Source organism: Kitasatospora sp. NEAU-69 (assembly GCF_057158765.1).
On the sequence record NZ_JBWXUE010000022.1, the window covers coordinates 1 to 57,027 of the forward strand.

Annotated in this window: 55 protein-coding genes and 2 tRNA genes (1 of these 57 only partly in view); 12 read left to right on the forward strand and 45 right to left on the reverse strand. The window is 70.1% G+C overall.

Translation table 11 applies throughout. The features are described from left to right. The 3 genes from AC060L_RS24000 to AC060L_RS24010 all read left to right on the forward strand — a co-directional run. On the forward strand, positions 1-1,509 hold a 1,509-nt coding region (locus AC060L_RS24000; protein WP_483800951.1), incomplete at its 5' end, for an acyl-CoA carboxylase subunit beta. A 31-nt stretch (positions 1,510-1,540) separates the two neighbouring features. Beyond that, complete coding sequence (locus AC060L_RS24005; RefSeq protein WP_483800952.1) at positions 1,541-1,774, forward strand: acyl-CoA carboxylase subunit epsilon; 234 nt, start codon at positions 1,541-1,543, stop codon at positions 1,772-1,774. A gap of 355 nt (positions 1,775-2,129) precedes the next feature. After that, positions 2,130-3,002 carry a response regulator transcription factor gene (locus AC060L_RS24010; RefSeq protein ID WP_483800953.1) on the forward strand — a complete coding sequence of 291 codons (873 nt, stop codon included), beginning with the start codon at positions 2,130-2,132 and terminating at the stop codon, positions 3,000-3,002. Between the two features lie 19 nt (positions 3,003-3,021). Here the strand turns inward: AC060L_RS24010 and AC060L_RS24015 are convergent, their stop codons facing one another. Next, the gene (locus AC060L_RS24015) at positions 3,022-3,465 is read right to left on the reverse strand and encodes a hypothetical protein (protein WP_483800954.1); all 444 of its coding nucleotides are present in this window, start codon (positions 3,463-3,465) and stop codon (positions 3,022-3,024) included. A gap of 87 nt (positions 3,466-3,552) precedes the next feature. Further along, positions 3,553-3,759 (reverse strand): dTMP kinase, encoded by a 207-nt coding sequence (locus AC060L_RS24020; RefSeq protein ID WP_483800955.1) that lies wholly within the window; start codon positions 3,757-3,759, stop codon positions 3,553-3,555. 195 nt (positions 3,760-3,954) lie between these two features. Between AC060L_RS24020 and AC060L_RS24025 the strand changes: the two genes are divergently transcribed. Then, positions 3,955-8,298 (forward strand): wHTH domain-containing protein, encoded by a 4,344-nt coding sequence (locus AC060L_RS24025; protein WP_483800956.1) that lies wholly within the window; start codon positions 3,955-3,957, stop codon positions 8,296-8,298. 133 nt (positions 8,299-8,431) lie between these two features. Here AC060L_RS24025 and AC060L_RS24030 read toward each other — a convergent pair. Continuing rightward, positions 8,432-8,505: transfer RNA gene (locus tag AC060L_RS24030), tRNA-Lys, on the reverse strand. A 166-nt stretch (positions 8,506-8,671) separates the two neighbouring features. On the opposite strand from AC060L_RS24030, the gene AC060L_RS24035 reads away from it, so the two are divergent. Both AC060L_RS24035 and pgi read left to right on the forward strand, forming a co-directional pair. Continuing rightward, a complete protein-coding gene (locus AC060L_RS24035; RefSeq protein ID WP_483800957.1) occupies positions 8,672-10,252 on the forward strand; it encodes a Na+/H+ antiporter in 1,581 nt (526 codons plus the stop codon). Between the two features lie 151 nt (positions 10,253-10,403). After that, on the forward strand, positions 10,404-12,065 hold the full coding sequence (gene pgi, locus AC060L_RS24040) for a glucose-6-phosphate isomerase (protein WP_483800958.1): 1,662 nt from the start codon (positions 10,404-10,406) through the stop codon (positions 12,063-12,065). Between the two features lie 68 nt (positions 12,066-12,133). Here the strand turns inward: pgi and AC060L_RS24045 are convergent, their stop codons facing one another. From AC060L_RS24045 to AC060L_RS24075, 7 genes are all read right to left on the reverse strand, one after another. After that, entirely contained in the window at positions 12,134-15,514 is a 3,381-nt protein-coding gene (locus AC060L_RS24045) for a glycoside hydrolase family 2 protein (protein WP_483800959.1), read from the reverse strand. Positions 15,515-15,750: 236 nt separating this feature from the next. Further along, a tRNA-Lys gene (locus AC060L_RS24050) sits at positions 15,751-15,824 on the reverse strand. Between the two features lie 179 nt (positions 15,825-16,003). Further along, positions 16,004-16,702 carry a bifunctional DNA primase/polymerase gene (locus AC060L_RS24055; RefSeq protein WP_483800960.1) on the reverse strand — a complete coding sequence of 233 codons (699 nt, stop codon included), beginning with the start codon at positions 16,700-16,702 and terminating at the stop codon, positions 16,004-16,006. Between the two features lie 188 nt (positions 16,703-16,890). Further along, positions 16,891-17,238 (reverse strand): hypothetical protein, encoded by a 348-nt coding sequence (locus AC060L_RS24060; RefSeq protein ID WP_483800961.1) that lies wholly within the window; start codon positions 17,236-17,238, stop codon positions 16,891-16,893. A gap of 187 nt (positions 17,239-17,425) precedes the next feature. After that, entirely contained in the window at positions 17,426-18,952 is a 1,527-nt protein-coding gene (locus AC060L_RS24065; RefSeq protein WP_483800962.1) for an AAA family ATPase, read from the reverse strand. Then, positions 18,949-20,550 carry a hypothetical protein gene (locus AC060L_RS24070; protein WP_483800963.1) on the reverse strand — a complete coding sequence of 534 codons (1,602 nt, stop codon included), beginning with the start codon at positions 20,548-20,550 and terminating at the stop codon, positions 18,949-18,951. Before AC060L_RS24070 ends, AC060L_RS24065 begins: the two co-directional genes overlap by 4 nt. Then, the gene (locus AC060L_RS24075) at positions 20,547-21,794 is read right to left on the reverse strand and encodes a hypothetical protein (RefSeq protein WP_483800964.1); all 1,248 of its coding nucleotides are present in this window, start codon (positions 21,792-21,794) and stop codon (positions 20,547-20,549) included. The genes AC060L_RS24070 and AC060L_RS24075 overlap by 4 nt, the downstream gene beginning before the upstream one ends. Before the next feature lie 156 nt (positions 21,795-21,950). Between AC060L_RS24075 and AC060L_RS24080 the strand changes: the two genes are divergently transcribed. Then, positions 21,951-22,616: a maleylpyruvate isomerase family mycothiol-dependent enzyme gene (locus AC060L_RS24080; RefSeq protein WP_483800965.1), complete on the forward strand. Its 666-nt coding sequence runs from the start codon at positions 21,951-21,953 to the stop codon at positions 22,614-22,616. Positions 22,617-22,768: 152 nt separating this feature from the next. Then, on the forward strand, positions 22,769-23,410 hold the full coding sequence (locus AC060L_RS24085; RefSeq protein ID WP_483800966.1) for a histidine phosphatase family protein: 642 nt from the start codon (positions 22,769-22,771) through the stop codon (positions 23,408-23,410). A 15-nt stretch (positions 23,411-23,425) separates the two neighbouring features. Here AC060L_RS24085 and AC060L_RS24090 read toward each other — a convergent pair whose 3' ends face one another. Further along, positions 23,426-24,853 (reverse strand): NsdA family TPR-like regulatory protein, encoded by a 1,428-nt coding sequence (locus AC060L_RS24090; RefSeq protein WP_483800967.1) that lies wholly within the window; start codon positions 24,851-24,853, stop codon positions 23,426-23,428. A gap of 438 nt (positions 24,854-25,291) precedes the next feature. On the opposite strand from AC060L_RS24090, the gene AC060L_RS24095 reads away from it, so the two are divergent. Beyond that, positions 25,292-25,834, forward strand: a complete 543-nt coding sequence (locus AC060L_RS24095; RefSeq protein WP_483800968.1) for a hypothetical protein — start codon at positions 25,292-25,294, stop codon at positions 25,832-25,834. An 82-nt stretch (positions 25,835-25,916) separates the two neighbouring features. Next, the gene (locus tag AC060L_RS24100; protein ID WP_483800969.1) at positions 25,917-26,828 is read left to right on the forward strand and encodes a spermidine synthase; all 912 of its coding nucleotides are present in this window, start codon (positions 25,917-25,919) and stop codon (positions 26,826-26,828) included. A gap of 137 nt (positions 26,829-26,965) precedes the next feature. Here the strand turns inward: AC060L_RS24100 and AC060L_RS24105 are convergent, their stop codons facing one another. Beyond that, positions 26,966-27,754 (reverse strand): hypothetical protein, encoded by a 789-nt coding sequence (locus AC060L_RS24105; RefSeq protein ID WP_483800970.1) that lies wholly within the window; start codon positions 27,752-27,754, stop codon positions 26,966-26,968. A gap of 549 nt (positions 27,755-28,303) precedes the next feature. Continuing rightward, positions 28,304-28,756, reverse strand: a complete 453-nt coding sequence (locus AC060L_RS24110; protein WP_483800971.1) for a DUF4442 domain-containing protein — start codon at positions 28,754-28,756, stop codon at positions 28,304-28,306. Between the two features lie 752 nt (positions 28,757-29,508). Between AC060L_RS24110 and AC060L_RS24115 the strand changes: the two genes are divergently transcribed. After that, positions 29,509-29,775: a helix-turn-helix transcriptional regulator gene (locus AC060L_RS24115; protein ID WP_483800972.1), complete on the forward strand. Its 267-nt coding sequence runs from the start codon at positions 29,509-29,511 to the stop codon at positions 29,773-29,775. Between the two features lie 18 nt (positions 29,776-29,793). On the opposite strand, the gene AC060L_RS24120 is transcribed toward AC060L_RS24115, so the two are convergent. From AC060L_RS24120 to AC060L_RS24245, 26 genes are all read right to left on the reverse strand, one after another. Next, entirely contained in the window at positions 29,794-29,973 is a 180-nt protein-coding gene (locus tag AC060L_RS24120) for a hypothetical protein (RefSeq protein ID WP_483800973.1), read from the reverse strand. Beyond that, complete coding sequence (locus AC060L_RS24125; RefSeq protein WP_483800974.1) at positions 29,942-30,199, reverse strand: hypothetical protein; 258 nt, start codon at positions 30,197-30,199, stop codon at positions 29,942-29,944. The genes AC060L_RS24120 and AC060L_RS24125 overlap by 32 nt, the downstream gene beginning before the upstream one ends. Then, positions 30,196-30,375, reverse strand: a complete 180-nt coding sequence (locus tag AC060L_RS24130; protein ID WP_483800975.1) for a hypothetical protein — start codon at positions 30,373-30,375, stop codon at positions 30,196-30,198. Before AC060L_RS24130 ends, AC060L_RS24125 begins: the two co-directional genes overlap by 4 nt. Continuing rightward, on the reverse strand, positions 30,372-30,572 hold the full coding sequence (locus tag AC060L_RS24135; protein ID WP_483800976.1) for a hypothetical protein: 201 nt from the start codon (positions 30,570-30,572) through the stop codon (positions 30,372-30,374). Before AC060L_RS24135 ends, AC060L_RS24130 begins: the two co-directional genes overlap by 4 nt. Positions 30,573-30,830: 258 nt before the next feature. Further along, on the reverse strand, positions 30,831-32,015 hold the full coding sequence (locus AC060L_RS24140) for a helix-turn-helix domain-containing protein (protein WP_483800977.1): 1,185 nt from the start codon (positions 32,013-32,015) through the stop codon (positions 30,831-30,833). Positions 32,016-32,884: 869 nt separating this feature from the next. After that, positions 32,885-33,196, reverse strand: coding sequence for a hypothetical protein (locus AC060L_RS24145; protein WP_483800978.1), 312 nt, complete (start codon positions 33,194-33,196; stop codon positions 32,885-32,887). Positions 33,197-33,239: 43 nt separating this feature from the next. Next, positions 33,240-33,530, reverse strand: coding sequence for a hypothetical protein (locus AC060L_RS24150; protein WP_483800979.1), 291 nt, complete (start codon positions 33,528-33,530; stop codon positions 33,240-33,242). 114 nt (positions 33,531-33,644) lie between these two features. Beyond that, positions 33,645-34,310: a glycoside hydrolase family 25 protein gene (locus tag AC060L_RS24155; protein WP_483800980.1), complete on the reverse strand. Its 666-nt coding sequence runs from the start codon at positions 34,308-34,310 to the stop codon at positions 33,645-33,647. Between the two features lies 1 nt (position 34,311). Beyond that, positions 34,312-34,767 carry a hypothetical protein gene (locus AC060L_RS24160; protein WP_483800981.1) on the reverse strand — a complete coding sequence of 152 codons (456 nt, stop codon included), beginning with the start codon at positions 34,765-34,767 and terminating at the stop codon, positions 34,312-34,314. Next, a complete protein-coding gene (locus tag AC060L_RS24165; protein WP_483800982.1) occupies positions 34,764-35,306 on the reverse strand; it encodes a phospholipase D-like domain-containing protein in 543 nt (180 codons plus the stop codon). Before AC060L_RS24165 ends, AC060L_RS24160 begins: the two co-directional genes overlap by 4 nt. Then, complete coding sequence (locus AC060L_RS24170; protein ID WP_483800983.1) at positions 35,306-36,133, reverse strand: C1 family peptidase; 828 nt, start codon at positions 36,131-36,133, stop codon at positions 35,306-35,308. Before AC060L_RS24170 ends, AC060L_RS24165 begins: the two co-directional genes overlap by 1 nt. A 56-nt stretch (positions 36,134-36,189) precedes the next feature. Beyond that, a complete protein-coding gene (locus AC060L_RS24175; protein WP_483800984.1) occupies positions 36,190-38,535 on the reverse strand; it encodes a Kelch repeat-containing protein in 2,346 nt (781 codons plus the stop codon). Continuing rightward, complete coding sequence (locus AC060L_RS24180; RefSeq protein WP_483800985.1) at positions 38,536-39,021, reverse strand: hypothetical protein; 486 nt, start codon at positions 39,019-39,021, stop codon at positions 38,536-38,538. Continuing rightward, positions 39,022-39,789 (reverse strand): hypothetical protein, encoded by a 768-nt coding sequence (locus AC060L_RS24185; RefSeq protein ID WP_483800986.1) that lies wholly within the window; start codon positions 39,787-39,789, stop codon positions 39,022-39,024. Positions 39,790-39,798: 9 nt separating this feature from the next. Beyond that, positions 39,799-40,335, reverse strand: a complete 537-nt coding sequence (locus tag AC060L_RS24190; RefSeq protein ID WP_483800987.1) for a hypothetical protein — start codon at positions 40,333-40,335, stop codon at positions 39,799-39,801. Further along, complete coding sequence (locus AC060L_RS24195) at positions 40,326-40,538, reverse strand: hypothetical protein (RefSeq protein WP_483800988.1); 213 nt, start codon at positions 40,536-40,538, stop codon at positions 40,326-40,328. Before AC060L_RS24195 ends, AC060L_RS24190 begins: the two co-directional genes overlap by 10 nt. 13 nt (positions 40,539-40,551) lie before the next feature. Further along, positions 40,552-41,943: a hypothetical protein gene (locus AC060L_RS24200; protein WP_483800989.1), complete on the reverse strand. Its 1,392-nt coding sequence runs from the start codon at positions 41,941-41,943 to the stop codon at positions 40,552-40,554. 3 nt (positions 41,944-41,946) lie between these two features. Further along, positions 41,947-45,678 (reverse strand): phage tail tape measure protein, encoded by a 3,732-nt coding sequence (locus tag AC060L_RS24205; protein ID WP_483800990.1) that lies wholly within the window; start codon positions 45,676-45,678, stop codon positions 41,947-41,949. After that, positions 45,668-45,790: a hypothetical protein gene (locus tag AC060L_RS24210; protein ID WP_483800991.1), complete on the reverse strand. Its 123-nt coding sequence runs from the start codon at positions 45,788-45,790 to the stop codon at positions 45,668-45,670. Before AC060L_RS24210 ends, AC060L_RS24205 begins: the two co-directional genes overlap by 11 nt. Further along, positions 45,777-46,253 (reverse strand): hypothetical protein, encoded by a 477-nt coding sequence (locus AC060L_RS24215; RefSeq protein WP_483800992.1) that lies wholly within the window; start codon positions 46,251-46,253, stop codon positions 45,777-45,779. Before AC060L_RS24215 ends, AC060L_RS24210 begins: the two co-directional genes overlap by 14 nt. A gap of 78 nt (positions 46,254-46,331) precedes the next feature. Further along, positions 46,332-47,555, reverse strand: a complete 1,224-nt coding sequence (locus AC060L_RS24220) for a phage tail tube protein (RefSeq protein WP_483800993.1) — start codon at positions 47,553-47,555, stop codon at positions 46,332-46,334. Between the two features lie 12 nt (positions 47,556-47,567). Continuing rightward, on the reverse strand, positions 47,568-47,831 hold the full coding sequence (locus AC060L_RS24225; RefSeq protein WP_483800994.1) for a hypothetical protein: 264 nt from the start codon (positions 47,829-47,831) through the stop codon (positions 47,568-47,570). A gap of 2 nt (positions 47,832-47,833) precedes the next feature. After that, the gene (locus AC060L_RS24230; protein WP_483800995.1) at positions 47,834-48,283 is read right to left on the reverse strand and encodes an HK97 gp10 family phage protein; all 450 of its coding nucleotides are present in this window, start codon (positions 48,281-48,283) and stop codon (positions 47,834-47,836) included. Beyond that, positions 48,280-48,771: a hypothetical protein gene (locus AC060L_RS24235; RefSeq protein WP_483800996.1), complete on the reverse strand. Its 492-nt coding sequence runs from the start codon at positions 48,769-48,771 to the stop codon at positions 48,280-48,282. The genes AC060L_RS24230 and AC060L_RS24235 overlap by 4 nt, the downstream gene beginning before the upstream one ends. Before the next feature lie 60 nt (positions 48,772-48,831). Beyond that, a complete protein-coding gene (locus AC060L_RS24240) occupies positions 48,832-48,975 on the reverse strand; it encodes a hypothetical protein (RefSeq protein ID WP_483800997.1) in 144 nt (47 codons plus the stop codon). After that, positions 48,975-49,922, reverse strand: a complete 948-nt coding sequence (locus AC060L_RS24245; protein ID WP_483800998.1) for a hypothetical protein — start codon at positions 49,920-49,922, stop codon at positions 48,975-48,977. The genes AC060L_RS24240 and AC060L_RS24245 overlap by 1 nt, the downstream gene beginning before the upstream one ends. Before the next feature lie 95 nt (positions 49,923-50,017). Between AC060L_RS24245 and AC060L_RS24250 the strand changes: the two genes are divergently transcribed. Then, entirely contained in the window at positions 50,018-50,470 is a 453-nt protein-coding gene (locus AC060L_RS24250; RefSeq protein ID WP_483800999.1) for a DUF4429 domain-containing protein, read from the forward strand. A 9-nt stretch (positions 50,471-50,479) separates the two neighbouring features. Here the strand turns inward: AC060L_RS24250 and AC060L_RS24255 are convergent, their stop codons facing one another. The 6 genes from AC060L_RS24255 to AC060L_RS24280 form a co-directional block, all read right to left on the reverse strand. After that, positions 50,480-51,160: a hypothetical protein gene (locus AC060L_RS24255; protein ID WP_483801000.1), complete on the reverse strand. Its 681-nt coding sequence runs from the start codon at positions 51,158-51,160 to the stop codon at positions 50,480-50,482. A 61-nt stretch (positions 51,161-51,221) separates the two neighbouring features. Next, positions 51,222-51,566 carry a hypothetical protein gene (locus AC060L_RS24260; RefSeq protein WP_483801001.1) on the reverse strand — a complete coding sequence of 115 codons (345 nt, stop codon included), beginning with the start codon at positions 51,564-51,566 and terminating at the stop codon, positions 51,222-51,224. Positions 51,567-51,694: 128 nt separating this feature from the next. Further along, positions 51,695-53,191 (reverse strand): hypothetical protein, encoded by a 1,497-nt coding sequence (locus tag AC060L_RS24265; protein WP_483801002.1) that lies wholly within the window; start codon positions 53,189-53,191, stop codon positions 51,695-51,697. Between the two features lie 79 nt (positions 53,192-53,270). Further along, positions 53,271-55,133 (reverse strand): hypothetical protein, encoded by a 1,863-nt coding sequence (locus tag AC060L_RS24270; protein ID WP_483801003.1) that lies wholly within the window; start codon positions 55,131-55,133, stop codon positions 53,271-53,273. Then, positions 55,130-55,510, reverse strand: coding sequence for an XkdF-like putative serine protease domain-containing protein (locus tag AC060L_RS24275; RefSeq protein WP_483801004.1), 381 nt, complete (start codon positions 55,508-55,510; stop codon positions 55,130-55,132). The genes AC060L_RS24270 and AC060L_RS24275 overlap by 4 nt, the downstream gene beginning before the upstream one ends. A 9-nt stretch (positions 55,511-55,519) precedes the next feature. Then, positions 55,520-57,027, reverse strand: the 3' portion of a protein-coding gene (locus AC060L_RS24280; RefSeq protein ID WP_483801005.1) for a phage portal protein. The gene runs 1,558 nt beyond the window's last position; 1,508 of the gene's 3,066 nt are visible here — the last part of the coding sequence; its start codon lies off the right edge, out of view; the stop codon is at positions 55,520-55,522.

Below are 57,027 nucleotides of genomic sequence, written 5' to 3' on the forward strand. Positions count from 1 at the left end.
GAGCAGGTTCGTCGTGGTCCGAGTGAGGCGGCCACCGAGGCGCAGCACGCGAAGGGCAAGTTGACGGCCCGTGAGCGGATCGATCTGCTGCTGGACGAGGGTTCGTTTCATGAGGTGGAGCCTCTGCGGCGGCATCGTGCGTCGGGTTTCGGCCTTGAGGGGAAGAAGCCGCATACCGATGGTGTGATCGTCGGGTGGGGCACGGTGCACGGGCGGACGGTGTTCACGTACGCGCATGATTTCCGGATCTTCGGGGGTGCGCTGGGTGAGGCGCATGCGCAGAAGATCCACAAGATCATGGATATGGCGATCGCGGCGGGTGCGCCGTTGGTGTCGTTGAACGATGGTGCGGGTGCGCGGATCCAGGAGGGTGTCACGGCGCTGGCCGGGTACGGCGGCATCTTCCAGCGCAACACGCGTGCGTCGGGGGTGATCCCGCAGATCTCGGTGATGCTGGGTCCGTGTGCCGGTGGCGCCGCCTACTCGCCGGCGTTGACGGATTTCGTGTTCATGGTGCGGGAGACCTCGCAGATGTTCATCACGGGTCCGGACGTGGTGCAGGCGGTGACGGGCGAGAAGATCTCGCAGAACGGTCTGGGTGGCGCGGACGTCCACTCCTCGGTCTCGGGTGTGTCGCACTTCGCGTATGACGACGAGCAGTCGTGCATCGAGGAGGTCCGCTTCCTGCTGTCGCTGCTGCCGCAGAACAACCGGGAGATGCCGCCGGCCACGCCGACCGAGGACCCGGTCACCCGTCGCTGCGACGCGCTGCTGGACTTGGTGCCGGCGGACGGCAACCGGCCGTACGACATGCGCAAGGTGATCGAGGAGGTCGTCGATCACGGCGAGTACCTGGAGATCCATGAGCGGTGGGCGACGAATGTGATCGTCGCGTTGGCGCGGATCGACGGGCACGTGGTGGGGATCATCGCGAACCAGCCGCAGTCGCTGGCGGGTGTGCTGGACATCAACGCCTCGGAGAAGGCGGCGCGGTTCGTGCAGATGTGCGACGCGTTCAACATTCCGCTGGTGACGTTGCTGGACGTGCCCGGGTTCCTGCCGGGTGTGGACCAGGAGCACGACGGGATCATCCGGCACGGCGCGAAGTTGCTGTACGCGTACTGCAACGCCACGGTGCCGCGGATCCAGCTGATCCTGCGCAAGGCGTACGGCGGGGCGTACATCGTGATGGACTCGCGCTCGATCGGCGCGGACCTGTCGTACGCGTGGCCGACGAACGAGATCGCGGTGATGGGCGCGGAGGGCGCGGCGAACGTGATCTTCCGGCGGGACATCAACGGGGCCCAGGACCCGGAGGCGATGCGCGCGCAGAAGATCAAGGAGTACAAGAGCGAGTTGATGCACCCGTACTACGCGGCCGAACGCGGTCTGGTGGACGACGTGATCGACCCGGCCGAGACCCGCGAGGTCCTCGCCGCCGCCCTGGCCATGCTCCGCACCAAGCACGCCGACCTGCCCAGCCGCAAGCACGGCAACCCGCCGATGTGAGCCGACTTCCTGCCTCCCGGGGGACACCCACATGACCAACTCCACTTCCATCGAACCTCTTTCCGCCGAACCCCTGCTGCGCGTCACCCGCGGCTCGCTCAGCGACGAGGAGCTCGCCGCGCTCACCGCCGTCCTGATGGCCCGCGTGGCCGTCGCCCAGCAGGAAGCGGCGGCCCTCGCCGCGATCGGGCCGATCGCCCGCTGGAGCCGCCTGGAGCGCCGCCGGGCCTACCACTCCCCGGTCAGCTGGCAGCAGGCCGCCTGACGATCCGCCGCCCGGTGCCCGTTCGGGACATGTCAGCTGCCCGAACGGGTCGCCGCGGCTGCCCGTGACGACGCGCATGCGGCCCTGTCCATCGGATGGACCGCCGACCAGACTCCTTCCCGAGGCAGCACCCCGCAGAGCCCCCAAAGCGGCGGGTGCGCACCTCCCGGCCCCCGCCGATCGCGCCCGAACCCGGCGGGGGCCACCCCTCTCTCCGCCCGGCCCGCGGGTCCGCCTGGTTCCCGTCCCGGTGCCCCTCGCAAGATCGCTCGATTCGCGTGCAACCCAACCGCCCCCCTGCCGCGTGTGCTGGGTACGGCCGGGCGCGGCCGCGTGGATCGAGGGAGGCAAACGGATGCGAGAGGCACTCGGGGAGCGGATGTGGCACGGGGAGCCACGATCGGCTGCGGTCGGCATGGCCCCACCCGGACCGGCGGGGCACCGCCTGCCGGCGCGGCCCGTCGCCGCAGTCGGAGCCGCGGTCGGAGCCGTGGTCGCCCCGGCACCAGTCACACCGAGGCGCCGCCTGCCACCACAGCGCACCGGCACCAGTACGAGCGCCGGTGCCACCGCCGTCGCCACCGCACCCGCTCCGGTCGGCAGCACTCAGCGCATCGCGGTCTGGATCCAGGCCGACGACCCGATCTCGCAGTCGGGGGTCGCAGCCCAGCTGCGCACCAGGCCCGAACTGCGCCTGCTGGACCAGTCCGACACCGCGCAGGCGGACGTCGTCCTGGTGGTCGCCGACAGCCTGGCCCCGCGGACCGTCACCCAGCTGCGCACGCTGCGCCACAACCTGTCCGCCCCGCTGGTGCTGGTCCTCTCCACGCTGGACGACGCCTCGGTGGCCACCGCCGTCGAGTGCGGCGTGGTCGGCCTGCTGCGCCGCCGCGAGGCGACGGCGGAGCAGCTGGTCCGCGCCCTCGCCGCGGCCGTCCGGGGCGAGGGCGCGATACCGCCCGACCTGCTCGGCCGGCTGCTCAAGCAGATGGGCCAGTTGCAGCGCCAGGTGCTCGACCCGCGCGGCCTCTCGATCGCCGGCCTGCACCAGCGCGAGATCGACGTGCTGCGGCTGGTCTCCGAGGGCTACGACACCCGCGAGATCGCCCAGACGCTCGCGTACTCGGAGCGCACCGTCAAGAACGTCCTGCACGACGTCACCAGCCGCCTGCAGCTGCGCAACCGCTCGCACGCGGTCGCCTACGCCATGCGGCAGGGTCTCATCTGAGGCCCGGCCGTCGTACCGGTCAGGCCGGCCGCTCGCACCCGGCCGGCCAGACCTCGTGCACCCAGAGGCCGGCCCGCCGGGTCAGCCCGGAGATCCGGGCCGGCTCGGTGCCGTCCTCGGTGCCGTCCCAGACCGCGATCAGCTCGTCGATCATCCCGACCATGGCCCGGCCGAGGTCGTCCCCGAGCCCGCCGGCCGCGACCGGCGCCAGCCGGTGCACGGCGGTCGCCTCCCGGGCGAGCTCCCCGCGCGGCGTCTCGCCGCCGGCCGGCACGACGAGCTCCACCTTGCCGCCGTGCTCCCGCACGGCCCGCGCGAACCAGGCCTCCGGCCCGGGCCGCAGCGCCGTCACACCCACCAGCTCGTACGGCCCGTACGTCGTCACCAGCCGCCACAGCTCGCCGCGCACCAGCATCTCGGTCAGGTCGGACAGCCCCTGGTATCCCGTGATTCCGACTCGCATCAGTTACCCGTGCCCTTCACTCAGGCCGCGCCGCGCCCAGGATAGCCACCGCCGCCGCAGCCGTCCGAGGCGCGGCTGGAACGCTGCTTAGCGTCGGCTGCCTGCCAGCGCCGCCCGGAGCCAGCCGGTCATCGCCTTCAGCAGCCGCTCGGCCCGCTCGACGCCACCGGGGAGAAAGGGAAGGACCAGGATCGCCGGGCTCGCCGCGAGCGTCACGACGAGAAGCGGTGCCAGTGCGAGCGCTACCAGAGCGACCCGCTGCCATCCGGCGAGCTGGTTGAGGAACGGGATCACGATGGTCTCTCCTTGCACAGTCGCTGCACAATCGCTGTCGAAGCACGAACGGGACCAGCCTTGACCGAGTCCATCGCGGTCAGTAGCGAACTCGGACTTCGGACTGTCCGAGACGGCTAAGCTCGGCGTCACGGCGGCAGTCCGAGGGTCCGAGTCCGAGGCGCCGCGCCAGCGGAGGGGCGGGCAACGAGCGGCATGGGCAGTGGCTGGTTCGAGGAACTGGGGGCGCTGGAGCAGCGGGCGAAGGCGGCGCGCAAGGCAGCCGGCGGCGACGGCACGCGCAGTGCGGCGCTGCGCAAGCTGGACCTCGCCAAGCAGACCGTCTCGAGCTGGCTCTCCAAGAGCGTGCCGCCGGATTTCGCGGAGATCTGGCCGCTGATCGAGCTCTATCTGAGCTGGGCGGGCGAGGACACCGGTCCGCAGGTCCGCCAGGACTGGCAGCGACGGCACGGCGAGGCCCGACGGCGTGGCCCCGCAACCGCCGGCGAAGCCTGGTCCGGCCTGGTCCGCGATCACCCGGTCTGGAGCCGGGTGCGTGACGCGGAGCCGCTGCGGAGCGTCGCCGCCGCATTCGCCGGCCGCCTTGCCGCGGTCTGCGCAGCCGCCGTGGCCGACGGCGATCCGGCGCGGGACGACCCGTGGCACGAACCCGCGCTGGCGCGTCGCTACCTCGACCGGGTGGAGACGGTGCTCAAGTGGACCGGCCTCACCGAAGTCGGCGCCGCCGAGGCGGTTCTGCTGAGCCTCGTCCCGCTGATCCACTGTGCCCACCAGCGCATCACCCTGACGTCCCTGGCGCCCGTCGTACGACCGCACGACCTCGGCAGCGGCCCTGCGGCCTCCGAGGAACGCCGCTCGTTCCAGAGCTACCTGCTCGGTCACCCGTGGCTCGTCCGCCGCGCGCAGCAGGGTGAGCTGCCGGGCCGCGAGTCCGCGCGCGACGAGATCGGCTGGTGGTTGTACCGGCGCTGGACGCTGGATCGGCGGATCGTCCAGGAGCCCGCGGTAGCGGTCCTGCTGAAGGAGGCGGGCCTCGACGGGACCGCCGGCTTGGCGGAGATCCTGCGTTCACAGCTGGTGGCCGACCTGCTCCGGGTGCTGCGCTTCGGACCGGCACGGCTGGCCGACGAGGACGCGCTGGGCCTGCTGCCCAAGCGCCATCTCGACCTGCCGGGGACACCGCACGAGGTGGTGGTGCGGCTGCGCCTGGTCGGGCTCGTGCTGGCCGCGGCGCGGCTGCTGGCGATGGAGACCGCCGACCTCTCGATGGTGCTGGTCGAACACCTCGGCGTTCCGAACGCCACCGAGCTGGACCAGGTGCGCCGACGGGTGGACGAGGCGACCTGGCAGCGCACCGGCGCGGGCGACCCGCCCGGCGACTGCGTCCTTGAGGCGAGCTGTGACGATCCGGCGACCCTGCTGGCACTTCGTGAGCACGTCGAGACGGTGGACGTGTTGCTGCGCTCGGTGCACAAGGCGGCCGCCCACCACCCGACCCTGGACCCGCTGAGGCTGCTGCCGACGCACGCTCTCGCGAGCGAGGTCGCGCCGGCGCGCGGTAGCGATCGCACCCCCACGTTCAGTGGCCGCACGGCCCGTTTCACCGTGGACGAACGCCAGTTGCGCGAGCTCCTGATGGGCAGCCAGCTCTATGGCAGTCCGACCCTCGCGATCCGTGAGCTCTTCCAGAACGCGCTCGACGCCTGCCGCTACCGCCGTGCCCGGGTCGAGTACCAGCTCAGATCGCAGGGGCTGGAGCCGCACCCGGACGCCTATCGGGGGGAGATCGTTTTCGTCCAGGACGTCGACGAGAACGGCCGCCCCTATCTGGAGTGCCGGGACAACGGCATCGGGATGGGGGAGGAGGAGCTGGCCGGGGTCTTCTCCCGAGCCGGGCTGAGCTTCACGGGCACCGAGGAGTTCGCCGAGGAGCAGGCGCAGTGGGAGCTCCAGGGCGTCGAGATGTTCCCCAACAGCCGGTTCGGAATCGGCGTGTTGAGCTATTTCATGCTCGCCGACGAGATTCGGGTCACCAGCTGCCGGCAGCGCCGCGGCGGCAGTACCGGTCCGGTACTGGAGGCGACGATCGCAGGCCCCGGCCATCTCTTCCGGATCGAGTACCCGGACGGGCACGCAGCCGTGCCGCACACGGAGGTCCGGCTGTACCTGCGCGAGGGCGAGAAGGCCGAGTCGTGTGTGGAGGTGCTGCGGCGTCTGGTCAAGGTCTCCGAGTTCGCCCTGACCGCCGAGGACCGCCGGCCGGGGCAGGAACGCCGGCACACGTGGCGCCCGTGGGTGCTGGCGCCCGAGGATCCGCATGGTCCCGACCCCTGGGACGAGAGCCCCCTCGGTACGGACCTGGTGCACGCTCGTCGGCGCCCGATGGGACAGGTGATCTGGACCGATGGAGACGGTGCGATTCTGGTCGACGGGGTAGTGGCCACGCCTGTAGTCAATAGTGGCGTGCTGTCGAGGAACGCACACGGTGCGGCCGCCGCGCTGCGGGCGGTCGTCAATCTCTGCGGGCCGCACCCTGTCGCTCTGTCGGTCGATCGGAAGACGATCGAGGAGGACGTTGCGGACCGGATCGGCGCGCTGCTCCGGGAGAGTGCCCCGGACCTGGTTGCCTCGGAGCTGTTCGGCTTCGACTGGCTGAGAACCGTCAGCCGCCAGGTCGGGACCATCGTGGCGCGTGAGGCGATCGCTCAAGGGCGGCTGTTGCGGGTGGGCGGCAGGGAGTTCGACCTTGCCGCGACCGGGGTCTTTCTGGCGGACCCGCAGGTGCTCCGTGGCGGCAATGCCGGCGGGGTCCGAATAGCGGCGGATGTTGCCGGAAACGCCCCGGACAGCGTTCTGCTCTGGCGGTTGATCGCGCACAACGCCGTGGAGGAGTGGCCGGAACTGGCAGAGCACATCCCGGATTGGTCCACACTCGCTCCGGTGGAGCCTGCGCTTCCTCTTGATCATGCCTTGCTGACGAGGTCCGATCGCTGGTGGTCCCCCGGGGGAGCGGGAGAACTCGGCCAGATGTTGAACGCCTCCGAGGCAACCGGTCTACCAGTGCACGAGATCGCTTCGAGAATGGAGCTGTTGGGCCTGCTCAGCGCGCCTGCGGAGCGTTTTGCCGGGATCGATCGCCCGGGGTCGATCGACCAGGCCCTTTTCAGTAGCAAGAGGTACGGGCGCGGCGATGGCAACGCGCAGACGCCGGTGGCCTTCCCGACCAGTGCAATCCTCGACATCCACACGGGGCAAGGCTTCGGTCTGACCGAGATCATGGACCGGCTGGGACGATTCGGCTGGACCAGCAGCATCACGGAGGTCACGCCCGGAATGCCGGCCGCCGGCGACCTCAACGTGCTGAGCGTGCAGCTGACAGGCGAGGAGCCCTGGCTGCCGAGCGGCCAACCGGTGGCGGTGGGCCATCTCCTCTGCGCAAGTCTGGACACGGGCCTGTCGCTGGAGGAGGTCGCGGCTCGGGTACAGCTCTACGGGTACACCACCGACCTCGGGGCAGTACCCGAGTACACGGTCGAGGCCGACCGCGTCATTCTGAGCTCCGATGCCGACGGAATGGCCCCGTGGCTCCCACGGAGCAGGCGGGTCTCCGGCACCCACGTGCTGATGGCTGCCGAAATGCTGGGCCTGCCGAGCACAGACGTCGTGGAGCGCCTGGTCGCCTACGGATTCGACGTTGCGACGGAGTCCCTTGCCCGGGTGGATCTGGCGGCCCTTGACTTCGATCTGCTGAGCGTCGACTTCGACCGGCACAGCCGCTGGCTCGAGCTCGAAGAGTCCGTCGAGCCCGCCACCCTGACGCTGATGGCGCTCGAGCTCGAGTGGCCGAGAGGGGAGGTGGCGTCCTGCCTGGCGGAGATGGGATTTCGACTGGATCCGCGCGGAGCCGATCTGGAGCTGACCGAACTTGACCGGGACATGCTTTTCCACCTCTTCCGGGACGAGGAGGAGGACGAGGACGACGTCGTCATGCTCTCGCAGGTGGTGATCGAGAAGGTGCTCGACGCCGCCCGTGCGGTGGCCCTGTCGCCGGGGCGCGTCGTCGAACGGCTGGCGGAACTGGGCATCACCGTCCTGCACGGCGCCGCGTTGCTGGACGGAGCTCCCGGGGACCTGAACCTGTTGAGCCGGGACTTCGACCAGACCTCACCGTGGCTGGAGCCCGGCGAGGAGGTGCCCTACCACCGCGTGGTCCGGGGCGCGATGCTGATGAACATCCCGGTCGACGAGGCCGCAGCACGGCTGAGGTCGTACGACGTCCGGGTCAGCGTGCCCGAGGGTGATCAGCCGAGCCGGGACGACCTGATCATGATGAGCGCCGACCGGAACGGCAAGGCGCCCTGGCTGGCCAGTGGGACCCGTGTCTCGCTTCACCACCTTGCGATCACCGCCCGCAGGCTCAGTCGCCCGTTGGGCGAGGTGGCCGACCGGCTGCGGCTGCTCGGCTACCAGGTGACCGACCCGACGGAGATGATCCGTGCAGCCCTGGAGAAGGTGCCCTGGTCGGAGAAGAAGGCATAGCTGTGGGGGCCGGGGTCGGCCCGGGCTCGGCCGGTCCGATCCCGGCCGGATCCCGTCGCCGGACCCCGGCCCGGCCTCCGGGCCGGGAACGCCGAAGGGCCCCTCGCTCTCGCGAGAGGCCCTTCCGCTGTTGTGCGCCGCCAGGGACTCGAACCCCGGACCCGCTGATTAAGAGTCAGCTGCTCTAACCAACTGAGCTAGCGGCGCTTGTTCAACGACGAGAACATTACCTGGTCAGGGCCCGAAACTCCGAATCGGCCCCCGGTGGGCCCGCTCCGGCGCGTCAGGGTGGGGCGGCGATTCGTCATATCTACAATCACTTCATCCGATTTGGATGCACTTCTCCGAAGGATCTCCCCGAAGGGCCTCCCCCGTGGGCCAGCTGTCCCTGCTCTTCCTGGTCCTGCTCGCCTCCGTCGTCACCATGCCGCTCGCCCGCCGGACGGGGGTTCCGCAGCCGGTGCTGATGACGCTGCTCGGGCTCGTCATGGCGGTGGTCCCGCAGATCCCGAACGTCGCCGTCGAGCCGGACCTGATCCTGCCGCTGGTGCTGCCGCCGCTGATCTTCGCGGTCGCCCGGCGGGCCTCGCTGCCCTACTTCCGCGCGAACGTCGTCTCGATCCTGCTGCTCGCCGTCGCGCTCGTGGTGGTCACCACCACGCTCACCGCTGTCGCGTTCCACTGGCTGGCGCCCGCGCTGCCGGTCGCGGCGGCGGTCGCGCTCGGGGCGCTGGTCTCGCCGCCGGACCCGGTGGCCGCGGTCGCGGTGGCGGGCAGCGTCGGCCTGCCGCGGCGGCTGGTCGCGATGCTGGAGAGCGAGGGGCTGTTCAACGACGTGACGGCGATCGTGATCTACTCGCTGGCCGTCGACGCGGTGGTCCACGGCGACTTCTCGGTTCCGCACGCGGTGCTGCGCTTCGTGCTCTCGGCCGTACTCGCGGTCGTGATCGGCGGCGCGCTCGGCTGGCTGGCCACGAAGCTCGCCGCGGTGCTGGACGACCCGACCCAGCAGGTGGCGCTGAACCTGCTGGTCCCGTTCGCCGCCTACACGCTCGCCGAGGAGACCGAGGGCTCGGGTGTGCTGGCCGTCGTGGTCTGCGGCCTCTACCTGGCCGACCGGGCGGCCGACGCGGACGACGTCGGCTACCGGCTGGTCGGCTCCGCGTTCTGGGACATCGTGGAGATCCTGATCACCGGCGTCGCGTTCGGCCTGATCGGCCTGGAGCTGGCCACCGTGCTGCACGACGCGGGGGCCGGCTGGTACACGATGCTCGGCGACGCGGCCGTGGTGATCGCCGTCGTGGTGCTGGTCCGGCTGGTCTGGCTGCTGCCGGCCGCCTGGCTCTCGAAACGGCTGAGCCGCGGCGAGGACGACATCCCGATCAGCTGGCGGGAGACCGTGGTGCTCTGGTGGTCCGGGATGCGCGGGGTGGCGACCGTCGCGCTCGCGCTGGCGATCCCGTTCACGGTGCACGGCGGCGCGGACTTCCCCGGGCGCGGGCGGATCGTCTTCTGCGCGTTCAGCGTGGTGCTCTTCACGCTGCTGGTGCAGGGTCTCACGCTGCCCTGGCTGGTCAAGGCGCTCGGCATCGATCCGCACCTGGACCTGCGCGAGCAGCAGCAGCGACAGCTCTGGTGGCGCGCGGCCAGGGCGGCGCTCGACCAGTTGGCCGAACTGGAGCAGGAGGACCGGCTGCCGGTCGAGATGGTCGAGAAGCTGCGGGTCCGTCAGCACGACCGGCTGGCCCGGCTCTGCCCCGAGCAGTACGAGGAGGACGAGGCCGCCGAGGCCCGCCAGCGGGTCCACCAGGTCCGCCAACTGCGTGAGGTCGAGCAGCAGTTGCTGGCCGCGTCGCGGCGCGAGATGGTCGCCGCGCGGACCGAGCCGGGAGCCGATCCGGAGCTGGTTGACCAGGTGTTGCGCGGCCTGGACCTGAGGTCCGACCGCAGGTGAGCCGGGCCGACAGCACAAATCTTCGCCCGGAGGGAAGCTCTCCGTAACGAACAGGACAGCACTGCGTCAGAAACGGTGGCGCCAGCGGCGCCGAACGTTCCGTAGGCTGCTCCTGAGTACCGCTTCCTAGACCGAATTCGAGGAGAATCCGATGCCGGAGAACCCCGCCAACGGCCGTACCCCCCTGGACCGCACCCCGCAGTGGGCCGCCCTCGGGAAGCACCGGGCGGAGCTCGGCGAGCTGCACCTGCGCGAGATGTTCGCCGAGGACCCGCAGCGCGGCAGCCGCTACAGCCTTCAGGTCGGCGACCTGTACGTGGACTACTCCAAGCACCTGGTGACCGACGAGACGCTGACGCTGCTGCGCGAGCTCGCCGAGGCGGTTGACGTGGCCGGCCTGCGGGACGCGATGTTCCGCGGCGAGAAGATCAACGTCACCGAGGACCGCGCCGTCCTGCACACCGCGCTGCGCGCCCCGCGCGGCACGGTGGTCGAGGTGGACGGCGTCGACGTCGTCGCCGAGGTGCACGCCGTGCTGGACAAGATGGCCGCCTTCTCGGACCGCGTGCGCAGCGGCGAGTGGCTCGGCCACACCGGCAAGCGGATCAAGAACATCGTCAACATCGGCATCGGCGGCTCGGACCTCGGCCCGGCGATGGCCTACGAAGCCCTGCGCTCGTACAGCCACCGTGACCTGACGCTGCACTTCGTCTCGAACGTGGACGGCGCCGACCTGCACGAGGCGGTCCGCGACCTGGACCCGGCCGAGACGCTCTTCATCGTCGCCTCGAAGACCTTCACCACGATCGAGACGATCACCAACGCCACCTCCGCCCGCGACTGGCTGCTCACCGGGCTGCGGGCCGGCCAGGAGGCCGTGGCCAAGCACTTCGTCGCGCTCTCCACGAACGCGCAGGGCGTCGCCGACTTCGGCATCGACGTCGAGAACATGTTCGAGTTCTGGGACTGGGTGGGCGGCCGCTACTCCTACGACTCGGCGATCGGCCTCTCGCTGATGATCGCGATCGGCCCGGAGCGCTTCCAGGAGATGCTGGAGGGCTTCCGCCTGGTGGACGACCACTTCCGCACCGCCCCGGCGGCCGAGAACGTCCCGCTGCTGCTCGGCCTGCTCGGCGTCTGGTACGGCCAGTTCTTCGACGCGCAGTCGCACGCGGTGCTGCCGTACTCGCACTACCTCTCCAAGTTCACCGCCTACCTCCAGCAGCTGGACATGGAGTCCAACGGCAAGTCGGTGCAGCGCGACGGCCAGCCGGTCGGCTGGACCACCGGCCCGGTGGTCTGGGGCACCCCCGGCACCAACGGCCAGCACGCGTACTACCAGCTGCTGCACCAGGGCACCAAGCTGATCCCGGCCGACCTGATCGGCTTCGCCAAGCCGGTCGACGACCTGCTGCCCGGCCTGGTCGCGCAGCACGACCTGCTGATGGCCAACTTCTTCGCGCAGGCCCAGGCCTTCGCATTCGGCAAGACCGCCGAGGAGTGCCGGGCCGAGGGCATCGCCGAGTTCCAGGTCCCGCACCGCACGTTCCGCGGCAACCACCCCACCACGGTGATGCTGGCCACCGAGCTCACCCCGTCGGTGCTCGGCCAGCTGATCGCGCTCTACGAGCACAAGGTCTTCGTGCAGGGCGCGATCTGGAACATCGACTCCTTCGACCAGTGGGGCGTGGAGCTCGGCAAGGTGCTCGCCAAGAAGATCGAGCCGGTGCTGCTGACCGGTGAGGGCGGCGACCACCTGGACAGCTCCAGCGCGACCCTGGTCGAGAAGTACCGCACGCTGCGCGGCCGCTGAGCATCACGGGTGTGACAGAGGTATGACGCAGGGCCCCGGAAGGCTTCCGGGGCCCTGCGTCGCACGTGTTACGAGGTCTGCAGCGCCGTGTCGTCCAGGACGAAGCTGGTGGTGCCGCCGTTCGCGTCGGTCTCGGTCCCGGTGAACCTGAGCGTCACCGTCCGCCCGGCGTACGCGGACAGGTCCGCGGTGTGCTGGAGGTAGCCCGACTTGGCGTCCAGGTTCGACCAACTGCCGAGCGTCGCCAGCACGTTGCCGCCGGAGTCGAGCACCTGGACCTTCAGGGTGTCGTCGGCCTTGCTGCTCGTCGACTCGGTGCTGTCTACGTGCAGCCAGTACGAGAGCGTCGCGCTGCACCCCGCCGGGATGCTGACGCCCTGCCCGATGGTGTCGGTGTCCGCCTTGCCGTCACCGTTCAGCCAGGCGTCCCAACTCCCGCTGTGCGCGGGCTCGTCGGCGGTGTCGTTGTTGACCGGGGACTGGCCGAGCGTCGAGGTCTGGGTCCACGGCGCGGGGCTCGCGCCGTTCTCGAAGCCCGGATCGCCGAGCAGTTGGGCCGGCGTGCAGCCGGACGAGGATCCGGTGCCCGCGACCACGTCGGCCTTCGGCGCGTTCCAGCCGGAGAGGCTGACCACGGGCGTCGCGCCCTGCAGGTCCGCGGACTTGTAGCTCGCCGTCAGCGTCTCCGATTCGCCGGGCCAGAGCGTGACGTCGTTGTCGCTCCAGATCGCGGACTGCATCTGGTTGTCGCCCGCGAGTTCGGTCCCGGCCGCGGTGCCGCGCCGCAGGTCGGCGCGGAGGAAGAAGCCGACCGTCGGGGTGCTGGAGTCGTTCCTGACGGTCACCGTGACCAGCTTGTCCGCGCCGCCCGGCCCGGCCTGGTCGGTGGTGACGGCGGTCGCCGAGACGGTGGCCTGCGGCAGGGACTGCAGCGCCTTGAGGTTGGCGTAGGAGCTCATCGTCGGCTGTGGCTGGCCCAGGCTGGACGACCAGTTGGTGGCGTCCTGCGAGGTGGAGTTCCAGTAGACGTTGCGGTCCACCAGCGCGCCGTTCTGCTTCAGCAGCAGCTCGACGAAGTAGACCGTGCCCGCGGCGCTCGGCAGCTTCGGCTTCAGCACCGCGTTGCGGACCTGCTGCGAGGTCAGGCTGAGGCTGCCCGAGGTCTGGTCGTCCAGCACCGTGCCCGCGGTGTTGTAGACCTTCGCCTCGACGGTGACCCCGGAGGCGGTCGCGCCGCCGAGGTTGTCCAGCGTCACCGTGTCGTTGTCCAGCGCGTAGAGCGCGTGCAGCGGCCGGTTGGCCTTCTGGGCGCCGAAGTACGAGCCGGCCTGGTCGCCGTCGTTGTTGTAGAGCGACCAGAGCAGCGTCGGCCAGCCCTTGTTCATCTGCCAGTAGACGGTGCCGGTGGACGGCTGGACGGCATTGGTCGAGTGGTCGATGAACGCCTCGAACTGGGCCCGGGTGTCCTCGTAGTTCTGGACCTGGGCCTCCTGCACGTACTGCGCCAGGCTCGACCAGGCGCCGTAGCGGTTGGTGATCGCGGTGTCGAGGTTGTAGTTGGTGCCGAAGTGGTAGTTGGTGTGCGAGGTGCCCTCGTAGTTGTTGTGGTACTGGTTGGCGCTCGGTGACTTCCAGAGCGCGGTCTGGTCGGCGGGGGAGAGGAACCGGTTGATCGAGTCCAGCGTCGGGACGGTGTTGCCGCCGCTCTCCTCGCTGTCGTAGCCCCAGGAGCCGCCCACGTTGGTCTGGGTCGAGTCACTCGTGCTGTAGTGCGAGGTGTCGTACCAGTAGTTCGGCGGCACCCAGTCGTACGGGCCCTCCTTCTCGCCCGAAGCTCCCAGCTGCGGGCTGGAGTTGTACTCCGCGGAGGAGACGAACGGGACGCTGAAGTCGGCCGCCTTGAAGCCGTTCAGGGCGAGCGTCTCCTGCGTCGCGGTCGGCGCGTTGTCGCTCCACTGGAAGCTGAAGACCGAGGGGTGGTCGCGCAGCGTCTGGCCGATCGTCTGCGCGGTCAGCTGGTAGAGCGCCTGCTGCGCGCCGGTGTAGCTGGTGGCCTCCCAGAAGTCGCAGCACTGGTACCCGGCGTTGATCAGGATGCCCGCCGCGTCCATCTGCCGGTACCAGTCGGCCGGCATGAAGTGGCCTTCGAGACGGACGGTGTTGACGCCCATCGCCTTCATCAGGCCGATCTGCTTGGCGGTGTCGGCCGGGTCGTAGCGCAGGAACAGGTCGGGCGACCAGCCGCCGCCGCGGATCACCAGCGGCACGTTGTCGATCTGGAACTGCCGCACCCCGGCGGGCATCGCCGCGCCGGCGCCGACCATCGAGGTGGTGGCGGTGCGGATGCCGAAGGTGTCGGTGGTCGAGTCGAGCGTGCTGCCGCCCTGCGCGACCGAGGTGGCCAGCGTGTACAGCGGCTGCGCGCCCAGCTGGTAGGGCCACCAGATCTGCGGGCTGGTCAGGTCGAGCGCCGGGTAGGCGGACGGCGTGAAGGTGACCGTCCGGGTCGCGTTCGCGGCCACCGTCACGTTCTGGCTGACCGTGATCGGCGCGCCGCCGCCGGGCGGTGTGACGGTCGCGCTCACCGTGCCGGTCTGCGCGGCCGAGGACGTGTTGGTCACGTCGGTCTTCACGGTCAGCGCCGAACTGCTCAGGTTGGCCGCGGTGTTCTGCACGACGTGCGCGTTGCCGTCGATCAGCGGACCGCCGGTCTGGAGCTGCACCGGGAACTGGATGCCGGTGTTGTTGTCCGGCGGGATCTGCGACCAGTCCACGTCGTCCACGGTGAGCATGGAGTTCGGGTTGTTCGGGTGCAGCTCGATCGCGAGCGAGTTGGTGCCGCTGCGCAGCAGCCCGGTGACGTCGAAGGCGGTGCGGGCGTAGCCGCCGGTGACCGTCGCCGAGGTGGCCACCTCGGTCCCGTTCACCCACACGTCGGCCGCGCCGATCACGCCGTTGAGCACCAGCTTGGCGTCCTGACCGGCGGGCGGCGCGGTGAAGTCGGTCCGGTACCACCAGGGCACCGAGAACTGGGCGAGCGTGTCCGCGCCGACCGTCGTCATCTGGCCGTAGCAGGTCTTCATGGTGGTGGACACGAAGACGTTCGGGCAGCCGCCGTTCTGCAGCAGGGCGTTGATCTCGGTGCCCGGGGCGCCGCCGCCGTCGTTCGCGACGCTGAGCCAACTGCCGGTGTCGAAGCCGGGGGTGGATATCAGGCCGCCGGACTGGGTGGCGGTCGCGCTGGTCAGCACCTTCCAGCCGTTGCCCGCACCGAGGTTGGCGAGCGCGGTGGACCCGGTGGCCGGATCGTGGAAGGCGGTGCCGGCGAGGACCGGTGGCGGGGCGGCGGGGCTCGGTGCGGAGGGGGCGGCGCTGGTGGGCCGGACGGCGAGGGCCAGCAGGCCCAGCGCCGCGGCGCCGGTCGCCAGTGCCCTTCTTCGGGGTGCCATCGTGCGCTCCTTCGGGGGAGGAGACCGATAAAGTTAGGAAACTTTACTTACTCGGTAAGCTACTGGCGGCCGGTGGCGCGGGTCAACGGGTCTGCAGGGGGGCGTTGCGGGTGGGGTCGGCGGGTGCGCGCGGCGCTGGGTGCGCGGCGATCTCGGCGCGTGCGGCGCGTGCCGTGGGTGTCACGCGGGAACGCCGAAGGGCCCCTCGCTCTCGCGAGAGGCCCTTCGACTGTCGGTGCGCCGCCAGGGACTCGAACCCCGGACCCGCTGATTAAGAGTCAGCTGCTCTAACCAACTGAGCTAGCGGCGCCTGCTGACAGAGAAGACTTTAGCAGCGCGCCGAGGCGGAGCCAAAATCGAATACCGCCGCCCGGGGCCGGCCCCGGGCCGCAGCGGTGCTCGGGAGCTGCTCGGGGCTTGGCGGGCCCGGCCGGCCTGGTTGACGTGGTGAGTCTGGTGAGCCTGGTGGGTCTGGCGGGCCGGTCATGGTCAGCTGCGGGGCAGCGGCCGCAGCTGGACGGGCCGGCCGGCCAGCGGTGATGTGGTCCGGCTCGGCGTGGGCAGCGCCTCCGGGAGCCGGTAGCGCTCCGACTCGGCCGACCTCGCGGGTGCGGCGGGCGGCAGCGTTGCGGGAACGGCCGCTGACGCTGCCGTCGCCACCGGTGCCGCCGCGTCGCGCCCCCGCGCAGCCCGTACGCAGGCCCAGAGCAGCACGCCCGCGCCGGGCAGCCACGGCTCGCGGGTGTCCGGGGCGACGATCCAGCGGCCGTTCCCCGCCCCCGGCGGGTCGTCCCGGTCGGCCGGCCGCTGCACCGGCGGGACGGTCACCGCGTCACCGAGCCCGTGGCAGAGCAGCGGCGGCACGTCCCGGGCCCACTCCTCCCAGGCGAGCAGCGTGCGCAGCCGGGGTGCGGCTCCGGGCTGGACGAAGAGCAGCGTGCGGCCCCGGTACGCCGCGACCGGTCCGCAGCCGGGCCCGGAGGCCCACAGCTCGTCCAGCACCGACCGGGCGAACAGGTCCGGCATGCTGATCACGTCGAAGGCGCGGCCGCAGGGCAGGACGGTCGGTGCCCAGGGGCGCGCTTCCCAGAGCGCGCGCATGCTGCGCGGGTACTCGCTGGCCGAGGCCAGCCAGGCTTCACCCGCGACGGTGAGGTACTCCACGGATTGGTAGGTCCAGATGTCCACGCCCAGCAGAGTGCTCCGGCTGGACGGGTGGCCGGACCGAAAGTCCGGTTCGCCGGACAGCGGCGGCCCGGGCGGCGTACTCTTTCCGGCCGCATATGCCAGCGGCTGTGGCGCGCCCGAGCGGCGGCCGGGTGATGGCCGGGTGGCGGCCGGATGCCGACGCGCTCAGGCGGCCCGCCCGCGTCCGCTCACAGCTCGGTCGCCCGCCGCTGGCGCTGCAGGCCGCGCCCGTACTCGACCATCCGGCTCGCGTAGTCCGCGGTCCAGTCCGCCCGGGCGGCGATCTCGGCGGGGGAGAGCGCGTCGAACCGGCGCGGGTCGGCCAGCTGGGCCGCCGCGATCGCCTGGTAGTCGGTGGCCCGCTCGGCGGCGACCCGGAACGCCAGCGCCAACTCGGTCGATCGGCGCAGCAGTTCGGCCGGGTCGTCGATGCTCTCCAGCTGGAAGAACCGCTCCGGCTCGGACACCAGCGCGTCCGGCTCGAACAGCAGCGGGGCGGGACGCAGACGGCGCGGCGGATCCTGGCGATCGGGCATGCGGGGCACCTTCGGAGACGAGGGACAGATCTTGGCCGTCGTCCATTGTCCCGCGTCGGCTGCCCGCGCGGAACGGGGTACGGAGAGGCGCTCGTCCCGGCCGCGCGCCCCGGGGCGTATTCGCTGGTCAGCGAGGTGCACCGGGTTGAGCGGTTTCGGGAGTACGGGACTGGCGGCCAGGCGGGCCCTACAGTCGCACCCGGTGTTCCGCGAGATGCTGCAGCACCAGGTAGTTGGCCTCCCAGCCGTCCGGGAACTGGGCGCCGACGCGTTCCAGCAGCGGCAGCACCTCGTTGCCGATCTTCTCCTCCCAGCCCTGCGGGATCCGCACCGCGCTGCCCAGCTGCACCGGGTCGCCGGCCGGGTGCTCGTCCAGCAGTTCGGGGATGCCGGCCCGGGCCACCACGATGCAGGCGTGCCGGTGCCGGGAGGCGAGCACGCACAGCCGCCCGGTCTCCAGGTGGAACGCGGTCGCGTCCGGCCGCCCGGAGAGCGGGTGCAGCACCACGGTGACGTCGTACTCCCGGCCCTGCAGCCGGTTCGCGGTATCCACCGTGACGGCCGGCCCGGCCGCCGGATCCACCGGTATGCCGAGCGTGACGAGCGCGGCACGGACGGCGGCGGCCTGGTCGCGGTGCGCGGTGCCGACCGCGATCCGCCCGGCGGTGAGCGGCTGCCGCCCCTGCTCCGAGCTCGCCACCAGCCCCCGGTCCAGCAGCCGGCGCACCGTCGCCGCGACGGCCGCCACCGCCTGCGGGTCGGTCCGCACGGTGTGCCGGGCGGGCAGCTCCAGCAACGCCCAGCCGTGCTCGGCCGCCTCGTCGATCGCGGCGTCCACCGCCGAGCCGTCCGCCGTCGTGGTCGGGACCAGCAGCCGGTCGCCCGGGCCGGTGCCGGAGCGGAACGGCGTGAACGGGTAGAACGCGGCCGAGACCAGCGGCGCGGCCGAGGCCGGCAGCCGCCAGGAGACCGGCAGCCGGTGCGGGCGGATCGCCGGGTTGTGCGCGAGCAGCGTGACCACGGCGCTGCTCGACGGGTCGTAGCTCAGCCCGGTCCACTGGTCAGTGCCGACCACGGTGAACGGGTCCAGCTGGCCGGGGTCGCCGACGAACAGCGCCCGCTCGAAGAGCCGGGCCACCGCGAGCAGCGCGTCCGAGCGCATCTGGTACGCCTCGTCCACGATCGCGTGCCGCCACGGTTCGACGTCCTTCACCCACTGCCACTTCGCGGAGGTGGAGACCACCACGTCCTGGCCGAGCAGATCGGCGGGCTTGCTGCTGGCCGTGACGTTCTCGTGCCGCAGCGCCTCGGCGGCCGGGCGGCCGTCGCTGGAGTGCAGACGGCCGATCGTCAGCCCCGGCGCCTTGCCGGCCAGCCGGTCCACCAGGTCGTCCACCTGGCTGTTCGTCTGGGCGACGATCATCAGCCGCTCGCCGGCCGCCACCAGCTCCTGGGCCGCCCGGACCACCAGGGTCGACTTTCCGGCTCCGGGCGGCGAGTCCACCACCACGCCGCGCGGCGCACCGGGGGCCGGGTGGACGGTGGCCGCCAGGATCGCCGCCACCGCGGCGTCGGCCGCGGCGCCCGGTGTGGCGGCGGCGCCCGGTGTGGCGGCAGCGCCCGCGGCCGCGGCCCCGTTCGGCGGGGCTGCAGTCGGCGGGGCGGCGTTCGTCACGTCGGCGTCGGGCTGATGGGTAGTCACAGTGCTGGTCATGCCCACTCTTCACTGACGGCAGTCGAACGAGCCACGGCGGTCGGCGGTCCGCCATGTGTCCACGGAGTGTCCTGCGGATCGGGCAGCGGCGCGGCCTGGCGCACCGTCAACTCGAACAGCGTGAAGGTCACCCGCTCACCCGGCAGTGGCAGGCTGCCGGGCGCCGGCTCCTTCCCGCGGCCCATCCCGCTCAGCACCCGCAGCGTGACCAGGCCGGACGCCGGGTCGTACGCGGTGATCACGGCCTTCTGCGCGCTCTGGCCTCCGGTCCGGTGCGCCTCGCGGCCCGGCTCGGCGTGCGGACGGTCCTCGGTGCGCAGCGTCAGCAGCGGGCGCGGCTTGGCGGAGCGGCCCGAGGTGTCGTAGTCCGGCACCAGCTCGGTCACCACGCCACTGAACGCCTCACCGGCCAGCCGCCGTTCGGCCATCGCGAGCGGGTCGTCCAGCGCCTCCTGGACGTCGAGTCCGACCTGCTCGCGCTCGCGTTGGGCGAGCTTGCGGGCGGCCGTGACGGCGTCGTCCAGCCGGGGCTGCGGCGGCTCGCCGGCCGCCAGCCGGTCCCGGTGGCCGGTGCAGGACCAGCGGTCGCTCTCCCAGCGCTTCGGCAGGTGGGCGGCCGGCGGCAGCGCGCGCAGCAGATCGAGACCGCGCCAGACGTCGTGCCAGGTCGGCAGCAGCACGGCGAGCAGGTGCTCGCGCAGCCGCTGCACGCAGCGTCGCAGGTGGGCCTCGGCCTCCTGGGCGCGCGGACCGTCCGGGCCCTCGGCGTCCTGGGCGTGCCGCAGCGCCGCGAGCGCGGCGTCGTACCGCGCGATCGCGGGGGCCAGCACCTTCTCGTCGAAGCGCGGGTCGGTGGCCGGGCCGGCCGGCGGGTGGACCAGCTGGCCGTGCTCGTCCCGCTCGGTCTCGGCCAGCTCGGCGGCCTGCGCGCCGGTCAGTCCGGCCGGCGGCTCGTGCCAGGCGAGCTGCGCGGCCAGGTGCTGGTCCTCCAGCCCGCTCTGGCCGGTCGCCCAGTGCCGGGCGAGCAGGCCGGTCATCGGCAGCAGCAGGCTGCTGCCCGGCACCTGGGCGCGCTCGGTCAGATGGGTCAGCCAGCGGCCGAGCAGCGGCACCCGGGTCGGCGCCGGATACGGACCCGGCTCCGGGTCCTCGGCGGTCCGGCGGAACCGGGTGGCCCGTCCGAGCAGCGCCAGGTGCCGCACCGACCCGGCGTTCGGCACGATCAACTGCGGTGCGTCCGCACAGAGTTCCCGGACGATCGCGGTCTTCTCGCCGCTCTCCGGATCCTTCTGCGAGCCTTCCACCAACTCGACCTCGCCGGCGAACGATTCCAGGTACGGCAGCAGATCGGCCGCCAGCTCCGCCAGGAACTCGGCCCGCCGCCCCCGGTTCAGCGGCTGCGGCACGATGTGCAGCCGCGGCGCCGCCCGTTCCGTCCCGAGCAGCACGGCCAACGGCGCGCCGTCCTCCACCGCGGCGGCCAGCGGCACCAGCACCATCGGCCGCTCGCCGAGGTGCCGGTGCAGCACCGTGGCCAGCGGCTCGGCATGCCCACTGCGCACCGCTTCCAGCCGCGCGAGCGTACTGAGCAGACTCACCCGCCCACCTCCACCGGCTCCATCGCCTGTTCCGGCTCCACCGGGCGGCCGAGCGCTTCGGCCCGCAGCGCGGCGGCGCGCCGCAGGCGCTCGGCCGCCTCGTCCTCGGCGGCCGCCTCGCCTGCCGAGCCGCCATCCGCTCCCGACATGCCCGCCCCGGTGTCCGCCCCCGCCGCCGCGGCCAGCGCCGCGCTCACCGTGCGCAGGCCGCCCAGGTCCGCCCGCACGCCGCGCCCGAGCTGCTCGACCGCGTCCGTGCAGCGGGCCTGCGAACGGCAGTGGAACCCCAGCTCACACGCCGACAGGCACTCCGGCCCGTACGCCGCCGGCACCGACTCCACGGCCTGCGTCAACTCCGCCGCCGAGCGCGTCGGTTGCCCGGCCTCGTCCGGCGCGAGATCGAAGCTGGTGCCCGCCGGCAGTCCGTCCAGCAACTCCTCGATCCGCGTCATCCGCGCCAACTGGCGCCGGGTGTTCGCCAGTTCGCGGCGGACATCGACGGCCGCCGCAGTCGGCCGCTGGCTGAAGTCCTGCGGGCAGACCAGCAGGAAGCTCAGCTCCGGGCTGCCCGGCACATCGGGCGCCCCGCCCCCGCCGGCCGCCTCCTGGAGCGCCAGCACGTACACCGCTGCCTGCCGGGCGGCCGCGCCGACCTTCGCCGGGTCGGCCGAACCATCCAGCACCGGAAAGGACTTGATCTCCACCACGGTGCACCGCCCGTGGTGCACGATCACCGCATCCGGCTCCAGGTAGGCCGGTGCCCCGGCCACGGTGAGCCGCAGCATCGGATGGTCGAGCAGCGTCCAGACCGTCGGGTCGGCCACCGAGGCCGTCACCGCCTCGGCGAGCGCCTGCGCCGTCCGTGCGGCCCGGACGGCCGGGCCGGAGCGCGCCAGCAGGTCCGGGGTGAGCAGCCGGTCGTCGTCGTGCGGCGGCAGGCCGAGGTGGCGGCGCAGCGGTTCGAGCAGCGCCGCGCAGCCGTCCGCCTTGAGCCGGGCCTCGAAGACCGTGCCGCGCGCGATCGCGAACGGCGACCGGCCGAACGGTGCCGGGCGGCCGAGCCGCTCCGCGACCGCCGACTTGTCCACCCCGGCGGCGTCCAGCACCGCACGGCGGCGGCAGCCGGGGTTGGCCGCCAGCGCGGCCAGCGCGCGGGCATCGAGACTGCGCTGGTCGGCCGCGCCGCGCAGGGCGGCGAGCCGCCGTACGGGGGCGGCGGCCTGATCGGTGATCGAGACGTTCATGGTGCTCGCCAGTCTTGCACCCGGCACCGACAATCCGGGCCCGGGGCAACCGCCGACGTGGCCGCGGAGGATGCGCAGTGGCTGCACGCGTGCGAGGCTGCGCCTCGCGGGTGCCGGTTCGGCGCCCGCCCGCCCCCGGACAGGAGCCGTGCCCACATGCCACCGTCGCCACCGAACGACAGCCCGCGACCCGTGACCGGCACCTGGGAGCAGATCCACGCCGAACGGGCCGCCCTGGCCGCCGACCTGGCGGAGCTGGACGAGGTGCGGTGGGCCACCCCGTCCCTGTGCGACCGGTTCACCGTCCGCGAGGTGCTCGCTCACATGACCGCCGGGGCGAGCCTCACCCCGGTCCGGTGGATGGCGGGTGTGATCCGCTGCCGCTTCGACTTCGACCGGCAGGTCGCCCTGCGGCTGGCCGAGCACCTGGGCGCCACCCCGGCCGAGACGCTCGCGCGGTTCCGCCGAGTGATCACCAGCACGACCAAGCCGCCGCTGTCGAAAGTGGCGATGCTCGGGGAGACCGTCGTGCACGCGGAGGACATCCGCCGACCGCTCGGCATCGAGCGTGACTACCCGGTCGACGTCCTGACCGCCCTGGCCGCCTACTACCAGGGCTCCGACATGCCCGTCCTCTCCAAGAAGCGCGCCGCCGGCCTGCGGCTGACGGCCACCGACGGCCCCTTCGCCGCCGGCGACGGCCCACGGGTGTCCGGCACCACCCTGGCCCTGATCATGGCGATGGCCGGCCGCGCCCCCTACTGCGACGAGCTCGACGGCGAGGGACTCACCACCCTGCGCGAGCGCCAGGCGACGGCCTGACCGACGGTGCGCCCCGTGCGCCCCCGCGCCGTTGCGCCCGACCTCGGGAAGTACCTCCGCGCGGGGTCACCGGGGTGTACCCCCTGGTAACCGGCGGGTAGGGAATCATGGTTCTGACTCCCTCGACCTGCCCAGCCCCTCAGGAGCTCTTGATGCCCGCTCGTCTGATCCTTGTCCGCCACGGTGAGACCGCCTGGTCGGCGAGCGGCCAGCACACCGGCCGTACCGACATCCCGCTCACCGAGGAGGGGCGCGAGATGGCCCGCCTGGTCGGCGCCCGGCTGCACCGCGCGCCGTGGAACAGCCTGCCGGACGCCCGCGTCTTCACCAGCCCGCTCGGCCGCGCCCGCGAGACCTGCGAGCTGGCCGGCTTCGGCGACCGCGCCGTCGAGGAGCCCGCGCTGATGGAGTGGGACTACGGCGCCTACGAGGGCCGCACCGGCGCCGAGATCCGCGAGCACGACCACCCGGGCTGGCTGATCTGGCGGGACGGCGTGCCCGGCGGCGAGAAGATCGGCGACGTCGCCGCCCGTGCCGACGAGTTCCTCGCCCGGCTGGCGGACGACCACGGCACCCCGCACCCGGACACCACCACGATGCACGAGGCCGACGCCGACGTGGTGCTCTTCGCGCACGGCCACGTGCTGCGGATCCTGGCCGCCCGCTGGCTGGGCATGCCGCCGGAGTTCGGCCAGCGCCTGAAGCTCGGCACGGCCGCGCTCTCGGTGCTCTCCTGGGAGTACGGACTGCCGGCGATCGAGGTCTGGAACGACCACAGCCACCTGGGCGGCTGAGCCCCGACCCCTCTCTCAGGCTGCGATTGCGCTGTCGTAGCCGGCCAGGAAGTCCCGCACCTCGCCGACCCCGCTGTGGCCGCGCAGCCGCTCGGCGGTGTCGGCGAGCATCGCGCGGATCCGGGCCGAGCGGACCTCGCCGAGCAGCGCGACCGCGGCCGCGCCGTGCTCGGCGGCGCCGGCCAGGTCGCCGCGGCCCAGCCGGTCGTGCGCCAACTCGGCGGTGTACAGCGCGCGGTTGCGCACGAAGTGCGGCTCCTGGAGCGCTATCGCCCGCGCGGCCTGCTCGCTGGCCAGGTCCCAGAGGCCGAGCGCGGACCAGCACTGCGCCTCCAGGCCGGCGATCTCCGCCTCGCCGTAGAACGACATCCACTCCGGGTCGTCCTGCGACTCGCCGCAGTCGAAGAGCGTGTACGCCCGGTGCAACGCCCGCTCGCAGGCGGCGCGATCGTGCAGCAGCGCCCAGCCACCGGCCTCGCGCATCGCGAGCAGCGAGAGCAACCGGTCGGAGTCCAGCCGGCGGGCCGCGCTCTGACCGGCCTGGGCGGCCCGCAGCGCCTCCCGGGGGCGGCCGGCGTCCCGGGCCAGGAACGCGCTGTTGCAGAAGACGTGCGCCTCCAGCGCGGAGTCGTTCGCCATCCGCGCGGTCGCCAGCGCCTCGGCGTAGAACGAACGGGCGTCCCCGAGCCGGTTCGAGTCGTGCGCCAGCCAGCCCACCGAGATGGCGAGTTCGCCGGCCGTGGACTGCAGGCGGCGCTCGGTGTCGACCGAGTACTCGCCCTCGTTGAGCAGCACGTAAGCGTGCCGCAGTGAGCTGCCGGCCTGCTCGAAGAGCGTGTCGGCGCCGCGCACGTCGTCGGCCAGCCGGATCTCGCGGACGGCCTGCTCGACGACCTGGACGTCGGCCGAGCCGACTTTCCGCAGCGTCGTCGGCAGCGCCGGTGGGGAGAACGACAGTTGGGCGGGCACGGCGGCCGCCCGGGCCGGGCCGTCCAGGCCGAGCACGGTGGCCAGGGCGGTCGGACCGCCGCTCAGGAACGTACGGCGACGCACGTCGTCGTTCTCCTCGTCGGGATGATGCGGTCCGGACCGCGGCAGGGGTTGCGGCCCGGACGGTGGCGCGGACTGATCTGCTGACTGATGTGTGAACTGCGGGGCGAGGCGCTGGGCCGGCAGCCGGCGGCGGATCGCCGTCCGGGAGGAGAAGCCCAGGTCCTCCAGGGACCGGTCCGGCCACAGATGGCGAAACACCCGCTCGTAGGCGTAGTTGGGGCAGCGGATCTCGCCGGACTCCACCCGGCCGATGTAGCGGGCGTCGCACGAGACGTGCTCGCCGATCTCGCGGGCCGCGCGGCGGATCGCGGTGGCGAACTCCGCCGGGGAGCGGTTGCCGCGCAGGTCGCGCATCGTGAGGTTGGGGGTGGGCGCGGTGGGGGCTGCCATGGTGCGCTCCGGGAGTGGTGCGAACTGTGGTGCGGAGGAACACGGGGGCGCCGCGGAGTGCCGGGACGGGCGGGCCCGGGCGTCGGCTCGACAGTACCGGCTGTCATCATCCACTCACGATGCGCTTGTGGGAAATTGGCCCCTATTTAGTGGCAAAACCGACATTTCTCCGGGGTTTTGCCATGAAATGCTATGGCTTGCTGTAAGACGCCCCGTGGCCATCCTTCGGCTCGGGCCGTTGTGTTGATAGCGGGAGGCCGGGCGTTGCTCGTCCCCCTGGTCACATTCATATCATCGGCTCACTTCACTCCCTGACGGTACATCAGTCCTGCGGCGTCCAGCCGTTCCTGGCGTCCAGCCGCCCCGGGGGAGCGCGAGCGGCCGGGGGTGCGAGTGGCCACCCCGCCTGTGCGTGCCCGGCCTTCAGGAGGAAGCAGCATGATGGTCACCGGACTGCCGCAGTTCCGCGGCATCTTCGACGTTGCGACGCCCGGCCGGCCGCCGCTGCCGGGTCTTGCGCGCGGCTATGACCGGCCGGTGCCCGCGCCTGCGCTCGCGCCCGCGGCCGTGCCCGCCGATGCGCCGGCCGGGCACCGGGCGGACGCGTCGGCCGTGTCCGGCCCGCCGCCGGCCGGGGCGCCGGGGGCGGCGGCGTTGTGCTGCGACACCGTCGCCGTCCCGCTCCGGCACGGGCTGGAGACGGTGGACATCTTGCGGCTGCGCCGGCTCTGCGGCTCGGTCCAGCAGTCCGCCGCCGGAACCGTCTGCTTCCTGGTCCCGACCGGCACCGCCGGGCGCTGGCACCTGCCCGGCACCAGCTGTACCGCGGGCGCCGTCCCGCTGCCGCCGACCGATCCGCGCTGGCTGGTCCCGCCCAGCGGATCGGGCAGCAATCCGGCCGTGACCGATCCGTGGGTGCTCCGCGCCGCGCTCTGCGAGGCGGCCGGCACGCTCGCCGCGAGCGGCTTCGGCCCGTACTGAACCGCCCGGCACCCAGCCGCCGGCCCGCAGGGACCGATCCCCACCTGCACGTTCGTCGGCAGGCCGGGGGATACTTCGCTGCATGGGACGAGAACAGCGGGCCTCCCGCAGGCGGCCGAGCAGCCCCGAGGCCGACCCCGCCGCCACACCGGGCCCGGGTGCCCGGGGTCCGCGCACGCAGCGCACCGACACCGGACTGGCCGAGCTCGTCCCCGACCGCGACCGTCCGCAGTCCTGGTCGCTGCTGCTCGACGGCGCCCCGCAGTCCCACGTGGACCTGGCCGATCCGACCCGCCTCGGCTTCGAGTACCAGCGCCGCCTGGGCCACCTGATCGACCTCGCCGCCGATCCGGGCAAGCCGATCAGGGTGCTGCACCTCGGCGGCGGCGCGCTCACCCTGGCGCGCTACGCCGCCGCCACCCGCCCGCGCTCACGCCAGCAGGTCGCCGAGCTGGACACCGCGCTCACCGAGTGGATCCGCACCGCGCTGCCGCTGGCGCCGGGCTGGCAGATCAAGGTCCGCGGCGCCGACGCCCGCGCCGTCCTCGAACGCGCCCCCGAGGCCGGCGCCGAGCTGGTGATCGCCGACATCTTCTCCGGTGCCCGGGTGCCCGCCCACTGCACCACGGTCGAGTTCGTCACCCTCGCCTCGCGCGCCCTCGCCCCCGGCGGCCGGTACGCGGTGAACATCGCCGACGGCGGCACGCTCGCGTTCGCCCGTTCCCAGGTGGCCACGCTGCTGGCGGTCTTCCCCGAGGTGGCACTGATCGCCGACCCCGCGGTGCTGCGCGGCAAGCGCTTCGGCAACCTGATCCTGGTCGCGGCGCACACCCCGCTCCCGATCGCCGAGCTGACCCGCCGAACGGCCTCCGATGCCGCCCTCGGCCGGGTGGAACACGGCCGCGAACTGGCCGCCTTCACCGGCGGCGCCCCCGCTGCCACCGACGCCCACGCCGCTCCCTCCCCGGCCCCGCCCCCGGACACCTTCCGCTGACCAGGCCGTCCAGCCCGGTCCCGCGCCGCCACCCCACGACCGCACGACCCCACGGTCAGTGCGTGCTCGGCACCTACCGGCACCTACCGGCACCTACCGGCACCTACCGGCACCTACCGGCACCTACCGGCGCCCGCTCAGTGCCCGCGTGGCAGGCCGCGGTGCTTGTACATCGCCGCACCGGTGAGCAGCAGCCCGGCCGCGATCGGGATCAGCACCGCGTCCGCCGAACCCGTCGCCGCCAGCGGTCCGGCCGCAGCACGGGCCGCGAGCTGCTCCTCGGCCCCCGCCCCCACGCCCAGCGCGGCCGGGCCCGCATCGTTCGCCGCCGACCCGGCAGCGGCCCCCGAACCAGGTGAGCCGCCGAGCCGGACCGCACCGACCCCCGGACGCTCGCTGTCCCGGGAGGCGGAGAGCGCCGTACTACGGGCGGCGAGCGCGGTGTCCGAGGCGGTCTCGGCAGACACCCCGTCAATCGGCGCACCATCAGCCGCCCCACCCACCGGACCGCTCACGGCGCCGCCCGCGCTGATCCGACCGCCGCCCGGCTCCGCCGTACCGTCCGCCGCGCCGCTGCCACCACCCCCGGACGGGCCGCCGAGGCCGTCCCGGCCCCGGCCGCCCCACTCACCCTTCGCACCGGTCACGCCACTCGCGCCGCCCACAGCAGCCGCATCGGGACGCCCGCCCACCGTGCCGGAGTCGACGGAGCTCTGCTGATCACCTGCGGGCCGCGACTGCCCCTGCGACTGTGCTGGGACGGCCGGCAGCAGAACCGCCGCGATCGCGAACGCGTCCGGCACCGTCGTCGCCTGGCCGGGAAGCGGCAGATCGCCGGCCCGGATCCGGCTCTGCAGCAGTTCATCGACGCTGCCGCTGCCGGTGCCGTTACTGCTCCCGCCGTTCGGCCCCGGCGGTTCCAGCACGCCGACACCATCGGCGATCCCCGTCAAACCACCAGCCCCACCCTTTGCGCCGGATCCCCCTGACGGCGCGTCGGACCGCCTGGCGCTACGGCCACTGCTCACGGGTGGCGTGGCCGACCGCGTGGTGCGCACCGCGCGGACCGTCTGATGCGGCGGCTGACCGGTCGCGGCGCCGGCGCTGTTCACCCCGATGCCCAGTCCCCATAACTGGGCCAGCACCGCCCCACCGGCAGCGAGTGCGCGCGATCTCGGTGTCCGCAGCCGGTGTGCCGGCGGCCGCCCACCGTCTGGTCCGCCCGGCCCGTGCGGCCCCGGCGGCCCCGGCGGCCGCGCGGGCCGGGCGGCAGGAGACGGCTCGGACGCGGGAAACGTGTGATTGGCTCGCACGTGAGGGGAGAACGACCGGCCTCACCAGGAGGTCACGCGGGCGGACCCGCCCCGTTGACGGCGACGACTTCCGGTCGATCTGACGACGTACCGGTCATCCCGCCCGCGGACCCCTGCGAGCAGCCCGCCGTACGCGCGGGCCTTCGTGCGATCGAGCAGAGCTCAGGAGTTGGGGCGCAGCGTCCAGATCACGGTCATCACGCCCGTGACGGCGCCGTCCTCACGGGTGATCTCCACGCTGACCGGGAACTCGGGGCGCTTGCCCTCGTCCAGCTCGGCCACGATCTCCGCGACCGGGCGGCCCAGCGTCGCGGTGGCGGTCACGTCGCCCTTCGCCACCTTCTTGTAGGCGATCTCGGCGGTGACGGGCAGCGGAACGGCCCGCGAGAGCTGGTCGCCGAAGGCGGCCAGCACGATGCAACCGCTGGCCGACTCGCCCAGCGTGAACATCGCACCGGCGTGCGGCCCGCCCACGTGGTTGCGGTACTCCGGCTGGTCGGGGAGCTGCAGGACGGCCCGCTCCGCGGTGGTCTCCAGGTACGCGAGCTTCAGCGTGCGAACCATCGGGACGGTGGCGGTCAGCAGCTCGCCGATCGAGGATGAGGTCGAGGTCATGGGGATGATGTTACTTGCCGGTAGCTTCTTCGGGCAGGGGGATCTGCCGAGAACTTTCCGCCGACGCGCTGACGCGGCGTCGACATGACGCCGGGTCGGCCGACCCGAGTCGCAGAACGCGAAAACGCCTGGAGGGCCTGATCTCAATGAGATCAGGCCCTCCAGGCTCTGGGGTGAGTGACGGGACTCGAACCCAATTTGTTACATAGGCTTGACCTGCGACGATGCCCTCACCTGCCCAAACGGGTATGTCATCCCGTGTCAGCGGATGCCTTCAGGGGTCCCAGGTGGCCCGCGGTGATGACGTGTCATCACGCACCACTGGCGGGCGCGCTGGGCTTGCGGCCTCGGCTTGCCGGATCGGGTGGGCTGCCTGGCACTCACCAAATGCGCCGAGCCTCGACCGCGTGCGTCCACGGCAGTCGAGGCTCGGTTCGACCCTGCCATCCGCCTGGGGGACTGGATGGGCAGGGCGCATGGGGCGATCCGGATGGAGGGGGCATCCGGATCGGGGGGAGGGGTGGTCATGAGCGTCCGCAGTTGCGGTGCTGGTGTGATCGCGACGACCATATCGAAAGTTCGTTCGGCCTTGAACTTTCGATTGTCACGGTTTGGGTAACTTTCACCCCGTTGGCGTTAGGCCACGCACAGTCATCTACCGCAGTCCGGAGGGCAGTACACCTTTGCGTCCCTGAAAAAATTTGCCACTGATGGCAAAGACTCGGCAGGTCGGAGGCCTTGACCGTTGACGGGTGCCCAAAGATGATCTCCCCGAGGAACTACAACGCCATCGCTGGGAGGTCGGCTGTCGCATTCGCCAGATCCGTAAGTCGCGGGGCCTGTCGCAGGTGGAGCTTGCTGTGATTGTTGGACTTGACCACCGCACGATCAGTCGGGCCGAGAATGGGGTGCACGCGATCTCGATTGACATTGCTGCACGTATTGCTACCGCTCTCGGGGTTCCGTCTTGGCGCCTCTTCCGCGACGAGGACGTGCCGCCCGGCCCGGACGGGGGGTGATCGGGGCCGGGCGGCAACTTAGGGGCGGCTGCTCAGTGCCTGGTGCGCGGCCTGCCGGTGCCGGCCGAGGAGTATGCGGGCGTCGGTCGCGGCCGAGTAGTCGAAGCCGGCTCGGGCCTGCTGCTCCGCCGTCACGAGGCGCCCGCACTCGTCGCAGCGTGCCGGCTCAGCGGGGGCGGCGACGTCTTGGCCGTTCATCGATCCTCCTGCGCTGTTCGTCGGTCTCGATCTCGGCGCGTTCCCCAAGCTTGGCCAGCAAGGTGAGGAGCGCGAGGAGCCGGGTGAGGTCGTCGCGGCTGGTGATACCAGCGGCGATGTGCTGCTGGACGGCCTCGGCGACGCGCACCAGGTCGGGGCCGACGGTGTCCTGCGAGTATGGTCGGTGGAGTGTCCAGCCGAGGGCTGGCAGCTCGGTGTCGGTCACGTCGCCACCTCGGGAACCGGCGCGAGCTGGACGTCACGACGGTGACGCGTCCACTCGACACCACCATCCGGCCTGCGGAGCCAGACGGTGTCCTGCTCCACGTCCTGCACGATCGCGGGCAGGCCGGTTGGGCCGTCGATGACCTCGTCGCCGGGCTCCGGCAGACGGGCGGTCACCGGTTGCTCTCCTCGATCGCGTTGTAGTTGCAGGGGCAGCTGAGCAACGGGCACTGGCAGTAGACCCAGTCGCCGTTGTCGATCTGCAGGTTGCCGGTGCACATCTGGTGCTGCGGGTTGTCGCCACCGCAGTAGCCGCTGACCGGAGTCGCTGTCGGGCGCCGCGACGCGGCGGTTGCGCTACTGGTGTCGGCCACGGCGTCCGCCCTGGATCGGCCCGGGGGTGGTGATGGGGCCCGTGTAGCCAAGCATGCCCGACGCGGCATCGAGCAGGTCTCGGCGCCTGGCGAGATCCTGGGGTGTGCGGGGCGGTCGAGTGTTGGTGGTGGGACGCTTCGCCGTCACAGCCAACTCCTGCTCCTGTAGTCGCAGAACTACTGACAGCAAGAGTGTCGGCAATGCAGAACCCCGGAACTACCACAGTTTTGTGGTAGTTCCGGGGTCTTGACGAATCGTCAGAGACCGACCCACGCCGCCAGGCTCGTCAGCGAATCCGGCGCCGCACGCCGCGCCGCCAGCAGCCCGTCAATCGTCGACCGCACCAGCGGCTGGAAGCGCGTCTGCTGTGGTGCAACCGCGCGGGCCCCCACCAGACTTCGGTGCGCCGCCTCCGTCTGCCCCGCCTGCAACTGGGCGTGCGCCAACTCCGCCAGGTGATGGGCCCTCCGCGACGCTGGCCACGTATCCGGCACGCGCACACCGGCAGTTGCGCTCACTGCCTCCTCGAACCGGCCCAGCTCCGATAGGACGCTCACCCGGTGCGTCGCCGCATTCACCGGCCCAAACGAGAGCCAGTGCACGCGCTCCGCCGGGCCCGTCATCTCCGCCTGCCGCTCCGCGATGGCCAGGTGCCTCTCGGCCAGCTCCCCGTCCTGTGCCCGGGCAGCTATCACCGCCGCCCCCAGATGCAGCTGACCGACTGCCACGTCCCTCACCCGGCCGGCCTCGGCCTGCTCCAGTATCCCCAGCCCCGCCGTCACCAGCCGCTGACCGGTGCGGTACTGCCCTGACCGCAGGTAGGCCAGCGACCGCAGGTACTGGCGGACCCCGGCCACCACCGGGTCGCTCGCCCGGTCCGCGGCCCACGCCATCCGGTCCAACGCGATCGTGCACAGATCGTGGTAACCCAGCTTGGTCGCCACGTCGTAGCTCGTTCGGTAGACGCTGGCCAGCACGGTCCACGCCTCCGTGGACGGCTGGGCATGCGCCGCGCTTGTCACCTCCAGGAGCAGCGCCGGCAGTTGACTCGCCACGTCCTTGAGCCGGGTCTCGCGCACCGCAGCACACACAGCCTCGGCGTGCGCCGCCAGGTCAGCCAGAGGACGTGGAGCGATCTCCGGGTCTACGCCGAGGTCGTACACCTCCAGGGCCTCGCGGATCGGATGCATCAGCACATCCAGCTGGTCGTGTTGAAGCTCGGCCAGGTACGGCTGGCCAGTCAGCTCTGCGACAGTCACGCGCAGGGCTCGCGCGATGGCTGCAAGGACGGCTGGGGTAGCGGTCCGGTCGCCCTGCTCGATCTTCGTCAGCGCACTGTAGGAGATGTGCGCTAGGGCGGCGAGGCGGTGCTGGCTCAGGTGTCGCAGTTTTCGGTAGTAGGCGATTCGCTTGCCGGTGTGCTCCGGCCCGTGGTGGGGCATACTGAACTCCGTTCCTGGCTCGACACTGGGAACGGTACCCCCTCTTCGCGGGGGGAACTCAGGTAAGGGCCCGCTCCGGCGGGCCCTTTCTGTATCTGGGCATGACGAAGCGCCCCGCCCTGGCCATGTCGGCCGGGGCGGGGCTCAGGTGCGCCGCCGCAGACCGGGCGGCAGCGGCGACGTGGTTGACGGTGCGGGAGAGGGATCCTGCGCGGACTGCTGCGCCGCGCACGTGTACTGGGGGTTGGACGGGTCGAAGTTCTGCGCGCGACTGCATACGTATGACGTGCCGCCAGTGGTGAACTGCCAGCCGGCTGGAGGCTGTCCCGCCGCGCCGTTCTGGCCAGGCGCCCCGGCTGCTCCGGGGGCACCTGCGGGCCCCGTCGGACCAGCCGGGCCTATCGGCCCGGGACTTCCCGGCTGACCGCTCGGCCCAGGAACCCCTGGCGAACCCATCGGCCCGGACACAGTCGAATCGGAGCCACGCACACCAGGCGAACCCGACGGCCCGGGAGGCCCCGAAGGACCGGCCACCGACGACGCCGCGGGGCCAGGAGATCCGCTCGCGCCGGCAGGACCAGACGGCCCGGCAGGACCCGACGGGCCCTCGCTACCAGGAGCACCCGGATCACCCGGTGGACCCGCAGGCCCGGCATGACCGGGATCCCCGCGCGACCCCGGCGGACCGGCCACTGGCTCACCGCCCATCTGCTGCACCTGCCGTGCCAGCGCGTCACGCGCCTGCTCCTGCGATGTCAGATCGGCACCCATGCGGATCATCGTCAGGACCACCCACGCGAGTAAAGCCGACGCCCCGAGGATGATCACAAGGGCCAGCAGATCGCCACGCCGACGTGGGTGCAGATCGATCACAACAACTTCCCCCTCGTGGCCAACAGTGGGATCAGCACGGCCAGGATCGGCACGACCACAACCCCGACGAGCCAACGCCGGGTCTCCAACAGGCGCTTGGCATCCGAATCCAGCTGCGCCCGGATCGCCTTCACCTGCTCCAGTAGCGCGTTGTGCCGCTCGTCCTGCGCGGCCTGTTCCAGTCGCAGGACGTCCGCGCTGACTTTGCCGTCGAGCCGGGCCCCGAGCTGGTGGACATCGTCTTTGATGTCACTCAGCGCGGCTTCCAGTCGGCGGCCGAGCTCCCCCAGGGTCAGATCGTCGGCCACGCTCGGCCCCTTCGGTCAGTCGTTGTGTGCCGCGGCGAGGCCGTCAGGCATGCAGGGTCGCCTCGATCATCCAACTCACCGGCGTGTTCCCGGGGTCGCTGGCACCGGCCTTGACGCGGCCGACGGAGACCTTCTGATCGCCGTCGTCGATCTGCACGCCGACCCGGTCGCCCAAGGCGGGCACCTTGAGCTGGTCGATGATCCGCCACGACTTGGCGTTCGTGTTGTAGACCGCGACCCGCAGAACGGCGTCGGCGAAGTCTGCAGCGAAACTGAAGAAGACTCCGCCCCAGCCGACTGCGCCGCCGTTCTGCGGCGGCAGCGGGATCACCACGGCGTGACTACGGTCATCCGCTACGAATCCGGACGGGACGGTTCCTATGACGAGCGCCAACGCGCTCACCTCCAGACATGCGAAAGCCCCGCACGACGGCGGGGCTGAGGGTGGTTAGCGGACTTCCTCGTCCAGACGGCGCCGGTCGAGCGGCTGCGGCACCGGAACAGGCGCGGGCGGCGGGGGAGGGGGCGGCTGGAACGACAGCGCCCAAGAACGCAGTTCAGTCGTGGAGCCGAGCGGGCAGTAGTCCTGGTCCGCGCTGCCGGAGTCCGAGAACTGGTGGAAGAGCCAATTCGCCCGGATCCCCGGCTGCCCGGCTGGCAGACCCGCGGTCGCGATCCACAGGTAGTCCTGGACGTACCCGGTGGTGTCGATGTTGTTCCAGTAGTCAGTCGGACAGTACAGGCCGACCGGAAGGCTCGGCTGCTGCGCCTTGACGTACCGAAGCCACGCCTCCTTGTAGGCCAGCTGAGTTGCGTGCGAAACCTGGGAGTTGGCCGCGTCGTAGCCCTCCCAATCCAGGCACAGCAGCTCACCTGCGGCCGGCTGAGCCAGGGAGAGGAAGCGATCCGCCTCGGCCTGCGGCGAGCCGGCCATGTTCGGATAGTGGTAGTACCCCACAATGAGACCTGCCCCGCGAGCGTGGTCGCGCTGCGCGGTCCACTCGGGGTTCACATACGTCAGCCCCTGCGTGACCTTCACGAAGGCGAAGGAGAGGCCCGTCGTGTCCGGCTGCGCGGACTGGTAACTCGACCAATCCTGACCGTAGATGCCCACGTCAGTCCCCGCTCTTCGGGACGTCAGCCGCACTCACGCCGAGGTGGTCGGCCACGGACTGCAGGAGGCCGCGCACCGCTTCGACGTCCTCGAAGGTCTTCGCCGACCTGGCGTCGTTCGCTTCGTTCTGCAGGTTCTGGCCCACCATCAACGCAGGCAGGAGCACGAGCTGGATGTAGTTCTGGCAGACCCACGTGATCAGGTAGATGAACCCGAGCGTCAGCATGTACGCCGGCACGAGCGGAACGTGCATGCCCATCAGGTGCAGCGTCGCCGGGAGGCTGAGGAGCGCGAGCACGGTGAACGCCCAGAAGCAGGTCATCGTGCCAACGTGACTCGTGATCCACACGGCCAGGGCCTTGTTCAGCCGCTGGTAGTGGGTCGCCGCCGGATGATGGTCAACCGTTCGGAGGTGGACGTCGTGGCCCGTTCGTGTCGTGCCGAAGTGCGGCTTCATCGGGGCACCGCCTTCCGTTCCGCGGCCTGCAGCATCTGGTGATGGATTACGTCCACGCGGGCCCGCGCGCGGGCCGCGACCTCGCTGTCCCGGATCACGACCAGGTGGTTGTCCTGCAGCGTCTCCCCGCTGGCCGACCAGTTCGTTGAGCCCGTGACGACGTCCTTGCCGTCGATGATCAGAAGCTTGAGATGCTGGATCGCGCCCTTCTCGGACCGGCCGACCGCGACGCTGCTCGCCGGATACGACTCACGAGCCAGCAGGACGCGCTCATGGACCCCGCCGGCCTGTGAGCTATCGAGCGTCAACTGCACGAACACCCGCTCATCGATCAGCTTCTCGTGCAGCGCGTCGGCGAGCTCGTCGTCGTCGAAGCCGTACTGCGCGAGCACCAGGCTGCTGGTAGCCGACTTGATCAGGTCCAGCAGAACGCCGTGGACGTCATCGACCGGCGAGTAGAAGTCGCGCAGGTTCGGCTCGTACCCGGGAAAGCCGCCAGCCCTGTGGCCATCGAGCGCGCTCAGATCAGGAAGGGCCATCACAGCCCCTTTGCGGTCAGCCAGGTGTGCGCGGCGGCGGCGAACGCGGCGTCCACTGAGGCCGGCGCCGGGGTTGGCGTGGGGGTCGGCGCGGGCGCTGCGGTCCAGGCGGGGACGGTGACGTCGCCCTGCTGGGAGAGCAGCCAGGTGAGGTCTGCGGTCGTCAGGTAGCCGTAGCCAGCCTGTCCCCATGACGTGCCCCACGAGTTGGCGATCCAGTACTCGCCCGCGGTGGCGTCGTACCGGCACAGCTCCAGCTCGTGGCCACCGGCGATGCCGCTCGCCTGATCGACGGGGATCCGGCCGTCTGCCGCCGGGTCGAACATCGAGTTGAGCCACTCAATGCCGATGAGGACCGGGCCACTCTGCAGGGCGGAGTTGAGGGCTGCGATCGAGAACGCGTGCGTGTAGGACGTTGCGAGGCCGAGGGCTTGCAGGGCCTTCGCGACTCCGATCCCCGACGAGCCGGTGTCGGTGGGAGGGTACTGGCCGGGGATGCTGTCTAGCAGCGTTGCCAGTGAGTAGAGGGCGACCGCGAAGGCCTCGTCCAGGGTGTGTGAGCCGGCCGTGAACAGGCCGTGGCTGGCTGCCGCACCCGTGGTGCCGATGGTCACGCTCGTTGATGCGGTTCGGCCGGCCGAGTCCGTGCCGAGGGCCCCGGTGCCTGCGTTTCCGGTGCACGAGCCGAGCTGGCCCTGATCGAGGATCGGTGCCCGGCGCGTCCAGGAGACACTGCTGATCGCCGACTTGGGCAGAACGCCGTGCGCGAATGCGAGACTGCGGGGGTCGTGCTCGACCAAACGGCCGAGCGGGTGGGGGCTGGTCATGCGATGCCTCCGGGCATGCGAAAGCCCCCGCCGTGGCGGGGGCTTGAATGTTGGGCTCAGGCGAGTTGGGTGATGCTGATCGGTGGCCACGTGCCACCGGCATAGGTGATCTCGGAGACTGCGGCAAGCGAGGCTGTCAGCTCTAGGGAGAGAGTGAGCGTCACATTCGACAGGTACAGGGTGTTCGTGCCTGCGGGAGTGCCGGACTCGGTCACGTTGATCGATGCAAAGGCCGCGGTGGTTGGCGGCTGGAAGGTATTGACGAGGTTCGTCCACGTCGCCGCGGCGAGCGCAACGGTGTTGCTGCTCGTCGAGATGTACGTCGATGTGGCGTCGTACCAGTCCACCGACAGGCTCACCGACGACCATCCGGTTGGTGAGTACAGCCAGCCGTTGACCTGGTACCACTGCCCGTTCGACCAAAGCGGGTACACGGCCTGGATGGGCACGAGCTCAGAGGTGGCGCTGGCGGTTGCCGTACCGCCAGAGGGGGTCAGAAGTCCGGAGAACGGGAAGCCGCCGTGGACCTGTGCCGAGGACTGCGAAAGGGCGCCGTTGTGCGCGACCCACGGGCTCGTGCCGGCGGTGAACGTCGGATTGGAGTTGAGCGGCTCGTTCGGTAGGAGACTTGACTCCAGGTACCCGACCGGCAGGAACTGCCAATTGAGGACCGTCAGGCTGATTCGGGACGCCAGATTGCTCGTGTAGTTGCTACCAGTGCCAGCCGGATCCTCCCATGTCCCAATCGGTGGCCTCTTGATCGGCTGGTTGTTGTACACCGTGATCGGCATGCCCCAGCCGGATCCCAGCGCGCTGGTCCACGTGCCGGAGTGTCGCGGCGACTTGAGGGCGTCGGGCCCTATGGGGCTGCCATCGAGTAGTCCGAACGAGACGTGATCTCCGGGGCTTCCTGTCTGTCTCTGCTGGAGCACGACATGGTAGGTGGCGCCGGTGGTGAGGGTGGCGGCGAGTGGCACTGAGATCCATGGAACCGGAGTCAGGGTCGTGTAGAAGTATTCCGAGTCGGGGATGTTCGTGTTGACGAGCAGCCACTGTCCGGGCGTTCCGGTTGAGAAGGCCCCGACCATCTCGACCCCGGCTTCCCGCCAGTCGAAGAACTGGATGATCGTTCCGGGCCCGTTGGAATCGATCGACCACACCTGAACGAACTGACTGTATGCCCCTGAACCGGCGAAGCCCCCCACGAATATGGCGGCACTGTCCGTGCGGGTGACATCCCAGCCGGGCGCATACGACGCTACCGGCTGCGTGCCCGCGCCCGACTGCCATGCGGACAATGAGCCGTCGGGCTGGATCTTCGCGAAGTACGACGTACTGACGATGGTCGCCCCGCTCACCGACACGGTGGGGGAAGTGTTGCCGCCCACGACGACAAGCCAGCCATTCACGGCTGTGCACATCGTCGCGGCCAGCGCCGCTGGAAGCGCCGGGCCGATGTTCCAGGAGCTGATCTGCCCGTTTGTGACGGTCGCGTAGTAAACAGTGGACTGCACGGCGGAGCCGGTGGTTCCGCCGATCACGTACATGGTGCTGCCTGAGGCGGTCACCCCGGCCGCATAGACGGCGGTAGGCAGGGCCGTCTGGGAACTCCAGCTGCCAACGGCGCCCGTGTTGGAGTCCCAACTGGCCACCCACACGTTGGCGGTCGGGGTCACTCCCGTGGGTGTGGTCAGGCCGCCGGCGTACACCAGGGAGTCGCTGGTTGCGGCCAGCATCCCGTAGTACGTGGCGGCGGGTAGCGGCGGCTGCGGGATCCCGCGACCCATGGACGTGCCGCCCAGGTAGGGGATCGTGTTGACGACCGGAACGACGCCGGCGCTGGTGGTACCACCGGCAGTGATCATGTAGTTGCCGGATGATGCCACCGAGGAGTTCTGCGCGACGCCCGTGGAGTCGCCGACCGGCCCGGCCCACGGCTGGGACTGATAGCCGCCCGAGCCCATGTAGGTGTTGGACCTGGATGTTGCCAACGGGCCGCCGTTGGCGACGCCGTTCGGTGCCGCGAGTGCGTTGATCCATGCGGCCGGCAGCATCGTCGATGCGAGGAGGTTCGTCGTGTCCGGTGAGCCGCTGTTGTCGGGGTAGAGCGAGACGAGGACGTCGGCCCCGTTGCCTGATGGCAGCAGAGGCAGTGAGGCGCGGACAACGGAGGTCCCTACACCGCTGGGGACGGTGAATCGCTGGGAGAGATCCGTCTGGTTGCTGTAGTTGACCCAGGTGAGGTTTGCGCCGCCGAAGGGAAGGATGAATCGCCCGGTGTCGTACGCCGTGGTGATGTTGTGGGCGCCGAGGAACTGGCCGACCTGGCCGGCGTGGTTAGTGGCGTCGAGGCTGCCCGGCAGGCCGTTGCGGGCGGCTTCCCATGAGGGTGTCGTTGGCATCTACTGGTTCCTCAGCCAGACGACGGTCATGTAGCTGGCCATCATGCCGCTGGCGTACGTGTTCTGGGCACCACCGGTGGTCTGATAGGCGCCGAGCTGGAAGTAGTCGCCGACCGCGGCGGTGACGACCATCGGCGGCGTGATGATCGACTGGGTCCCGGTTGCAACGACCGGCAACTGGTTCTGGCAGGGAGTCAGCTCGGTGCCGTTCTTCTCCAGCAACGAGATGATGACGCCAGATCCCGTCGTCAGGTTGAACAGCACAAGCCCGGTGACCAAGTACACCCCCGCAACCTGCACGGTGTAACGGGTGTTCGACCCGGATGACCAGCCCGCCCAGTTGTCGCCGGTCGCCGCACCGAACTGGACCGGTGTGATCGTGCTCGACGTGATCGACTGGGGCGACGTCTGGTACAGCGTTGCCGTCGGCAGGTTGTCTCGGTACGAGGTACGGGTCGCGTTCAGCAATTCCAGCGTATTCGCCATCTACGCCACCCCTGTCACAGCGCCGTTGGTGTACGTGATGGTGCGGTAGGACTGCAGGTAGCCCGCCGCGGTCTGCCCGGCCGTGTATTCCGCCAGGCTGCCGAGTTCGTTCGGGTTGACGTACGTCATGGTCGTCCAGCGGGCGCCGGCGTCCTCCCATGTTGCGGTCAGGAGACCGGACGCGGTCTGGTCGAAGATTGCGTACTTGAAACCGTATGTCTGTGCTGTCCACGATCCCGTGCCGGTGGTGCTGGTGGAGGCGCCCGAGGTCTGGTTGGAGCGGTACCACGAGTAGGAATGCGACGCGTTGCCAGCTGCGGCGAGGACGAGCCAATACGTGGTGCTGGCCGTCAGCCCAGTAGCGGGGAGCGGGTAGATGACGGTGACGGTTGCGGTGCCGGCGCCACTGGCTTGGTAGGCGTACTCCGCGGTGAGTGTCGTGGAGACCAGTGCGCTCCCGGTCGGGGCCCCTGCCGAGTTGGCGTACAGGGAGAGCGTGGTGGTGGCGAGGCTGGCCCCGCTGGCTGTTGTGGTGGTGACCGGGATGCTGACGTAGCCGACGGCAGTCTGCCCTGCTGCGGTCGCGAACGACTGCGCGAGGTAGAGGCCGTTGGTGCTTGTGCTGGTGGATCCTGCGGTCGCCTGAGCGGCGCGCTGCGTTGCGGCGTAGAGGATCGTTGCGGCGTGCGTGCCGAGGAGCTGGTTGATCTGGCCGGCTTGTGCGGCGGATCCGCTGGTCGCGGCGAGCCAGGGCGGTGTGACGGCCACCGGAGCCTCCTAGGTGATCGAGAAAGACGCCTGGAGGATGAGCGTGTCCGTGGTTGGCACGGTGACCGAAGGGGAGAAGCTCCAGTGGTCGATCAGGGTGCCGGCGGTCGCTACCGTCGCCGGATTGGAGCTGCCGTTGGCGAAGAGCCCAGCTTCGGTGACGGTCCATGTCGTTGGCGGGCTGGGGAAGTAGAACAACCAGGTCGTCGCCGCGGCGATCGATGCTGTCGCTGGAGAGGATGCGCCCGCACCCACCGTCTGCCGCGACAGCTCGCTGAAGAGGGCGACGTCGCTCGCCGCGACCGTACCTGATCCGCTTCCCACTGCCCCCCAGAGCGGGGTCAGGTAACTCGGGGTTGTGACACCGAGGTTAGTGGCCTGATCCTGGATCCCAGACCACACGAGCGCCTGCGCCAGCACGGTCAGCCCGGCGGTGCACATGATGTTGTCGCCCTCGCGGCGGTCTCGCACTGTGCCGTCCGGGCGTACGACCTCCAGCGTCAGTCGCCCCTTGATGCGGAAGGATCCGTCAGCGACTATCCCCATGTGACCGACCCCCACTGTCCCTGATCCCACGCGGCGTTGAGCTGTAGGGTGGCCGTGGCCGCATCAGTGATGGGGATGGTCTCGTCAACCTCGCCGAAGTCGCCCAGGCCGTTGACAACATCGTTGGCGCCGAGTGCCTGGTTCTGCTCGTTGAGTGTGCCGAGTACATCGATCAGGGTGTAGGGCCGTAGGACGCCGGGCATTCGCGTCTCCTCCCTACAGGCGTACGGCGGTGATCGAGCACTGCCGGTAGCCGCCGGCGCCGAAGCTGATCGAGTTGCCGATGACGATGAACGTGTCGTTGATGCCCCAGCTGTAGCTGGTCTCCGCGTCGGGGATGAACCGGTTGACGATCGTGCAGGTCTGACCGGAGCGGACCCAGCCGATCCACGATTCGTCGGTGGTGAAGACGATGCGTTCCGCGGCGAATGCGTACTCGGTGCGTTCGCGCATCGCTCGGGCGAGTGCCATCGGCACCGTTGTCAGACTGGAGTCGGAGATGTACTCGGTGAAGACGCCGCCGTTCGGGCCCGCGTACGCGGTTTGCGACGGGTAGTCGTTGGCCTGTGCGACCACTGGGACTTGGTAGTTGTACCAAATTCGGATCACTACGCCGGCGGGTGGGGCCGACACCGTGTTCGCCAGCGACCAGCCGCCGATCGCGTTCTGCACGATCTGCCATGTGCCGGTTCCCGCCGAGCCGGCCTGCACGACCGTCACTGGGGTGGTGACCCCGCCGACCTGCAGGACCGGCGAGCCTGTGACCGTGTATCTCAGGGGCCACGCCATCGCGGTGCCGTCGGCCTGCCACGTGTCCGTCGGGGCTGCCGTGGTGGCGCCGTAGTTGACGGTCTGGTTGGCACCCTGCACCAGGATCCGGTTCCGGATCGATTTGCCGTCCCACTCGTAGCCGAACTGGGAACCGAGGAGGAAGTGGCCCTCACTGGCCGAGCCGAGACCGCTGCCGGTTGGCGACGTGGTGAAGGTGACGCCCGACGACTGCGCGGTCGAGGAGTCGTAGAAGTGCAGGTTGCGGTTCTCGTCCACGTACCAGCCGTACGGCGACACCGACCCGGCGAGCTGTGCCAGCTTCCGCCAAGCGGCCGACAGGGTCGTGTAATTGAGAACGAAGCTGGCCAGCTGCGGCCCGGGGGCGACGAATCCGCCGCCCGCGACCGTCGCCGCAGAGACTCCGCAGCTCGCGGCCTGGGTCAGTGCGACCACGATCTGGTCCACCGTCTGGCCGATGAACTGGCCGTGCACGATGGCGTTGTCCGCGTAGTAGGTGTAGTCCGTGCAGGCGAGGTCCCATTCGTTGCTGTTGGGGCCTGCGACCTGCAGGACGGGGTCGTTGACGACCCCAGCGAACAGCGTGGTGCCGATCGTGTTGTCCACCAGCTTGATCTGCGACAACACGGGGATGTAGAAGTTCGGCGTCGATGTGTACTCGTCGATCAGCGGCATTGTGGCGGTGTCGCCCTGCCTGCCGAAGTTCTGGGTGATCGAGGGCGTTGTGGACGCCCCCGACCAGGCCAGCTTGTTGGTGTAGTCGGTTGGCGAGCCGCCGGGCGGGGTGATTGTCAGCGTCAGGTTGGGACTGGCGACCATCGGTCACCCCCGAATGTGGTGGCCGGCTGCGGCCAGCTGAGCAGTGATCTTCTTGCCGATCACGGTTGCCAACTGATCGGCAGCCCCGTTGCCCATCACTGACGCACCGCGCAGATCCACGGTGATGCTCACCCCACCAGCGGCCCCGCCCGCGGCGGCCGCATACGACAGTCCGCCACCAGCCGCGGGTGCACCGGAAAGCGCCACAGGAGTACCCCCTGCCAGCCCGGGCAGCCCGGCGGCCAGCTTCTGCACTGCGGAGTGCGCGACACCGGCGTTGTCGGCGACGCCCTGCGCGATGCCGGCCGGGATCCACTGGCCTACCTGCGAGGCGAACGCCTTGGACGGTGAGGAGATGCCCAGGAAGCTTTTCGCGGCTTTCAGTGCCCCGTTGGCGATGTTCTGCACCGAGCCGAACAGTGCCGACCCGGCGGACTCCACCCCCGAGATGATCCCGTTGATGATGTCCTCGCCGATCGATACGAACCAGGAGCCGATGTCCTCAACCGAATGCCAGACACCCATCAGGCCGTCCCACAGGGTCGATCCGATGCTGGAAACGGCGGCCGTCACTGCATGCCAGGCATCGTCCAGGGCGCCCCCGATCGTGCTGCTGATGCCGTTCCACACGGATGCGGCGGTGCTGGCGATCGAGTTCCAGACACCGGACAGCCAGCCTGAGACGGAATTCCAGATCGACACCAGCTCGTGCCAGGCGGCCTCGATCGGGGCGATGATGTACGCCTTGATGGCGCCCCAGGCGTCTTCGGCGAGTATTTTGAGGGCCTGCCAGTTTTCCTCTGCGAATGCAGCGATCCCGCTCCAGGTCGCACTGAGCCATCCGGACACCATGGTCCACAGGGACTCGATCGCATGCCAGAGATCCTCAAGCGGCGTGATGATGACTGCCTTGATGCCGGCCCACACATCTCCGGCTGCTGTCTTGATAACTCCCCAGATGCCCTTGAAGAAGTCGGAGACTGCCGTCCACACGGTCCGCGCCGTATCAAGGATATCGTTGTGGAAGTGGTTCCAGATCGACATGATCGCGGCTACTTGAGGCGCAAAAAAGAGAACCAACAGGGGCCACCACTTCTTGAAGAAGTCAATGATTCCGTTCCACACCGAACTCGTGACGCTCGCCACGGCGTTCCACGCGTCTTCCAGTGCGTGCCATACGGTCTCGGCAGCCCCCACAACGGCATGCCAGGCGGCCGCCAGCGCCACAGCGACGGTCCGCGCTACGCCGACCAGCCGGTCCCACTCCCGTGAAACGAATCCGGTGACGGCATGCCAGGCGTCCTCAATGGCATGCCCAACGGCCACGACTGCTTCGGAGATCCCATTCCAGGCGGCCTCCAGCGCATGCCACACGGCCTCCGCTGCGACCGTCAGACCGTGCCAGGCGGTCTCCAGCGCGTGCCATACGGCAACTCCTGCGATCTTCACTGCTTCGAAGACCGCCATGACGATCTCGCGGAACGTCTTGAAGTGTGTCCACGCGTAGTAGAGGCCTCCGGCGAGGGCGGCCAGGCCAATGATCAGGAGTCCGATCGGGTTGGCATCCATTGCCCCGTCGAGAACGAGTTGTGCGGCAGCCCACAGCTTCGTGACCATTGAAATCGTCTTGATGACACCGACCACGGCCATAGCAGGGCCGACAATGGCCACGATCAGACCGATCAGCTTCTGATTCGAGGCGATCCACGACGCCATCGGCCCGACAACGTTGGCGATCACACCGGCGACCTTCGAGACGACCGGTAGCAAAACCGTGCCAATCGAGATCCCGGCGGCCTCGACGGAAGCCTTCGCCACGTCGATCTTCTGATTGAAAGTGGACTGGATCGCAGCCCAGTTGTCCACCGCCGAACCACTCTTATGCGCCGCATCAGAGATGGTCTGAACGTTCTGCTGGAACGTGCTCGCATGCTGCCCGCTCAGCATCAAAATCGTGTTCAGGCCGGTAGTGCCGCCGGCCATCTTCGCCAGTGCGGCATTGAACGTCTGAGCCGCCGGGTTGCTCGCATTCAACGCATCCGTGAACGACCCAGATTTCTTCGTCAGCGACTCGAACTGCGTGTACAAGGTCTGCTGGGCCGGCGGCAGTGCCTGGATGGCCTTGTCGAAGTCCTTCGTACTGGTCGTCCCGGCGGCCCACGACTCGGCCATCTTCTGCATGGGCGGCGACATCTGACCCAAGGCCTGGGAGGCCTGCTGGGCCGCGACCTTCGACTTGTCGAGTGCCTGGACGAACACCTGGCCGCCCTGCGTGTGCGCGGCGATCGCCTGCACCAGGACGTCGAATGTTCCCGTGAGGCCCCGCGAACCGAGCTTCGACGCCAGGTCGTTGGAGTTGATCCCCATCGCGGCCATCTCGTTGATCTGCGTCTTGTTCGGGTTCGACAGCGACCCGATGGTGTGCGCCAGGTCCTGGGTGGCTCGCTGCGCCGTCACGTTCTGCGCGGTCATCGTTGCGACGCCGCCCGCGACCTGAGCGAACGACAGGCCGGCGCTTGCCCCGATCGCCGCAACGTTCCCGAGCGAAGACCCGAAGTCCTCCATTTTCATGTCGCCCGCACCGACGGTGGCGATCATCGCGTTCATCATCTGTGTCGCGGTACCGGCCGACGGCCCGAACGCGTTCATGGTGCCGGTGAGGGCCTGACCGATCGTGTCCAGGTCGGCACCGCCGACCTTCGCACCCTCCGCCGCGGTCTTGAGGACATCGAGTGCCTGCTGGCCGTGGTAGCCGGCCGACTCGATGTGGTACATGCCGGCGGCCATCTGATCCGTCGTTGTACCGGTTGCGGCGGCCAGCTGCAACATTCCAGCGCGGATCATGCCAATGTTCTGCTGCGACTCCCCGGCATCCGTGACCAGATGCTCCGTCATCGACTCGAAGTTCCCGGCGGCCTTCACTGACTCGTAGCCGATCGCGGCGATCGCCAGCGAGGCAACACCCATGGCCTTCGAAGCGACACCACCCGATGCCGCCGCCTCCTCGGACGACGTACCCAGTCGGGTCTGTGCGGCTGCCGCGCCGTCCGCCGCGGCAGCCGTCTCGCCGGCCGCCGCAGCTTGCGCCTTCCCGACAGCGGCCTGGCGGTCCTGCGCGGCCGACAGCTCCGTCGTGGCCTTCGTGGCGTTCTTCTCCGACGCCGTGACCGCATCCGCCGCTGCGGCCACGTCCGTCGGCGTCACCAGGGCCGCCTGCTGCTCGCGGGCCGCGGTCAGCTCGGCCGTTGCCTTCGTCGCACGATCCTGCGCTGCCGTGACCGCGTCCGCCGCGGTGGCAATCTCCTCCTCCGACAACTTCGCCTTCGTTGCCGCACCCAGCGCATCCTGCGCGGCCTTCAACTCCGTCGTCGATGCGGTGGCCTTGTCCTGCGCCGCCGCCAACGCCGCCGCTGCCGAGGCAAGTTCGTCCTCGGAGGCGGCGGCCGCGCGGGCTTCAAGGAGCGCCTGCTCCGCCTCGGCCTGGCGAGCCGTCGCGGCCGTCAGCTTCTCCTGCGCGGTCGCGGTACGTGCTTCGGCCAGCTCCAGCGCATCCGCGCCGGAGGCCGTCTGCAGCAGGGACGTGTCGATCCGCTCGCCAGCCACGGAGGCGGCCTCTGCGGCGCGGTCAGCCGCTGTACTGAACTGGTCGAAGGAGCCGTCGATCTGCTCCAGAATCCGCGAGATCTTGTCCTGGGCCTCGATCACGGCCAGGAACGTGAATGCCTCAGCGCCCATCGCCCGCCCCCCGCCTCTGCTGTTCCTGCTCCTGGCGGGTGATCAGCTGGATGTACAGCAGGTAGTCCTCAAGCTCACGGGCGGGCAGCGCCTCGATATCAGCCCTGGTCATCCCCAGGCGCTGCCAGAACTGCTGCCGGATCCAGAACGTCGAGAGACTCGCCGGCCCCGCCGTCCCCATTCGGATCGCCGCCGACGCCTCCAGCAGGAAATCGGCGCCGCTCCTCGGTGCTCGGCGGCGAGTTCGTCTCGTCCACAACCGTCCACAGTTCGTCGAACACTGCGGCGGGGAGCCGCTTGACGGACTGCATGTTGATCGGCCAGACCGTGCCGTTGTCGTCGTCCAAGTTCCAGCCGGCGACGCTGGCGAGGACCAGTTGCTGCCGGAACTCCACGACGTCCGGGGTGACCTGAGCCTTGCCGTTGACGACCTGCATGCTCTGAAGGGCGCGGTCGCCCTTCTCCTTGGCGCCCTGGGAGAGGTGCTCGCGCAGGTCAACCCAGTACGTTCCGTCCGGCTCGCGCGGGCCGATCTCGACGCGGCGCACACCGGAGTAGGCGGACAGAAAACCCATGATGGTGATTCCTTTGAGGGTGGGAATGCGAAAGCCCCGAGCCGGCATGGCGTCGGGGCGGACGGGGTGCTGCTGTGGTCAGTACGCGGTGTACACCGTGTTGGCGACGGTCGCCTGCAGCGTGTACTGCGAGGCTCCGGTCAGCGGCCGGGACGCTTCGAAGGTGAGCGCAGACATGACGACGTCCTCGAACTTGACTGTCGCGCCGAACTTGGCGACGGCGATCTGCGGCAGGCTGATCGTGATCGTGCCCGCGCTGGCCGGATGTGCGAGCGTGAACGTCAGGGCGCCGAGGGTCTGGTTGTGGGCCCGGTTGAAGTCGCCGTAGGTGGCGTCGTCGAGGGAGCTCCAGACGACGTCGATCGCGCCGGAGACATGAAACGAGACTGGGGTCAGGAACGACGGCCCGTGGCTCCCGGAGTAGGTGTAGGTCTCCTTGATCCCGTTCTCCAACGTGATCCCGACGTTGGACACGTCGGCGCGGGCCCCGCCGTAGAAGCTCAGGCTGGCCTCGGAGAAGACGAACGGCAGCTCGTTGGCAACGGTGACCGTCGTCGGCGAGTCGAGGATCGCCACGGACTGGGCCATCAGGTCCGCCGTCATCTCGACCGCCGTGTTACCCACGGGCGCCTTCAAGTCGAACTTGTTGACCCGCGCGCCGGCGAACTGCAGCGACTGGTAGCCGCCCATGTTCTTCTCGACCGTCAGCGACGGCAGCGTGTTGGCCTGCTGGATCGTGTGCGTGTACGGCGCCACGACACCCTTCACCGCAGCGCCGCTGGCGTGCCCGTACGTCCAGTTCGAGTCCACCGTGCCGCTGGAGCCCACCAGAGTCAGGATCTTGCGGCACTCGGAGGTAGTGGTCGGCCCGGTGCCGTTCACGTCCACCTGGATGACCTGGCCGACGCTGAACCCGGTCGGCGAGGCCAGTGTGAACGTGTTGGTCGCCGCCGTGATCAGCGCACCCAGCGTCGTCGAGCCGGTGCCCGTTGTGCCGGTCACCCCGGCGCCTGCCAAGCCGTCAGCGCCGATGCTCGCCACCATGAGTGCCATCGCGTTGCTCGGGAAGACCGGGCCGGTCAGGGATCCGGCGTACTTGGCCTCACCCTGCAGGTTGTAGACCTGCCTGTCCCGCAGGTTCTGCATGAGCGTCGGCGAGAACCAACCGGGGTCTTCCTCCGTGGTGTTGTCAGTCATCGGCAGGAACGTCGTGGCGGCCACGGGGACGCCGAACGTCGCCTCCTTGGCGAGGCCGGTGGCGCTAAGAGAGCCAGGACGCTCAATGATCGTCGGGTATGCCATGGCCAGGCCCTCCTACAGGGACGCGGTCGGGTCCGGCGTCGGGCCGGCGGAAGTGGCGCTGTCTCCAACGGAGTCAGCGGCAGTGGCGGTGACTGGCTGGTCCTTTGCCGGACGGCGATTACGGGACGCGGGTTCGACTGCCACGGTTTCGATGTCGGCGCGGACCGTGAACGCCGCCGCGGTCTCGTCGGGTACCTCGAACTCGTCGCCCGGGTAGGCCTCCAGGCCGATGGACGTGAACGTGACCGGCGTCGGACCGGTGTAGCGGAGTAGCACGACTAGCCCCTCATGGTGGTGGAGACGATCTGCGTGAACCGCTGCTGGATGAGCGGCATCAGTGGTCGGATGGCGCGCTCGGGGAATGGATTCGCTCGCGTGCCCGGGTGGTTGACCACGCGGGCGAAACGCGTCTGGCCGCTCTGCTCGAACCGCAGCGTTCGGGCGTGGCGCGGCCGGATCTGATGCGGGCGGGTGCCGTCCAGCACGAATCGGGCGTACGGAGCGTCCGTGCTGTACTCCAGTTGGACGGACCCGTCACCCGAACGCTGCTGGTACCGGATCGAGTTGCGCAGGCGGCCACCGCCGGCGGGGGCGATCGGTGCGGAGCGCTTGAGCGCTTCCTGAACGACCGGGCCGACAGAGGCGGACCATGTCCGCGATACCTCAGCCCAGTCGAAACTCTGGAAGGGGCGCCTGGTTGCGCCGCTGACGGTCACGCGGATGCTCATCCCTGCACCGCCTCGTACACGTCCAGGCCCAGGCGGCAGGTGTAGTAGAGCATCCGATTTGTGGCCGGATGGCGCTCCGGCGGGTACTCCAGCTCGAAGTCCTCGCCGATGCTGATGATCTGGGTGGCGCCGAGCGCGTCATTCGGTGCCCGGTTGCCCGCCGGGTCGATGAACAGCGGCATCTCGACCTGCCAGGTCGCCGCCATGATCGCGTCCACGATCCGCGGGAACTGTTGATCTACCTGCGCGGCGTCCGGCGTGGTCAGATACGACACGTAGACGTCGATAATCCAGTCCAGGCGCTTGAATGCCGGCCCGCGGGGTGCCGTCTGCCGCCTGCCGCGTAGCCGGCCGCCCCATACGTACGCCCGTGGACCGTCCAGCTTGTCGAAGTTCGGGGGCGTCACGAACGCTCTCAGCGGCTTCGAGTCGCCCGGCACGACCAGGCCGTCCAGGATGCTCTGCACGTAGAGTTGCACGTTTGTCAACGGCACGGCGGCCCCTCCTCACTGCTTCGACGGGAGGGGTCGGCCAACGAGAAGAGGGGGCTACCAGGCGGTCGGGGCGTTCACCACGCGGATCCGGGTACTGCCACGGCGGCCGACATGCCGGTCCTTCACGGCGGCCTTCTTGCGCGCGGCAGCGGCACGCTTCGCCGCCCCAGTCGTCGTCGCCTTACGTTTCGCCGCCATCAGAATCTCCTCACGAACGGTTCCAGCAGCCACTCGTACGCGGTCTGTACGTCCGCAACACCGTGGCCACCCGAATCGATGGCCCCCGGCAGGTTCTGCACGGAGATCGTCGTGAACCCCGCCTCAAGCGCTTGCGCCGCCGCCGCCAGGGCCGCGGCCCAGATGACGTTCGCCGGTAGTGCCGACACCATCACGCCGACCCCGTGCGGGTTTGCCAGCGGAGACGACAGGGTGACCGTGCCTGGGCCGGTCTGTGCCGTCCCGACGCCGTTCGGCAGCGCCAGCGGGGTCGTCGCGGCCACCGACAAAACCGACACCGTCTCGGTCTCCGCGCCGTCGTACGCGAACGCCGACACCCCAGTGAAGCCGGTCACGTCGTCCACGTGCAGGACTGTCGAGCCCGCCGCGGCTGCCTGCGTCAGAGATGTGTGCGGCCAGCCGTTGGTGTAGCTGACCAGCACGCGCGTGCTGTTCCTGCCACACGACAGGCGCGGAATGTAGCCGCGCGCCACCACGATCGACGCCCCACCATCTGGGCCCGTCGCCGAGGCCGCGTCTGTGTACAGGTTGATCAGCGGATGCTCGACCTCGTAGTCGCCGGCTGGCACCGGCGTCCAGGAACGCGGCCATGACCGGTTGTTGGACGTCTGGATCGCCAGCACCTGGGTGACCGGCCACCGCCGCATGACCAGCAGACCGTTGTCGGTGCCCGGCTGATGGCCTACCCGTGGCGCTCCCGGGCCGGTCAACTGCTCGTTGTCCACGGTGGACCGCAGCACCTGGTTGCAGTACGTGTCCACGATCGACGTGGCACGCCAGGCGATGTTCGTGAGCTCTGCGAGCTGTTCCAGGCTGTCGGCCCCCACGTCGGGGATGATCTCCCAGCTCACACCAGTCGGGGCGTTCACCAGCATCGCCGGCGTGACGTACGGAGTACCAATCGCCACAGCAACCACCTCCGCACGTCACTGTCCGGTAACTGCCCGAGCCGGCTTGGGGAACGGGCCCTACGATGCGACACACGGCAAACCGAGGGGACGCCATGCACGCAGCAAACAACCGCACCGCCGGCATCACATTCGACGGCCGTGTTGTGACCATCACCCGCCACCGCAGCGCCTTCGGGGTGGACGCAGGTACCCGCACCATCCCGGTCGCGCAGATCTCCGCGATCCAATGGAAAGCCGCAGGACGCTGGTTCGGCGCGGGCCACCTGCGGCTGCTCATTGCAGGCAGTCCCGAACGCCGCTACCGGCAGGGTCAGGTCGTCAAGACCGACATCCTCAAGGACCCCAACGCGATCCCCTTCGGGTACGGCCAGCAGGTGGAGTTCGAGCAGGTGAAGAACGCCATCGAACAGGCCCTCACTCAAGGACCCACGGCTGTGGGCACGAACGTGTTCCAGGAGATCGGCCGGCTCGCCGACCTGCACCAGCAAGGCGCCCTCACTGACGAGGAGTTCACTGCTGCGAAGGCCCGACTGCTCGGCTCGTAGGCAGACGGCTCAGGCGACTCGCTCGGTCCAACCGCCCAGCAGCTGAATCGAGTTACCCGATGCTCCCGGCGTCACGTCCAGCACCCACGCCTTCGTCGAGGCCAGCGACACGGTCACCGCCGACGCGGACGCCGCGAGGTACGCGGATCCGGCTCCGGCCACAGCGGAGTTGATCACCAGCTCCGTCATGCACACCACCGACGTTGGTGACAGGAAGTTCAGCAGCGTCTCGTGCCGCCACTGCGCGGCCGTCAGCGACGTACCCAGCACGATGTTCGCCGTAGCCGCCAGCGACGTACCCGCCACCCCGCCCAGACGCGACGTGAAGACCGTATTCCCCGGCGACCCGGTCGAGGAGAAGACGCCCCAGCCGACCATCTTGTACACGGCGCCGGCGATCGCGTCGTTCGCCGGAAGGCTCATCGACTGCAGCATCGTCTCCGCGGTGGTGCCGGTGATCGCGGATCCGACGGCGGTCTGGCCGCCTTGCGATCCGACGATCGTGTTCACCAGCCCCTGCGGGTTGATGTAGGTCAGGACGCCGCCGGTCGAGTAGGCCACGGCACCTGCCGCCGAGGCCGCCGGGGAAGTGCTCTGGTTGGTGAGCGTCAGCGGACCCTGCAATGCGTATCCGGCCGTCTCGGCAGCGAGCGGGCCGTTGTTACCGCCGGTCACGAGCGTGGTGGGCATGGGGTACCTCCGAGGAACTGGCGCGGCGCGCCGCGCGGTTCGGATCAGCGATGGCGGTGGGTCAGTCGGCCTTGGCCGCTGCGCGCCTCCGGGGCTGCGCCGCCGGCGGCGTATCGGCCGGCGGTGGAGCCGAGACCGTCTGGGTGGCCTTGGCCGCGGTCAGGATCTGCTGCACGGCGTCGAGGAGCGTCGCCGGGTCCTTGCGACGCTCCAGCTCCTCACTGATGAGCCGCTGCTGACGCTCGATGTCGGTCTCCCACATCGGCCGGCCACGGACGGCGAATCGGTGCTGCTGGTCGGACAGGTCGTCGGGGAAGTCGAAGCCGCCTTCGGCATCGGCCTCGTAGTGGATGCCGGTTGCGGGGTCGGTGAGCGCGGTCGCGCCCGTGCGCGTGTACAGGCGCATGCCTGGCTCCTCTGAGGGGTGAGGGTGGTTGGTGCCCAGCGCGGCCCCTATGGGGGATTCACTCCCCGTAGGGACCGCGACAGGGGCGCGATTAACTAGGGGACCTGACGAGAAGGCCGCAGGTCAGATCAGGCGCAGTTGGCCAGAACTGCCATGGCCACGGGTGCACGGTTCACCAGGGCGGAGACCGTCCTGATTTCGAACTCCTTGCGGGGGCCGCCACCGGCGGTGCCCGCGACGCGGGCGGCGGAGTAGTCGAACTGGGCGGTGTCGCGCAGGGTGCGGCACTCCAGCACGCTGGAGATGTTGGCCTGCGGGAACGGAACCCTGTCCGTTCGCGCCACGATCGTGCCGGGCGGCAGGGAGACGTGTACCTCGATAGGCACCGTGATGCCGCCGGCCGGCGCGTTGACGATCTCGCCGACCCGGCCACCGGCGGTGGTCGAGATACGGCCGGATGCGTCGGTCTGCAGGTAGGTCGTCGCGGAGGAACTGCCGAGGACGAGGTTCGCGATCTCCTGGGCCTGCTGCGCGTTCATCATCAGCGCGGTCGGGCTGCACTTCACCTGATTCCACAGGGGGAGGAAGATGTCGTTCTCGATCTCGTTGACGGTGCCGCCGGTCAGGGTCAGCGCCGCACCGTCGAGGCTGTTGAAGATCGACGGGTTGGCGGTGCCGGTGCCGGGGGTTCCCCACTGACCGGAGCCGTTGTAGTCGCCCGCGAGGGACGCGAGGAACCCGTCGTAGTCGTTCGCGTTGGCGCTGCCGTTGTCCGCCGAGGTGTTGATGGTCGGGACCGCGTTCGCGGTGCCCTTCCACGTCGTGGACAGGTCCGGGACGGCGTTGCCCGTCGGCAGCGCCTGGTTGGAGCTGATGGTCTTGGTGACCGTGACGGTGTTGGTGGTCGTGGTCGTGTAGTAGTACCAGGTGGATCCGTTCGCCGAGTAGAACCAGTCGTACGCGACAGCGCCGCGCACAGCGGTCACCGTCGCGGTGACGGAGTTCGCCGACCCGGATCCGAACGTGGAGACGAGGCTGCTGGTTCCCTGGCTGTTGCCGGAGCCGTAGTAGTAGCCGGAGCCCGTGCGGGCAGCGACGCCGATGTACAGGGAGACGGCGCCGATGGTGCCGCCGCTGGCGTGCTGGGTGACGACCGGCGCGGCCGGGGCAGCGAGCGCGAAGCTCTGTGCGCCCATCAGCTTGCGGTCCTCGCCGATCAGCAGCTGGTTGAGGGTCTGGAACGTGGCGATGGCATACGGGTCGCCGTAGCCCTTGGCGAGGTCGTAGGCGTCCTGCGTGACGAGGCCGGCGTAACCGAGCGGCTTGTACCTGGCCTGGAAGTCCTGCTCCAGGAACTGGACCTCGTTCGCCGCGTAGTCGAAGCCCATGGACGGGTCCGGCTGCGAGTTGGTGAGGTTCATGATCGCGCGCCACACCGCGTAGGGATTGCCGTCTGGGCTCTGCTTGCGGGCGACGATGTCACGGAACGGCGTGACGACGGGAATCAGGCTGACGAGCTCGGAGAGGTCGTAGCTGTAGATCCCGGTGGATTCGAGGATGCCACTCGTCTGCGCCTTCACGATGGCGCCGAGAGTCTCCTCGGTCATGTCCTGCATGGGGCTCAAGGGGTGCCTCCTGGGCATGCGAAAGCCCCCGGGCGCTTGGCGTCTCCGAGGGCTGGAAGTTGTCTGTCGGGGGTGGGCGCTATGCGCGCCGCTGCTGGTGGATCGCCGCGAGCACATCGATGGCGCTGGCCTGCATGTCCTTGGCGATGCGGTTCTGCTCGGTCGCGTCGGCCGCCCTGTAGAGACGGTCCTTCTGCTCCCGGGCCTTGGCCACATCGACGTGGGCGGCTGCGCCTCGGTCCATGCCGCGCAGGTCGCGCGGGGGCTGGGCTCCGTTGGTGAACACCTTCGGTTCGGCGGGCTGCTCCTCCAGCGCCCCGATGCGGCCCTTCAGCGTCTCGATGAGCCCCGCCAGTTCCAGTACGGCCTCGCCCTGCTTGGCGAGGACAGTGTTCTGGTTGGCGCTGTGCTCGGTGAAGGCGCCCTCGACCGCAGCCAGGAGGCTGCTCTTGAACATGTCCGAGAGGGTGTCGTTGTCGGTCTGCTTGGTGACGTCGGCGTCGTTGGGGGCGGCGTCGGCGGGGGTGCCGACCTCTGCGGCGGGTGCCGGGGTGAGGTCGGAAGTGTCGGGGGTGGCGTCGCCGGCGGCACTGTCGCCAGCGTCGGCGGTGTCGAACATGTCGTCGGCGTCCGCCTCGGCGTTGGCAACAGGAGTCACGTCGCCAGGGTCAACGATGCCGATCAGGCGGCCCTTCTGGTCGTAGACGACGACCATGGGGGTCTTCTCGCCGTCGGCCTTCGCCATGTCGGTCACGGGCAGGCCGGCGACGGGCTTTGGGTCGGCAGGCTTGGTGCCCATGGCGGGCTCCTGGCCGGAGTCGGCGGTCTCGTCGGCGGACGGCGTGGGCTGCGGCATGTCGGGCTCCTCGTTGGCGGTCTTGGCGACCGGCCGGCCGCTCTCCTCTGCGGTGGGTGCGGCGGGCAGCGATGCGAGGACCTTCTGCAGGGACTCGACGGCGCCACGGATCGCAGCCTCGTTGGACGTGCTGAGGACGCGTCCGGCCTTGGTGATGTGGCCGAGGGCCTCGATGGTGTCCAGGGGCTCGGGGTCGAAGGCGGCGAGTGCCTTGCCGACCATCTGCATGTCGTCGCAGCAGTCGGCTTCGGCCTGCTCGGCGACGGCGAACGGCGCCAGTACGGAGATGGCGTAGTCGATGGCGCAGCAGGCGTCCTGCAGGTCGAAGGCGTTGTCCATGTCGCCGTCGTCGCCGGCCGCGGCTTCCATGAGTTCCCGCTCGGCGAGCATGTCGATCGCGGCCTTGGCTCGGGCGAGGATCGACGTCCACTTGCGGGCGGTGGCCGCGTCGATGGCCTCCCATGCCGGGGAGCCGGGGTCGGTCGGCATGCCGGGCATGTCGCCGTCGGCCTCTGCGAGGGCCGTCATCGGGTCGAGGTCGTCGTCGTCCATGTCCATCTCCTTCGCGACGTCGCCCTTCAGGGACCCGTCGGCGTTCCAGTTGTCCGGGATCTCGGACTTGGCGCCGAGGGCCTTCGCGCGGGTCATCACGTGCCGCCTGATCGCGTCGTGATCGGCCCCACCGCGGCCGACGGCGCGGATCGCATGGTCGAGGTCGGCTCGGTCGGCGATGGGGTAGCTCTCGTCCGTCATGGCTTCGCCGTTGGCGGCCATGCGCTTGAGGTCGTCGGCGTCGTACTTCGCCTTCGCGACCGGGTCGGCGGCTTGCCGGACTGCGGCCTGGTGGATGAGTTTCGCGATCGCGGCGGGGCTGCCGGTCATCGTCACCTTGTCGTCGGCCGGCGCGGTGGTCTTCCCGATCAGGTCGCGAATCGCATCGGGTGGCATCAGCCCGGCCTGCGCGTCCTGCTTCATCAGCAGGAACCCCGCCGAACCGTTGGCGGGCCGGCCGACGAGGTCAACCCTCGGCACGTTGGCGTCCACGAGCTCCGAAAACTCGGTGTCATCGCCGAGTACGTCCGTCATGTCTCACTCCTCGGTCGAATGCGCCGCGCCATGCCCTGCGGACTGAACCCGGTGACCTTCCCGGACTTGACCAACTGCCAGGCGATGTCGTCGCAGATCCCACCCAGGAGCCAATCCCCGGCCTTGATCACGGTCCCGTCGGGCTGCTCCCATGCCGGGCCGCGATAGATGTACGACTCGGTGACCTGCATGTGGCCGAGAGTGCCATCGGCGTGGAACAGCCCGACCTCGGCGCCGCCTGGCAAGAACGACCAGCAGGCCTTCTCCAGCTCCTCCGGGGTGAAGAAGTCGCGTCCACCATCGGCGCCCTTGGCGATCCGCGGGTCCGGGCCCGCCTGATACGCCAAGCCCAGAACGAACCTGGCTTCCTCGGGCATCGGTACCTCCTATGCGGGGACGGGGGCGCAGCGGCACCTTGGGTGGGCTGGTGGGTGGGTGTCGCCGCTTGGGAACGGGGCGCCGAGCGGCACCGGGCCGGCGGCGGCGTTTCCTGCGCAGGTGGGGCAGACCTTGCTGCTCGGGTCGATGGCCCAGCGGGTTTCGGTGATGAGCCGCAGTTGGTAGCCGAAGAGGGCCGCGGCGCTGGAGCTGTGGGTGACTTCGGTGATGGCGATCGCCGTGGCGAGTCGCAGGTCGCCGAGCTTGCCGCGCATGGCGGCGGCGATGACGGTTGCTGTGGCGCCGCCCAGGGCGCCGTTGACGAGTTCGCGGGCGAGGTCGTGCCGGCGAGTGACGGCGATCTGCTGGGCGGACTTGTCAGCGGTGGCTGTGAGTTCGTCCATTCGTTCGCTGCCGCCGAGGTCGCCGATGGTTTGCAGGGCGGCGTCGGTGTCGCCGGGCTTCCAGTCGCCGAGTCGGGGGCGGCTGCCGTCGGTGGCGGCGTTCGCGGACGTGAGCCCGATCAGATAGCCGTCGGTCCACATCCCGGCCAGGAGCGGAACAAGGGGTGCTGCCAGGTCCGGAACGCGGCTGGCCAGCCACGCAGTGGCTGCCTCGGTCAACGGCTTCTTGTCCTGGTTCCCGCCGACCGGCAGCGGGTTCTCGGCAAGGTAGGCCGCGGCCAGTTGCTCGGCCGCAGAAACGGTGAGCACGTCGCCGAGCGTCGCGGCAATCAGCGCCGCCCAGTGCTCGGCGGTGCGCTCGTCGAGGCGCCAGCCGGGCCACTCGTCGGATGCCCCCTGGCTGGGGGCATCACCTTTTCCCGTACTCGCCTTCTCGACCGTGTCGCAGCCGAGCGCGGCAAGGACCTGATCGAGATCGGCGAGAAGTTCCGGGCGCACGGCAGGGTTCCCGGCGAGCTGCTCGGGGCTCCACCAGGCGATCGCCTCGACCCAGTCGCCGTCGGGGTCATCCGGGTTGGTGACCTGGTCACGGTCGGCAAGCGGCACGCAGGACTCGGACGGGACCTGCCACACGACGCCCTGGTAGACACCGTTCGGACTGACCCACGTGCCGGTCTGCTGGCCGGGCGGGGGGATGAGGTGGACTTCCTCGGCCCACTCGCGCCATGCGCCCTGCAGTGGCGACTCTTCGCGCTCCAAGTGGCCGCCCGGGAACTCCCAGCAGCCTGCGGCGGGGTCCTCGGGGTCGAGGGCGCGCTGCAGCATCAGGATGCGGCCGGTATCTACGGCTTGGACTGCGAGCCCGGCGACGGATACTTCCCCCGCGGCCTTGCGGACAGCGAGGCGGCCGGCCTGGTTCAGGCGCCGGCCGCGCACGGGGTCGATGGTGCGGAACTCGAAGTCCCTCCAGCGGCCTTGGCGCTGGCGGGCCTTCCGGAATGAGCGGAACGCGGTGAGCTCGGCCTTGACGAGCTGCTCCCGATCCTCCTCGTCTTCCTCGTCGTCGCGGCGGCCGATGAGGTCGTAGGAGGTGACGCCCGTGCCTGCGGTGA

Bases quoted from the DNA above. Each gene is read 5' to 3' on its own strand.
- AC060L_RS24005 (WP_483800952.1), top strand. From the start codon at position 1,541: ATGACCAACTCCACTTCCATCGAACCTCTTTCCGCCGAACCCCTGCTG.
- AC060L_RS24010 (WP_483800953.1), top strand. From the start codon at position 2,130: ATGCGAGAGGCACTCGGGGAGCGGATGTGGCACGGGGAGCCACGATCG.
- AC060L_RS24015 (WP_483800954.1), bottom strand. From the start codon at position 3,465: ATGCGAGTCGGAATCACGGGATACCAGGGGCTGTCCGACCTGACCGAG.
- AC060L_RS24025 (WP_483800956.1), top strand. From the start codon at position 3,955: ATGGGCAGTGGCTGGTTCGAGGAACTGGGGGCGCTGGAGCAGCGGGCG.
- pgi (WP_483800958.1), top strand. From the start codon at position 10,404: ATGCCGGAGAACCCCGCCAACGGCCGTACCCCCCTGGACCGCACCCCG.
- AC060L_RS24045 (WP_483800959.1), bottom strand. From the start codon at position 15,514: ATGGCACCCCGAAGAAGGGCACTGGCGACCGGCGCCGCGGCGCTGGGC.
- AC060L_RS24060 (WP_483800961.1), bottom strand. From the start codon at position 17,238: ATGCCCGATCGCCAGGATCCGCCGCGCCGTCTGCGTCCCGCCCCGCTG.
- AC060L_RS24065 (WP_483800962.1), bottom strand. From the start codon at position 18,952: ATGACCAGCACTGTGACTACCCATCAGCCCGACGCCGACGTGACGAAC.
- AC060L_RS24075 (WP_483800964.1), bottom strand. From the start codon at position 21,794: ATGAACGTCTCGATCACCGATCAGGCCGCCGCCCCCGTACGGCGGCTC.
- AC060L_RS24080 (WP_483800965.1), top strand. From the start codon at position 21,951: ATGCCACCGTCGCCACCGAACGACAGCCCGCGACCCGTGACCGGCACC.
- AC060L_RS24085 (WP_483800966.1), top strand. From the start codon at position 22,769: ATGCCCGCTCGTCTGATCCTTGTCCGCCACGGTGAGACCGCCTGGTCG.
- AC060L_RS24090 (WP_483800967.1), bottom strand. From the start codon at position 24,853: ATGGCAGCCCCCACCGCGCCCACCCCCAACCTCACGATGCGCGACCTG.
- AC060L_RS24095 (WP_483800968.1), top strand. From the start codon at position 25,292: ATGATGGTCACCGGACTGCCGCAGTTCCGCGGCATCTTCGACGTTGCG.
- AC060L_RS24100 (WP_483800969.1), top strand. From the start codon at position 25,917: ATGGGACGAGAACAGCGGGCCTCCCGCAGGCGGCCGAGCAGCCCCGAG.
- AC060L_RS24110 (WP_483800971.1), bottom strand. From the start codon at position 28,756: ATGACCTCGACCTCATCCTCGATCGGCGAGCTGCTGACCGCCACCGTC.
- AC060L_RS24120 (WP_483800973.1), bottom strand. From the start codon at position 29,973: ATGAACGGCCAAGACGTCGCCGCCCCCGCTGAGCCGGCACGCTGCGAC.
- AC060L_RS24140 (WP_483800977.1), bottom strand. From the start codon at position 32,015: ATGCCCCACCACGGGCCGGAGCACACCGGCAAGCGAATCGCCTACTAC.
- AC060L_RS24160 (WP_483800981.1), bottom strand. From the start codon at position 34,767: ATGAAGCCGCACTTCGGCACGACACGAACGGGCCACGACGTCCACCTC.
- AC060L_RS24165 (WP_483800982.1), bottom strand. From the start codon at position 35,306: ATGGCCCTTCCTGATCTGAGCGCGCTCGATGGCCACAGGGCTGGCGGC.
- AC060L_RS24170 (WP_483800983.1), bottom strand. From the start codon at position 36,133: ATGACCAGCCCCCACCCGCTCGGCCGTTTGGTCGAGCACGACCCCCGC.
- AC060L_RS24175 (WP_483800984.1), bottom strand. From the start codon at position 38,535: ATGCCAACGACACCCTCATGGGAAGCCGCCCGCAACGGCCTGCCGGGC.
- AC060L_RS24180 (WP_483800985.1), bottom strand. From the start codon at position 39,021: ATGGCGAATACGCTGGAATTGCTGAACGCGACCCGTACCTCGTACCGA.
- AC060L_RS24190 (WP_483800987.1), bottom strand. From the start codon at position 40,335: ATGGGGATAGTCGCTGACGGATCCTTCCGCATCAAGGGGCGACTGACG.
- AC060L_RS24195 (WP_483800988.1), bottom strand. From the start codon at position 40,538: ATGCCCGGCGTCCTACGGCCCTACACCCTGATCGATGTACTCGGCACA.
- AC060L_RS24200 (WP_483800989.1), bottom strand. From the start codon at position 41,943: ATGGTCGCCAGTCCCAACCTGACGCTGACAATCACCCCGCCCGGCGGC.
- AC060L_RS24205 (WP_483800990.1), bottom strand. From the start codon at position 45,678: ATGGGCGCTGAGGCATTCACGTTCCTGGCCGTGATCGAGGCCCAGGAC.
- AC060L_RS24210 (WP_483800991.1), bottom strand. From the start codon at position 45,790: ATGACCAGGGCTGATATCGAGGCGCTGCCCGCCCGTGAGCTTGAGGAC.
- AC060L_RS24215 (WP_483800992.1), bottom strand. From the start codon at position 46,253: ATGGGTTTTCTGTCCGCCTACTCCGGTGTGCGCCGCGTCGAGATCGGC.
- AC060L_RS24220 (WP_483800993.1), bottom strand. From the start codon at position 47,555: ATGGCATACCCGACGATCATTGAGCGTCCTGGCTCTCTTAGCGCCACC.
- AC060L_RS24230 (WP_483800995.1), bottom strand. From the start codon at position 48,283: ATGAGCATCCGCGTGACCGTCAGCGGCGCAACCAGGCGCCCCTTCCAG.
- AC060L_RS24240 (WP_483800997.1), bottom strand. From the start codon at position 48,975: ATGGCGGCGAAACGTAAGGCGACGACGACTGGGGCGGCGAAGCGTGCC.
- AC060L_RS24250 (WP_483800999.1), top strand. From the start codon at position 50,018: ATGCACGCAGCAAACAACCGCACCGCCGGCATCACATTCGACGGCCGT.
- AC060L_RS24255 (WP_483801000.1), bottom strand. From the start codon at position 51,160: ATGCCCACCACGCTCGTGACCGGCGGTAACAACGGCCCGCTCGCTGCC.
- AC060L_RS24260 (WP_483801001.1), bottom strand. From the start codon at position 51,566: ATGCGCCTGTACACGCGCACGGGCGCGACCGCGCTCACCGACCCCGCA.
- AC060L_RS24270 (WP_483801003.1), bottom strand. From the start codon at position 55,133: ATGACGGACGTACTCGGCGATGACACCGAGTTTTCGGAGCTCGTGGAC.
- AC060L_RS24275 (WP_483801004.1), bottom strand. From the start codon at position 55,510: ATGCCCGAGGAAGCCAGGTTCGTTCTGGGCTTGGCGTATCAGGCGGGC.